Source organism: Amycolatopsis sp. NPDC004079 (assembly GCF_040610415.1).
In the GTDB taxonomy this organism is placed as follows: domain Bacteria; phylum Actinomycetota; class Actinomycetes; order Mycobacteriales; family Pseudonocardiaceae; genus Amycolatopsis; species Amycolatopsis halotolerans.
Genome location: NZ_JBEXMH010000033.1, coordinates 1 through 56,579 on the forward strand (window position 1 = coordinate 1; position 56,579 = coordinate 56,579).

52 protein-coding genes and 2 pseudogenes (1 of these 54 running past the window's edge) are annotated in these 56,579 nt (G+C 66.4%); 27 read left to right on the forward strand and 27 right to left on the reverse strand.

All coding sequences use genetic code 11. The annotated features are described in order from the left end of the window. Positions 1–395 precede the first annotated feature (395 nt). Together ABZX37_RS29080 and ABZX37_RS29085 are read left to right on the forward strand one after the other, a co-directional pair. On the forward strand, positions 396–1,361 hold the full coding sequence (locus tag ABZX37_RS29080; RefSeq protein ID WP_354744828.1) for a TerC family protein: 966 nt from the start codon (positions 396–398) through the stop codon (positions 1,359–1,361). A 38-nt stretch (positions 1,362–1,399) separates the two neighbouring features. Next, positions 1,400–3,328, forward strand: a complete 1,929-nt coding sequence (locus tag ABZX37_RS29085) for a S9 family peptidase (protein ID WP_354744830.1) — start codon at positions 1,400–1,402, stop codon at positions 3,326–3,328. Here ABZX37_RS29085 and ABZX37_RS29090 read toward each other — a convergent pair. The 3 genes from ABZX37_RS29090 to ABZX37_RS29100 all read right to left on the reverse strand — a co-directional run bounded on the left by ABZX37_RS29090 (position 3,321) and on the right by ABZX37_RS29100 (position 6,056). Continuing rightward, entirely contained in the window at positions 3,321–3,977 is a 657-nt protein-coding gene (locus ABZX37_RS29090; RefSeq protein WP_116206792.1) for an RES family NAD+ phosphorylase, read from the reverse strand. The two genes, ABZX37_RS29085 and ABZX37_RS29090, sit on opposite strands and share 8 nt — an antisense overlap. A gap of 89 nt (positions 3,978–4,066) precedes the next feature. Continuing rightward, complete coding sequence (locus ABZX37_RS29095) at positions 4,067–4,648, reverse strand: DNA-binding protein (RefSeq protein ID WP_344286479.1); 582 nt, start codon at positions 4,646–4,648, stop codon at positions 4,067–4,069. Positions 4,649–5,078: 430 nt separating this feature from the next. Beyond that, a complete protein-coding gene (locus tag ABZX37_RS29100) occupies positions 5,079–6,056 on the reverse strand; it encodes a LacI family DNA-binding transcriptional regulator (RefSeq protein ID WP_354744832.1) in 978 nt (325 codons plus the stop codon). A gap of 92 nt (positions 6,057–6,148) precedes the next feature. Between ABZX37_RS29100 and ABZX37_RS29105 the strand changes: the two genes are divergently transcribed. Then, entirely contained in the window at positions 6,149–7,627 is a 1,479-nt protein-coding gene (locus ABZX37_RS29105; RefSeq protein ID WP_354744834.1) for an FGGY-family carbohydrate kinase, read from the forward strand. A 24-nt stretch (positions 7,628–7,651) separates the two neighbouring features. On the opposite strand, the gene ABZX37_RS29110 is transcribed toward ABZX37_RS29105, so the two are convergent. Then, positions 7,652–8,392 carry a helix-turn-helix domain-containing protein gene (locus ABZX37_RS29110; RefSeq protein ID WP_354744836.1) on the reverse strand — a complete coding sequence of 247 codons (741 nt, stop codon included), beginning with the start codon at positions 8,390–8,392 and terminating at the stop codon, positions 7,652–7,654. Positions 8,393–8,431: 39 nt separating this feature from the next. Between ABZX37_RS29110 and ABZX37_RS29115 the strand changes: the two genes are divergently transcribed. The 3 genes from ABZX37_RS29115 to ABZX37_RS29125 all read left to right on the forward strand — a co-directional run bounded on the left by ABZX37_RS29115 (position 8,432) and on the right by ABZX37_RS29125 (position 10,707). Further along, the gene (locus ABZX37_RS29115) at positions 8,432–8,830 is read left to right on the forward strand and encodes an NUDIX domain-containing protein (protein ID WP_354744838.1); all 399 of its coding nucleotides are present in this window, start codon (positions 8,432–8,434) and stop codon (positions 8,828–8,830) included. A 198-nt stretch (positions 8,831–9,028) separates the two neighbouring features. Continuing rightward, positions 9,029–9,508 carry an MmpS family transport accessory protein gene (locus ABZX37_RS29120; RefSeq protein WP_354744840.1) on the forward strand — a complete coding sequence of 160 codons (480 nt, stop codon included), beginning with the start codon at positions 9,029–9,031 and terminating at the stop codon, positions 9,506–9,508. Between the two features lie 428 nt (positions 9,509–9,936). Continuing rightward, positions 9,937–10,707 (forward strand): ABC transporter permease, encoded by a 771-nt coding sequence (locus ABZX37_RS29125; RefSeq protein ID WP_354744842.1) that lies wholly within the window; start codon positions 9,937–9,939, stop codon positions 10,705–10,707. Here ABZX37_RS29125 and ABZX37_RS29130 read toward each other — a convergent pair. Continuing rightward, positions 10,683–11,369 (reverse strand): histidine phosphatase family protein, encoded by a 687-nt coding sequence (locus ABZX37_RS29130; protein ID WP_354744844.1) that lies wholly within the window; start codon positions 11,367–11,369, stop codon positions 10,683–10,685. The two genes, ABZX37_RS29125 and ABZX37_RS29130, sit on opposite strands and share 25 nt — an antisense overlap. Before the next feature lie 32 nt (positions 11,370–11,401). Next, on the reverse strand, positions 11,402–13,279 hold the full coding sequence (locus ABZX37_RS29135; RefSeq protein ID WP_354744846.1) for a Na+/H+ antiporter: 1,878 nt from the start codon (positions 13,277–13,279) through the stop codon (positions 11,402–11,404). Positions 13,280–13,339: 60 nt separating this feature from the next. Between ABZX37_RS29135 and ABZX37_RS29140 the strand changes: the two genes are divergently transcribed. Beyond that, the gene (locus ABZX37_RS29140) at positions 13,340–14,749 is read left to right on the forward strand and encodes a carboxylesterase family protein (RefSeq protein ID WP_354744848.1); all 1,410 of its coding nucleotides are present in this window, start codon (positions 13,340–13,342) and stop codon (positions 14,747–14,749) included. Between the two features lie 28 nt (positions 14,750–14,777). On the opposite strand, the gene ABZX37_RS29145 is transcribed toward ABZX37_RS29140, so the two are convergent. The 4 genes from ABZX37_RS29145 to rnhA all read right to left on the reverse strand — a co-directional run bounded on the left by ABZX37_RS29145 (position 14,778) and on the right by rnhA (position 18,910). Continuing rightward, the gene (locus ABZX37_RS29145; RefSeq protein WP_354744983.1) at positions 14,778–17,417 is read right to left on the reverse strand and encodes an exo-beta-D-glucosaminidase; all 2,640 of its coding nucleotides are present in this window, start codon (positions 17,415–17,417) and stop codon (positions 14,778–14,780) included. Between the two features lie 160 nt (positions 17,418–17,577). Beyond that, the gene (locus ABZX37_RS29150) at positions 17,578–17,952 is read right to left on the reverse strand and encodes a YchJ family protein (RefSeq protein ID WP_354744850.1); all 375 of its coding nucleotides are present in this window, start codon (positions 17,950–17,952) and stop codon (positions 17,578–17,580) included. Continuing rightward, positions 17,949–18,299 carry a DUF1801 domain-containing protein gene (locus ABZX37_RS29155; protein WP_354744851.1) on the reverse strand — a complete coding sequence of 117 codons (351 nt, stop codon included), beginning with the start codon at positions 18,297–18,299 and terminating at the stop codon, positions 17,949–17,951. The genes ABZX37_RS29150 and ABZX37_RS29155 overlap by 4 nt, the downstream gene beginning before the upstream one ends. A 131-nt stretch (positions 18,300–18,430) precedes the next feature. Further along, the gene (gene rnhA / locus ABZX37_RS29160; protein ID WP_354744853.1) at positions 18,431–18,910 is read right to left on the reverse strand and encodes a ribonuclease HI; all 480 of its coding nucleotides are present in this window, start codon (positions 18,908–18,910) and stop codon (positions 18,431–18,433) included. A gap of 91 nt (positions 18,911–19,001) precedes the next feature. On the opposite strand from rnhA, the gene ABZX37_RS29165 reads away from it, so the two are divergent. Continuing rightward, positions 19,002–19,784: a DUF1684 domain-containing protein gene (locus tag ABZX37_RS29165; RefSeq protein WP_354744855.1), complete on the forward strand. Its 783-nt coding sequence runs from the start codon at positions 19,002–19,004 to the stop codon at positions 19,782–19,784. 31 nt (positions 19,785–19,815) lie between these two features. On the opposite strand, the gene ABZX37_RS29170 is transcribed toward ABZX37_RS29165, so the two are convergent. Together ABZX37_RS29170 and ABZX37_RS29175 are read right to left on the reverse strand one after the other, a co-directional pair. After that, entirely contained in the window at positions 19,816–20,481 is a 666-nt protein-coding gene (locus tag ABZX37_RS29170; protein WP_354744857.1) for a hypothetical protein, read from the reverse strand. Positions 20,482–20,666: 185 nt separating this feature from the next. After that, complete coding sequence (locus ABZX37_RS29175) at positions 20,667–21,221, reverse strand: hypothetical protein (protein WP_354744859.1); 555 nt, start codon at positions 21,219–21,221, stop codon at positions 20,667–20,669. 189 nt (positions 21,222–21,410) lie between these two features. Between ABZX37_RS29175 and ABZX37_RS29180 the strand changes: the two genes are divergently transcribed. After that, positions 21,411–21,833 (forward strand): Dabb family protein, encoded by a 423-nt coding sequence (locus ABZX37_RS29180; protein ID WP_354744861.1) that lies wholly within the window; start codon positions 21,411–21,413, stop codon positions 21,831–21,833. Here ABZX37_RS29180 and ABZX37_RS29185 read toward each other — a convergent pair. The 5 genes and pseudogenes from ABZX37_RS29185 to ABZX37_RS29205 form a co-directional block, all read right to left on the reverse strand. Further along, positions 21,820–22,818: pseudogene (locus ABZX37_RS29185) on the reverse strand (amidohydrolase family protein). The gene ABZX37_RS29180 and the pseudogene ABZX37_RS29185 overlap by 14 nt on opposite strands. Positions 22,819–22,913: 95 nt before the next feature. Continuing rightward, a complete protein-coding gene (locus ABZX37_RS29190; RefSeq protein ID WP_354744862.1) occupies positions 22,914–23,303 on the reverse strand; it encodes a hypothetical protein in 390 nt (129 codons plus the stop codon). Then, positions 23,297–23,554 (reverse strand): hypothetical protein, encoded by a 258-nt coding sequence (locus ABZX37_RS29195; RefSeq protein WP_354744864.1) that lies wholly within the window; start codon positions 23,552–23,554, stop codon positions 23,297–23,299. Before ABZX37_RS29195 ends, ABZX37_RS29190 begins: the two co-directional genes overlap by 7 nt. A gap of 24 nt (positions 23,555–23,578) precedes the next feature. Then, entirely contained in the window at positions 23,579–24,160 is a 582-nt protein-coding gene (locus tag ABZX37_RS29200; protein ID WP_354744866.1) for a TetR/AcrR family transcriptional regulator, read from the reverse strand. Between the two features lie 594 nt (positions 24,161–24,754). Further along, positions 24,755–27,868 carry a BTAD domain-containing putative transcriptional regulator gene (locus tag ABZX37_RS29205; RefSeq protein WP_354744868.1) on the reverse strand — a complete coding sequence of 1,038 codons (3,114 nt, stop codon included), beginning with the start codon at positions 27,866–27,868 and terminating at the stop codon, positions 24,755–24,757. Between the two features lie 650 nt (positions 27,869–28,518). Between ABZX37_RS29205 and ABZX37_RS29210 the strand changes: the two genes are divergently transcribed. Beyond that, positions 28,519–30,177: a TIGR04141 family sporadically distributed protein gene (locus ABZX37_RS29210; protein WP_354744870.1), complete on the forward strand. Its 1,659-nt coding sequence runs from the start codon at positions 28,519–28,521 to the stop codon at positions 30,175–30,177. 408 nt (positions 30,178–30,585) lie between these two features. Here ABZX37_RS29210 and ABZX37_RS29215 read toward each other — a convergent pair. Continuing rightward, positions 30,586–30,777 (reverse strand): annotated as a pseudogene (locus tag ABZX37_RS29215) (MBL fold metallo-hydrolase); the annotation flags it as partial. 34 nt (positions 30,778–30,811) lie between these two features. Here ABZX37_RS29215 and ABZX37_RS29220 point away from each other — a divergent pair. The 14 genes from ABZX37_RS29220 to ABZX37_RS29285 all read left to right on the forward strand — a co-directional run bounded on the left by ABZX37_RS29220 (position 30,812) and on the right by ABZX37_RS29285 (position 42,388). Beyond that, entirely contained in the window at positions 30,812–32,290 is a 1,479-nt protein-coding gene (locus tag ABZX37_RS29220; protein ID WP_354744872.1) for a recombinase family protein, read from the forward strand. 162 nt (positions 32,291–32,452) lie between these two features. Continuing rightward, positions 32,453–33,073, forward strand: coding sequence for a hypothetical protein (locus ABZX37_RS29225; RefSeq protein WP_354744874.1), 621 nt, complete (start codon positions 32,453–32,455; stop codon positions 33,071–33,073). Between the two features lie 34 nt (positions 33,074–33,107). After that, positions 33,108–33,314: a helix-turn-helix domain-containing protein gene (locus ABZX37_RS29230; RefSeq protein WP_354744876.1), complete on the forward strand. Its 207-nt coding sequence runs from the start codon at positions 33,108–33,110 to the stop codon at positions 33,312–33,314. 187 nt (positions 33,315–33,501) lie between these two features. Continuing rightward, positions 33,502–34,953: an AAA family ATPase gene (locus ABZX37_RS29235; protein ID WP_354744877.1), complete on the forward strand. Its 1,452-nt coding sequence runs from the start codon at positions 33,502–33,504 to the stop codon at positions 34,951–34,953. 263 nt (positions 34,954–35,216) lie between these two features. Beyond that, complete coding sequence (locus tag ABZX37_RS29240) at positions 35,217–35,363, forward strand: hypothetical protein (protein WP_354744879.1); 147 nt, start codon at positions 35,217–35,219, stop codon at positions 35,361–35,363. Further along, positions 35,360–36,946 (forward strand): hypothetical protein, encoded by a 1,587-nt coding sequence (locus ABZX37_RS29245; RefSeq protein ID WP_354744881.1) that lies wholly within the window; start codon positions 35,360–35,362, stop codon positions 36,944–36,946. The genes ABZX37_RS29240 and ABZX37_RS29245 overlap by 4 nt, the downstream gene beginning before the upstream one ends. A gap of 293 nt (positions 36,947–37,239) precedes the next feature. Further along, positions 37,240–37,479 (forward strand): hypothetical protein, encoded by a 240-nt coding sequence (locus tag ABZX37_RS29250; RefSeq protein ID WP_354744883.1) that lies wholly within the window; start codon positions 37,240–37,242, stop codon positions 37,477–37,479. A gap of 5 nt (positions 37,480–37,484) precedes the next feature. Beyond that, positions 37,485–38,012 (forward strand): DUF6879 family protein, encoded by a 528-nt coding sequence (locus ABZX37_RS29255; protein ID WP_354744985.1) that lies wholly within the window; start codon positions 37,485–37,487, stop codon positions 38,010–38,012. Continuing rightward, complete coding sequence (locus ABZX37_RS29260; RefSeq protein ID WP_354744885.1) at positions 37,987–38,856, forward strand: helix-turn-helix transcriptional regulator; 870 nt, start codon at positions 37,987–37,989, stop codon at positions 38,854–38,856. The genes ABZX37_RS29255 and ABZX37_RS29260 overlap by 26 nt, the downstream gene beginning before the upstream one ends. Positions 38,857–38,971: 115 nt before the next feature. Next, positions 38,972–40,126 carry a radical SAM protein gene (locus ABZX37_RS29265; RefSeq protein WP_354744887.1) on the forward strand — a complete coding sequence of 385 codons (1,155 nt, stop codon included), beginning with the start codon at positions 38,972–38,974 and terminating at the stop codon, positions 40,124–40,126. Then, positions 40,123–40,701: an exonuclease domain-containing protein gene (locus ABZX37_RS29270; RefSeq protein ID WP_354744889.1), complete on the forward strand. Its 579-nt coding sequence runs from the start codon at positions 40,123–40,125 to the stop codon at positions 40,699–40,701. The genes ABZX37_RS29265 and ABZX37_RS29270 overlap by 4 nt, the downstream gene beginning before the upstream one ends. Further along, entirely contained in the window at positions 40,679–41,329 is a 651-nt protein-coding gene (gene tmk, locus ABZX37_RS29275; protein WP_354744891.1) for a dTMP kinase, read from the forward strand. Before ABZX37_RS29270 ends, tmk begins: the two co-directional genes overlap by 23 nt. After that, a complete protein-coding gene (locus ABZX37_RS29280) occupies positions 41,326–41,682 on the forward strand; it encodes a hypothetical protein (RefSeq protein ID WP_354744893.1) in 357 nt (118 codons plus the stop codon). Before tmk ends, ABZX37_RS29280 begins: the two co-directional genes overlap by 4 nt. Before the next feature lie 97 nt (positions 41,683–41,779). Further along, complete coding sequence (locus ABZX37_RS29285; RefSeq protein WP_354744895.1) at positions 41,780–42,388, forward strand: hypothetical protein; 609 nt, start codon at positions 41,780–41,782, stop codon at positions 42,386–42,388. A 236-nt stretch (positions 42,389–42,624) separates the two neighbouring features. Here the strand turns inward: ABZX37_RS29285 and ABZX37_RS29290 are convergent, their stop codons facing one another. The 6 genes from ABZX37_RS29290 to ABZX37_RS29315 all read right to left on the reverse strand — a co-directional run bounded on the left by ABZX37_RS29290 (position 42,625) and on the right by ABZX37_RS29315 (position 49,470). Then, positions 42,625–43,410 carry a hypothetical protein gene (locus ABZX37_RS29290; protein ID WP_354744897.1) on the reverse strand — a complete coding sequence of 262 codons (786 nt, stop codon included), beginning with the start codon at positions 43,408–43,410 and terminating at the stop codon, positions 42,625–42,627. Further along, entirely contained in the window at positions 43,403–44,272 is an 870-nt protein-coding gene (locus ABZX37_RS29295; RefSeq protein ID WP_354744899.1) for a hypothetical protein, read from the reverse strand. The genes ABZX37_RS29290 and ABZX37_RS29295 overlap by 8 nt, the downstream gene beginning before the upstream one ends. A gap of 976 nt (positions 44,273–45,248) precedes the next feature. Next, the gene (locus ABZX37_RS29300) at positions 45,249–47,273 is read right to left on the reverse strand and encodes a cell division protein FtsK (protein WP_354744901.1); all 2,025 of its coding nucleotides are present in this window, start codon (positions 47,271–47,273) and stop codon (positions 45,249–45,251) included. Continuing rightward, a complete protein-coding gene (locus ABZX37_RS29305) occupies positions 47,270–47,926 on the reverse strand; it encodes a hypothetical protein (protein WP_354744903.1) in 657 nt (218 codons plus the stop codon). Before ABZX37_RS29305 ends, ABZX37_RS29300 begins: the two co-directional genes overlap by 4 nt. Continuing rightward, a complete protein-coding gene (locus tag ABZX37_RS29310; protein WP_354744905.1) occupies positions 47,923–48,528 on the reverse strand; it encodes a helix-turn-helix domain-containing protein in 606 nt (201 codons plus the stop codon). Before ABZX37_RS29310 ends, ABZX37_RS29305 begins: the two co-directional genes overlap by 4 nt. Positions 48,529–48,792: 264 nt before the next feature. Then, on the reverse strand, positions 48,793–49,470 hold the full coding sequence (locus ABZX37_RS29315) for an MBL fold metallo-hydrolase (RefSeq protein WP_354744987.1): 678 nt from the start codon (positions 49,468–49,470) through the stop codon (positions 48,793–48,795). 78 nt (positions 49,471–49,548) lie between these two features. Between ABZX37_RS29315 and ABZX37_RS29320 the strand changes: the two genes are divergently transcribed. Next, complete coding sequence (locus ABZX37_RS29320) at positions 49,549–50,379, forward strand: YwqG family protein (protein ID WP_354744907.1); 831 nt, start codon at positions 49,549–49,551, stop codon at positions 50,377–50,379. Here the strand turns inward: ABZX37_RS29320 and ABZX37_RS29325 are convergent. Next, positions 50,363–51,079 carry an RNase H family protein gene (locus ABZX37_RS29325; protein WP_354744909.1) on the reverse strand — a complete coding sequence of 239 codons (717 nt, stop codon included), beginning with the start codon at positions 51,077–51,079 and terminating at the stop codon, positions 50,363–50,365. The two genes, ABZX37_RS29320 and ABZX37_RS29325, sit on opposite strands and share 17 nt — an antisense overlap. Before the next feature lie 340 nt (positions 51,080–51,419). On the opposite strand from ABZX37_RS29325, the gene uvrA reads away from it, so the two are divergent. After that, complete coding sequence (gene uvrA, locus ABZX37_RS29330; RefSeq protein ID WP_354744911.1) at positions 51,420–54,281, forward strand: excinuclease ABC subunit UvrA; 2,862 nt, start codon at positions 51,420–51,422, stop codon at positions 54,279–54,281. Positions 54,282–54,383: 102 nt separating this feature from the next. On the opposite strand, the gene ABZX37_RS29335 is transcribed toward uvrA, so the two are convergent. Further along, positions 54,384–55,016 (reverse strand): fibronectin type III domain-containing protein, encoded by a 633-nt coding sequence (locus tag ABZX37_RS29335; RefSeq protein ID WP_354744913.1) that lies wholly within the window; start codon positions 55,014–55,016, stop codon positions 54,384–54,386. A gap of 114 nt (positions 55,017–55,130) precedes the next feature. On the opposite strand from ABZX37_RS29335, the gene ABZX37_RS29340 reads away from it, so the two are divergent. Then, positions 55,131–55,595, forward strand: a complete 465-nt coding sequence (locus tag ABZX37_RS29340) for an SRPBCC family protein (RefSeq protein WP_354744915.1) — start codon at positions 55,131–55,133, stop codon at positions 55,593–55,595. A gap of 72 nt (positions 55,596–55,667) precedes the next feature. Here ABZX37_RS29340 and ABZX37_RS29345 read toward each other — a convergent pair whose 3' ends face one another. Further along, on the reverse strand, positions 55,668–56,579 hold the 3' portion of the coding sequence (locus ABZX37_RS29345; protein WP_354744917.1) for an MFS transporter. The gene runs 528 nt beyond the window's last position; only the last 912 of its 1,440 coding nucleotides appear in the window; its start codon lies off the right edge, out of view; the stop codon is at positions 55,668–55,670.

A 56,579-nucleotide genomic window follows, 5' to 3' on the forward strand; every position in this document is an offset into this window, starting at 1 on the left:
GGCGAGCGGCGGGAGGGGCCTTCGGCCTGTCCCGCCGCTCGCCCCAAAACGCCGGCGCGATCCCGCGGTGGTGGTTCTGGAAGGGGGTAAGGGGCGCGGTGGTGGTTCCGGAAGGGGCGTGGGGGCCTCGTGGATTCGGAGAGTCGCTGGGGGGTGACCGGAGTGGTGAAGAAGACACGGCTGGTTCGGTGATGTGGGCAACCTCGGCTGGCGTTTGCGGGCTGTAACCGGCAGACTGAACGCGCTGTGAGGGGAGTATTCCTTCGCGGCGGTGTCGTCAGCACGGTGACCCGGGCGAGTCATTCGCCGAGGTCCCCGGCACCGTCGGCCGGTTTCGTACCGGCGGGAGAGACCTCCGGTTAGTTGCTGCTGCGCACTATCCGGAGGTTTCTGAGATGACTGTCCCCCTGTGGCTGTGGTTCGCGACAGTCGGCGGGCTGCTCGCGCTGATCGCGATCGACCTGGTGATCGTCGACCACAAGCCGCACGCGGTGACCACCGGCGAGGCCGCCCGCTGGGTGATTTTCTACATCGGCTGCGCCGTTCTGTTCGGCGCGGGCGTCTGGTACTTCGCCGGGCACGACCCCGGGGTCCAGTTCTTCACCGGGTACATCACCGAGTACTCGCTGAGCGTGGACAACCTCTTCATTTTCATGATCATCATGACCTCGTTCAAGGTGCCCGCGATCCACCAGCACCGCGTGCTGCTCGTCGGCATCCTGCTCGCGCTGGGCATGCGGAGCGTGTTCATCGCGGTCGGCGCGGCGCTCATCAACCAGTTCGTCTGGGTGTTCTTCGTCTTCGGCGCGGTGCTCGTGTGGACCGCGATCAGCATGCTGCGCGGCAACGGCGACGAGGAGGAGTACCAGGAGAACGCGCTCACCCGCTGGGTGCGCAAGCTGTTCCCGGTCACCGACGACTACCACGGCCACAAGTACCTGGTGAAGGAAGGCGGCAAGCGGAAGATCACCCCGATGCTGCTGGTGATCATCGCGATCGGCTCGGCCGACCTGCTGTTCGCGGTGGACTCCATCCCGGCGATCTTCGGCATCACCCAGGAGGCGTTCCTCGTCTTCACCGCCAACGCGTTCGCGCTGATGGGCCTGCGGCAGCTGTACTTCCTGCTCGGCGGCCTGGTCACGAAGCTCGTGTACCTCAGCTACGGCCTCGCGGTGATCCTCGCCTTCATCGGCGCGAAGCTGGTGGTGCACGCCCTGCACGAGTACCACCTCGCGCCGGACTGGCTCGACATCAGCAACTGGATGTCCCTCGGCGTCATCGTCGTGGTCCTCACCGTCACCACGGTGCTGAGCCTGGCGAAGGCCAAGCGCGACGAACGGCGGGCGGTAGAGGCGAAATAGGTCGTTCGCCTTGCTAAGGATCGGGTACGGTCGTCGGCATGCGTCCTGCCGACATCGAAGTCCTCGCCGTCCCCGGCCGTCCCGCGCTGCGCGGTGACCTCCTGCTCGCCGCGGTGAGCAGTCCCGACCTGGAAGCCGACCAGTACCGCAGCGCGATCCGGCGGATCTCGCTGTCCGGCGGCGAAACCCCGTGGACGCACGGTCCTCGCGACTCCGCTCCGGCGATTTCGCCGGACGGACGCTGGGTCGCGTTCCTGCGCGCCGGCGACGGCAAGGGTGCCGAGGGCAGCCCGCAGGTGCACGTGATGCCCGTCGACGGCGGCGAAGCGCGGAAGCTGACGTCGCTGCACCTCGGCGCGGACGCTCCGGTGTGGGCTCCGGATTCGCGCTGGCTCGCGTTCACCGCGCGGGAAGCCGAGCCGGGCCGCTACGGCACCGAGGACGCCGACGAGCGCACGCCGGAACCTGCCGCCGAGGCGCCGCGGCTCATCACCCGGCTCGACTATCGCCTCGACAACATCGGCTTCCTGCGCGACCGGCCGAGGCGGCTGTACGTCCTCGACACGTTCGAGGAGGGCGAGCCGGAAGCGGTGACGCCGCGCGATTACAGCGTCAGCCAGCCGGTCTGGACGCCGGACGGCGAGCGTGTCGTCGTGATCGTGCCGCACGATTTCGACCGGATTGAAACGCGCGAGCACGACCTCGTCGCGTTCCCGGTCGACGGCGGCGAACCCGAGGTGCTCGCGGCCTGCGCCGGGTACGCCGATCAGCCGGTGTACGCGGCGGACGGCACGCTCTACTTCTTCGGCACGTCCCATGAGGACGGTGTCGTCGTCGCCTCCAACACCGGTTTGTACTCGGTCGTGCCGGATGGGAAACCGCGGCGGCTGACCGAGGTGGAGACCGTGGACATCGAGACCGGTTCCGGTCCGGCGGTTCCGCTCGGCGACGAGGTGCTGGTCGCCGTCCGCAATCGCGGTGCGGTGGAACTGCGTGCGATCGCGACGGACGCCGACGGCGCGAAGCTCGAGGACCTGCGCGTGCTGCACGCCGGGCATTCGGCGGTCCGCGGATTCGCGGTGGACGGCGAAACTGTCGTCGCGGTTGTCGCCAGCCTGGACACCGCGGGCGAGCTGGCGGTGCTGGGCCCGAACGATCCGCGGGTGCTCACTGACTACTCGAAGCCGTTGCGGGACAAGGGGCTTTGCGAGGTCGTGGAACTGGAAACGACCGCGCCGGACGGCTACCCGGTGCACGGCTGGCTCGTCCTTCCGGAGGGCGAGGGGCCGCACCCGGTGGTGCGCGTGGTGCACGGCGGACCGTTCGCCCCGCAGGAATGGACGGTGTTCGACGAGGCGCAGGTGTACGCGTCAGCCGGGTTCGCGGTCGTGCTCGGCAACCCGCGCGGATCGGCCGGATACGGGCAGTCGCACGGTACTTCGGTGGTGCACAACATGGGCACCGTCGACGTCGACGACGTGCTCGCGCTGCTCGACAAGGCGCTGGAACGGCCGGACCTCGACGCGTCGCGGACCGGGATCATGGGCGGTTCCTACGGCGGGTTCATGACGAGCTGGGTCGCCGCGAAGCACCCGGACCGGTTCCGCGCGGCGTGGAGCGAGCGCGCGGTGAACGCGTGGGATTCCTTCGCGGGCAGCTCGGACATCGGCTACTACTTCACCGAGGGCTACGTCGGCGCGGACCCGGAGGAACAGCGCCGCCGCAGCCCGCTCAGCTACGCCGCCGACATCCGGATCCCGTTCGCCGTCGTGCATTCCGAGCAGGATTGGCGTTGTCCGTTGGAGCAGGCGCAGCGGCAGTTCGTGGCGCTGCGCCAGGCCGGCGTCGAGACGGAGTTCCTGCTGTTCCCCGGCGAGGGGCACGAGCTGACGCGCTCGGGCAAGCCGCGGCACCGGGTGCAGCGGTTCGAGGCGGTGCTGGCCTGGTGGGCCCGGCACCTCAGCTGAGCAGCGTGTAGTTCAGCTCCTCGCACACCCGCCCGAGCGGCACGTCGAGCCCCGGATGGTCCAGCGGAAGCAGGACGTCCGGGGCGATCGGCAGCGCCGCGCCCGCGGGCGGGTCCCACAGGCACACCGAGGGCTTGCCCGCGTCCATCGACGAGCGGTACCAGAGCCCGTCGAGGTCCGGCATCGCGCCGCGGATCGCGCGCGCCCACGCCTGGGTGATCTTCTTCGGGCCGCTGGAGATCTCCTGCGATGCGCCGACCCGGGTCGGCCACAGGCCGGTGAGGTCGAGCAGCCGCAGCACGCGCGTCGGGCGCACCACGACCAGCCGGGGGCCGCGCGTCGTGCGGTCCACCGTCGAGGTCGTCTGGAACACCTCGGCGACGCTCGTGCGCACGGTCAGGCCGAAGTACAGCACGCCGTTGCCCGGGTCGGTGACCGGACGGCCGCCGCGGCCGGGCGGCTGCTGGTCGAACCGGCCGTGCGGGAGCGGGCCGGTGTAGCGGAAGGTGTTCCACTGCTGCGGGTGATTGCCGTGCGCGGTGAAGATGCGGACCAGCCGGGTCTCGGGCTGCACCGAAACCACGTCGTGGCTGCGGTCCAGCCCCTTGACCAGAGCCGACCGCGCCGGAGGCGAGGGGAGCCGGGCCATGCGGGGGAGGTTGTCCGTCCTGTGTCGGGGCAGGGGGCGGGCCGGCGCACGGAGGGCGGATCGGTGCGCGGGCGGAGGGGGTCAGCGGGTCAGAACGGCGAGCCGAGCGTGGCGACGAGCCGGGCCACTTGCTCGGGGTCGCCGCCGGCGAGCAGCCACTGCCGCGGCGTCGCGGGCCGGTCGCTGATCACCAGGTCGGCCTGCGGGGTGTTCATGAACGCGGCGACGACCAGCGCGGGCTGGTCCTCGGGAACGGCGCGCAGCACGGTTTCGAGGCCGGGCAACACGCCCGCGCCGTTGAACTGCCAGGCGGGCAGCCGCCATCCCTGGTCCTTCCAGCCGGTGAGCCTGCCTTCCTTGAGGCGGTGCCGGATCCGGCTGTCGTCGACGTTCAGCATCTCGGCGGCCTGGCCGACCGAAAGCGCGGAATCGGCGAGCACGGCGTGCGCGGCGACGGTGCGCGCGCGGAAGTCCGGCTCGCCCTCGTCCCGCGGGCTCAGGTCGAGGCCGGCGTCGGTGAGCGCGGCCTGCTGGTCGGGCGAGAAATAGTGCGAGGGGTCGGGATTGGGCGGCGACAGCCTGCGGGCCGCGTCCTCCACGAGCGTGAGGAACTCGTTCGCGTCGGCCTTGAGGCCGGCTCTGGCGAGAACGTTCTCCAGCGCTATCGACATACGCTCAGCCTAGCGCGTGTGTGCGGGTTCGTGCGGTTTCCGACCTTTTTGTGGGTGAATTCACCAAAGATCGCCACGCATCGCACAGAAGTAAACACGATGCGTAGGCGATGTCGGGACAGTCTGCCCCGCACCGGGTGGCTTGTCCAGGCTTTCGAGTGCTTGACACTCCTGGACCGCGGATTTACGTTGCGAACGAGTAATCGGTTTCCCGCCCTCGGGTGCGGCCCGTGCTCCGCCGTCCGCGGCGGAAGCTGGGGGGACAGGGGGTGGGGCGTGCCTGGCGGCTCGGCGGATCTCCGCCGGGCCGCCAGGCACGTCGTTTCCCCCGGATTCCGTTTCTCGCGCTGGCCTGCGCGCCGGATTTCGCCGCGCGCCAGGGCATGTTCCGACGGCTCTTCTCGTGCCGCCGGTTCCCCGGTACGGCCGGTCAGCGGTGGGAGCTTTGCCGGTCGATCAGCTGCGCGTCCAGGGTGGTGGTGACCGGCTCGCGGGTGCTGTCGGCGATGCGGGCCAGCAGCAGTTGCGCGGCGACCCGGCCGATCTCGTACGCCGGTTGCGCCACGACCGTCAGCGGCGGGTCGATCAGCGTGGTCCACGGGGCGTCGTCGAACGAGACGATGCCGATGTCCCGCCCGGCCCGCAGGCTCCGCTCCGCGAGCGCCTCCAGGACCCCGATCGCCATCGTGCTGTTGGCGACCAGCAGCGCGTCCGGCGGCGTCGGCTGGTCCAGCAGATCCCCGGCGGCGCGGCGGGCGCCTTCCGCGCGGTATTCGGCGCGGCGGTAGACCGCGTTCTCCTCGCCGACCGCGTCGAAGTAGCCGGCCAGCCGGTCGTCGGCGGTGCGCACGCCCGAGGGGCCGGTCAGGCACGCCACCTGCCGGTAGCCGTTCGCGACGAGGTGCCTGGTCGCCTGCCGCGCGGCGCGGCGGGTGTCGACGAGCACCTGGTCGCCGTCAGTGCCCGGCAGCGGCCGGTCGACCGCGACCACCGGGGTGCCGAGCCGGCGCAGGCGCGTGACGTTCGTGGTCGGGCCGGTCGGGGAGAGCAGCACGCCCGCGACGCGTTCCTGCAGCGCGACGTCGAGGTACCGGCGTTCCTTGTCCTCGTTCTCGTCGGAATTGCAGAGCACCACCGAATACCCGGACACCTGCGCGAGATCCTCGACGCCGCGCGCGATCGAGGTGAAGAACGGGTTCTCGACGTCGGAGATGATCAGCGCGAGCACCGCGGTTTCCTGGCGGCGCAGATTTCTCGCCAGTCCGTTCGGGTGATAGCCGAGTTCCTCGGCGGCCTCGAGCACCCGGGCGGCCAGCTCCGGGTCCACTGTGGACTTGCCGTTCAGGGTCCGCGACACCGTGGCGGTCGAGACGCCTGCCCTGGCGGCGACGTCGCTGATCGTGGCCACCGCGCCTCCTCGTCCTGGCTTTCTTGACACCCCGGTGAGCGCAGAATACCTTGCCGGTAATCGTTTACCGTCCGCTTGCCGGGGGTGCTGTGATGCGACCGGGCCCGTTGCTCGGCATCGACATCGGCACGTCCAGTTCGAAAGGCGTCCTCGTGGGTGCGGACGGCACTGTACTGGCGCGCGCCGGCCGCCCGCACAGCACCTCCCGCCCGCGGCCCGGCTGGTTCGAGCACGACGCCGAAACGGTGTGGTGGGCGGGGTTCGCCGAGCTGGTCCGCGAATTGCTGGCCGGCGGCCAGAAACCGGCCGGGCTCGCGGTGAGCGGCATCGGCCCGGTGCTGCTGCCCGCGGACGACGGCGGCCGCCCGCTGCGCCCGGCGATTCTCTACGGAGTCGACACGCGGGCCGGCGCCGAAATCGCCGAGCTGACCGCCGAACTCGGCGAAGAGTCCATTGTGGAACGCTGCGGCAGCGCGCTGTCGAGCCAGGCGGTCGGCCCGAAGTGGCGGTGGCTGTACCGGAACGAGCCGGACGTCGCCGCGCGGGCCCGCCAGTTCCTGATGGCGAGCTCGTACCTCGTGCGGCGGCTGACCGGCGAATACGTGCTCGACCACCATTCGGCCAGCCAGTGCGATCCGATGTACGACCTGCGCGCGGGCGGCTGGGCGGAGGACTGGGCCGCGCTCGTCGCGCCCGGGATCGAACTGCCGCGGCTGGCCTGGCCGACCGAGGTCGTCGGCACGGTCACCGCTCAGGCCGCCGCCGAGACCGGATTGCCGGCCGGAATGCCGGTCACCTGCGGCACGATCGACGCGTGGGCCGAAGCGACCAGCGCGGGCGTGCGCGACCCCGGCGACACGATGGTCATGTACGGCACCACGATGTTTCTTGTCCAGGCTGTCGCCGAGGCTCGGCCGGTCTCCGGATTGTGGGCGACGCGCGGGGTTGTGCCGGGCAGCTACTCGCTGGCCGCGGGAATGGCGACGTCCGGCGCGATCACCGACTGGCTGCGGGAACTCTTCGACGGCGATTTCGCCGAACTGGTCGCTTCGGCCGGTCGCGTCCCGGCCGGAAGCCGCGGGCTGGTGATGCTGCCGTACTTCGCGGGCGAGCGGACTCCGGTGCCGGATCCGTTGGCGCGCGGGGTGATCGCCGGGCTGACCACCTCGCACGGCCGGGCCGAGCTGTACCGCGCGGCTTTGGAGGGGACGGCTTACGGGGTGCGGCACAACCTCTCCGCGATGGGCTCGCCCGCGCGCCGGTTGGTGGCGGTCGGCGGCGGCACGCAGGGGCGCGTGTGGACGGGGATCGTGAGCGACGTGACCCGGACGCCGCAGCATCTTCCGACGGAAACTGTCGGGGCGTGTTTCGGGGACGCGTATCTGGCGGCGGTGGCGGTCGGGTTGGAGCCGGATATCGACGCGTGGAACCCAGTCGCCGAGGTGCTCCGGCCGGATCCGGAGCGGGCGGATCGGTACGACGAGTTTTACGCGCATTATCGGGCGTTGTATCCGGCGACGGTGGAGACCGCGCATTTCCTTGCGCGGCAACAGGATTTGGCGGCGGAGTGACCCTCGTGAGTGGTTGTGCCGGTTCTAACCGGGATTAACCTTCACGAGGGGGAAGTAGGCGCTCGGGGTGAGGCCGGTGAGCGTCCGGCATTCGCGGGTGAGGTGCGGCTGGTCGGCGTAGCCCGCGGCGACGGCCAGGTCGGCGAGGGTCGTCGTGGCGGGGGCCAGTGCGATGGCGCGTTGGAGGCGGAGGACGCGGCGGTAGGTGGCTGGGCCGTAGCCGACTGCGAGGGTGAACAGCCGACGCGCCTGCCGCTCGCTCCGGCCTGCTCCCGCTGGCGGCCCTGCGGATCGCGATGTCCGTTCGCCTCGGCCCGGAATCTCGGCGTCCCGGGCAGCCTCGGCGGTGAGTCGCGCCAGCATCCGCTCCACCACCGGGTCCGCCGCGGCTGCCTGCTCGGTTGCGACGTCGGCCATCGCGTCGGCGAGATCGCGGCCGCTGAGGATCTCGTCGGCGAGGGTCGCGCCGCGGTGGTTCCACAGGTCCGTCAGGGAGATCCGGCTGTCGCGCAGCTCGTCCGCGCCGACGCCGAGCATCGCCGCCGCCGCGCCCGGCTGGAAGCGCAGGCCTCGCAACCGGGTGCCGGGCGGGAACACCGACGTCCACGCCGCCGTGTCCGGCCCCGCGACGAACACCTCGCCGTGGCCCGCGACGAGGTCTACGCAGCCGTCGGGAACGATCCGCTTCGGACCGGGCTCGACCGACTCCCAGCGGCACCGCACGAGGCGGCGCAGCGGTTCCGGCGGCGGGCTTTCGCGATACACCCCACGATCATGCCTCGCGGGTACGACAGAATGCGTTCCATGACCCCGATCGACGCCCTGGCCTGGGTCCACGTGAAGGACCGGCGGCTGCTGTCCGTCCGCACCAGCGGCAAGCAAAAGTTCTATCTCCCCGGCGGCAAGCGCGAACCCGGCGAGGGCGACGTCGAGGGCCTGTGCCGGGAGATCCGCGAGGAACTGGGCGTCGCGCTCGACCCGCTCAGCTTCCGGTTCTTCGCGCTGCTCGACGAGCAGGCCGACGGATTCGCCGACGGCCGCCGCGTCCGGATGACCTGCTACACCGCCGACCACACCGGCGAACCGGAGCCGTCGGCGGAGATCGCCGAAGCCGCGTGGCTGCGCGCCGGGGACGCCGCCGCCTGCCCGCCCGCCGGACAGCGCGTGCTGCGGATGCTGTCCGAGGCCGGACTGGTCGACTGATCACCCTGGGTCAAACAGGGGGTGCGCGAGCGTTATCGGCATCGTGCGTGGTGACCGTACTCGTGAGCGAACCCCAGCTACCCCCATCAGGGTGAAAAGAAGCCAATTTTCTCGGGTTGGCTAACGCCGTGTAACGGTCTGGCGAAGAACCAGACGTCGCACTCGCGGGAAGTGCGCTCGAGAAGAGAAGACCTCTCCATGGGTGTTCCTGGCGCGACCCGGCCCACGGCGGCCCGGGGGGAATCGGGCAGGCTGCGGCCGCTCGGGAGCGTGGTGGTCGTGGTCGGCGTCATCGCCGTCGCGGTCACTGTCGCGTGGTACGTCATGCCGAAAGCGACCCCGGGCCGGCCCGCCCCGGCCGCGTCGGTGCCGTCGGTGACGGTCGAACCGGCGGTCGTGAGCGAGGTGACCCGCACGGTCGTCTACGAGCTGACCGGCGGGGACGTCGCGCGCAACCTGACCTACGTCGCGACCGGCGGCGACCTCGAACAACAGGCCGAGGTGCACCTGCCCTGGTCGGTGACGGTGGAGCGGAAGGCTCCCGCCGCGCAGCCGGTGTTCAGCAGCCTGGTCGCGCAGAGCGCGGGGGCTTTGTTGTGCCGGATCCGGGTCGACGGGCACGTGGTGGCCGAGAAATCGGTGGCGGGGGAAGGCCGGCAGCTCAGCTGCAGCGCCTGATCCAGTCGGTCCGAAGCTCCCCGGTGCCGCGCCCCAATGCCGCATTGGGTGCGCTGAGCGCAACGAATGTGGCATTGGGTGCATCTGACGCACCCAATGCGGCATTGGGGTTTTCTCAGCAGTGCAGTGTGCGGCGGGTTCGTTCCCGCGGTGCTGGCCAGGGGCTGTGGTGCACCGCCTGGCTAGACGGGTTACGTGGCGCTGTTCCTGCCAAAGGTCCGTGAGGGGAACCCTCACGGAATCTGATTCCCTCAGGGTTCCCCTCACGGACCTTTGGCATCGCGCGCCGGGCCTGGGCGAGGGGGCGCGGGTGGCAAGGGGGAGAGAAGCTCCGCGCGCTGGAGCGAAAGCTCAGTGAAGTAGCGCTGGGCAGAGAGAAGCGGCCCGGTGCACCGCGCCGTACCGCCGCCTGCGGCAGGATCACCACCGTGAACGGTGCGATCGGGTTCGGGCCCGCGTTGATCGCCGTGCTCGTCGTGCTCACGCTCGCGGGTGCGGCCGTCGTCCGGTTCGGGCAGCTGGGGCAGGGGCGGGCGGTGCTGGTCGCGGCCGTCCGGGCGGTCGCGCAGCTCGCGCTCGTTTCGCTGGTCATCACCTTCATCCTGCGTTCGGACTGGCTGACCGGCCTGTTCGTCCTCGCGATGTTCTCCATTGCCGCCGCGACGTCCGCCAGCCGGATCGGGGTGCCGCGGCGGATCGGGTGGGTCGCGTTGTCGCTGGCGTCCGGGGTCGTCCCGGTGCTAGGGCTGGTGCTGGGTTCCGGGGTCGTCCCGGCGAAGCCGATTTCGGTGGTGCCGATCGCGGGGATCGTGATCGGCGGTTCGATGACCGCGACCTCGCAGGCGGCCCGGCGCGCGCTCGACGAGCTCAAGCAACGCCGCGGCGAGTACGAAGCCGCGCTCGCGCTGGGGTTTCTGCCTCGGCACGCCGCATTGGAGATCTGCCGTCCGTCGGCGGGGCACGCGTTGATCCCGGCGCTCGACCAGACCCGGACGGTCGGCCTGGTGACGTTGCCGGGCGCGTACGTCGGCGTTCTGCTGGGCGGGGCGAGTCCGTTGCAGGCCGGTACCACGCAGGTGCTGGTGCTGATCGGGCTGCTGGCCGCGGAGGCGATCGCGGTGCTGGTGACGGTGCAGCTCGTCGCGGCGGGGTTCATCCGCCGCGACGAGTCGGTTCAGCCGAGCGGGGCGGCCAGGTGAGAGCGGTCGTTGAAGCCGCGGATCAGCCAGTTCTCGCCGTGCACCACGAGGTGCGAGATCGATCCGTTGTCCGCGCCCAGGAACGCGAACCGCTCCAGCGAACGGCTCGCCTGCGCGAACACCTCGCCGATGACGCCGCCGTGGGTGAACACCGCGACTCGCTGATCCGGGTGCGCCGCGGCGATGCGCGTGAGCGCGGCCCGGATCCGCAGGCCGAACGCCTCGTCGGATTCCGCGCCCGGCAGGACGTCCCAGCGCTGCTCTTCCCACAGCTTCCGCGCCAGCGGATGCCCCTCGGCGGTGTGCTTGCGGAAGAGCCCGTTTTCCCATTCGCCCAGGTGGATCTCGCGCAGATCCGGCTCGACGGACGGGGTGAGGCCGAGCTTTTCCGCCAGCGGCGCCGCGGTCTGCGCGGTGCGGCGCAACGTGGTGACGTACACCGCGTCGATGCGTTCGGACACCAGCCGTTCGCCGACGCGCGCGGCGTGGTCGCGGCCCTCCGGCGCGAGGTCCGGGTCGGCCTGGCCGTCGACGAGGTCGAACGGCTCGCTGAGCCGTTGCGGCATCGATTCCCCGTGGCGCACCAGGAAGATCTCGGTGGCGCCCGAGGGCGGGCTGAAGCGGTGCTGGCGGTACTCGACTTCCTGTTCGGGCGTGGTCATGCCCCGACCCTAACCGGCCCTGACCGGTGGGTTCAGCCGAGTTGTTTGTCCACGAAGCACCATCGCCACGTCTCGCCCGGCTCGAAGCTGCGCATCACCGGGTGCCGGGTTTCGTGGAAGTGCTGCGAGGCGTGCTTGCCCGGCGAGGAGTCGCAGCAGGCGACGTGCCCGCATTTGAGGCACATCCGCAGGTGCACCCACGTCATCCCGGCCTCGATGCATTCGGCGCAGGAGTCCGGGGAGCTGGGCTCTTTGTCCTGCCACTCGTGGCTGAGGTGCTTGCACGACCCGGCCGTGGCGGCGGGGGTGCTGAGTTCGCGTTCGGCCACCGGGGGTTCCTCCTCGTCGCGGTCGAGCATGGATTCTTCGATGTCGAGGCGGGCCAGCACGCGGCGCAGCACTGCGTCGTCGGCGGTGCCGCGGTCGCGCGCCTTCAGGAACTGTTCGCGTTCGGCTTCGAGCAGCTGGACACGAAGCCGACGGTAGGCGTCGCTCGGGGTTTCGGCGAGCGCACTTTGCCGGCCGAGCTGTTCCCACGCGGCGTCAGACCGGCCCTGCAACCGGTCGCGCAGCCGCTCGATCACCTCGGGCGGATCTTGCGGACGCCGCAGTTCTTCCAGTTTCGCGAGCGCGACGCGGGTCATGTCGTGCAGCACGGCGGCCTCCTGCAACGCGTCCTCCGCCGGGTCCGGACGAGGCAGCCGCAGGCGCCGGATCAGCGGCGGCAGCGTCATGCCCTGCACCAGGAGCGTCCCGGCCACCACGACGACCGCGGCCAGCACGAGCACCGCGCGCTGCGGGGTGTCCGCGGGCAGCACGAACGCCGCGGCGAGCGTGACCACGCCGCGCATCCCGGCCCACGAGATCACCGCCGAATAGCGCCACGGCCACACCTTGCCGCGTTCCAGGCCCAAGGTGTTCAGGAGGCGTTTCACCACGCCGATGCCGACCATCCACAGCATCCGGGTGAGGATCGTCGCGGCGAGGACCGCGGCGCAGATCCCGACGAGCTGCCACAGCGACAGCCCGCTCTTGCCGACCTCGTGCAGGATTCCCCGCACCTGCAGGCCGATCAGCAGGAAGACCATGTTCTCCAGCAGGAACTGGACGGTCTCCCAGTTCAGCCGGCTCGCCAGCCGCGACGGGCCGGACTGGATCCGCGGCGTCTGGTGTCCCTGGATGAGCCCGGTGACGACGACTGCCAGCACGCCGGATCCGTGCACCGCTTCAGCCAGCAGGTAGGCCGCGAAGGGCACCGCGAACGACAACGCGGTGTCCGTGAGCGTGTCCTCCAGTTTCGCGCGCACGTACGTCACGATCAGCCCGACCAGGAAGCCCACGACGATCCCGCCGACGGCCGCGAGCAGGAAGTCGAGACCGACCTGCCAGAGGCTGACCGCGCCGGCGATCGCCGCGATCGCAGTCCGCAATGCGACGAGCGCGGCGGCGTCGTTGAAGAGGCTTTCGCCCTCCAGCAGCCGGACGAGCTTGCGCGGCATCCCGACGCGCCGCGCGACCACGCTCGCCGCCACCGCGTCCGGCGGTGCGACGACCGCACCCAGCGCGATCCCGGCGGCCAGCGGCAATCCCGGCACGACCAGCCAGGCGACCAGCCCGACGCCGAACGCGGTGAACACCACCAGCCCGACCGACAGCAGCGCGATCGGCCCGCGCAGCTTGCGGAACGCGACCAGCGACGTCTGCAGCGACGCCGAGTACAGCAGCGGCGGCAGCAGTCCGATGAGGACGATCTCCGGGTCCAGCTCGTACTGCGGCACCCCGGGGATGAACGAAACCCCGACGCCGACCGCGACCAGGCACAGCGGCGCCGACCAGTCCATCCGGCGCGCGACGACGGTCACCAGGAGGACTGTCAGGACCAGCGCCACCAATTCCGCTGCGATTTCCACCGCGTAATCATCGCCTGCGGCCCCGGAGCGTGCGAGGGGGCCGGGGCTAGGCTGCCGATCGTGACGACGGTGGAGACGCGGGCCGGTGCCGTCCGCGGCGAGGTGCGGGACGGAGTCGGGCGTTTCCTGGGGGTGCCGTTCGCGCAGCCGCCGGTGGGGGAGCTGCGGTTCCGGCCACCAGTGCCGGTGGCGGCCTGGACCGGGGTGCGCGACGCGACGGAGTTCGCCGCCAAAGCTCCGCAGCCCGACGTGAGCGGGAAACGCTTCATCGGCGACGAGGACTGTCTGTACGTCAATGTCTACGCGCCCGAAGCGCCCGGTTCGTATCCGGTGCTGATGTGGATCCACGGGGGCGGCGGGGTGATGGGTGCGCCGCATCAGTTCGACGCGTCCGCGTACGCGCGCCGCGGCGTGGTCGTGGTGACCGTCGCGTACCGGCTCGGGGTGCTCGGCATGCTCCGCCTGCCCGGGGTTTCCGACGGGAATCTGTCGCTGCACGACCAGGTTCTGGCGCTGGAATGGGTCCGCGACAACGTGGCCGCGTTCGGCGGCGACCCGCGACGCGTGACACTCGCCGGGCAGTCCAACGGCGGCCGCACCGTCGGGACGCTGCTGGCGGTTCCGGCGGCGCGCGGGCTGTTCAGCCAAGCGATCGTGCAGAGCGGCACTGGCGTCGGCTCCGTCGTGCACACTCCGGCCGAGGCCGAAGCGGTCGGCGAGGCGGTGCTGGCCAAGTTAGGAAGCGCAGACCTGTCGACGCTGCCGGTCACGGAGATTTTGACTGCGCAGCAACGGGTCACGGCTCAGCTCGGCACGCTCGTGACGTACCGCGTGGTCGTCGATGGGGATCTCCTGCCGCGACGGCCGGACGAAGCGGTCGCGGACGGCGCGGCGCGAGAAGTCCGGATTCTCACCGGAACCACTGCCGACGAGCAGGACCTGTTCTCCTGGCTGCAAACCGGCGGCGCGAAGCTGCTCGGCACCGGTTCGACGATGCTCGAACCGGACGACATCGCGCGGATGACCGAGGCGTACCGGGAGCTGCTGCCGGACTGGCCCGAAGACCAGCTGGTGAACCGCGTCCGCACGGCGGGGGACTGGTGGCTGCCGGCGATCCGGCTCGCGGAAACCCAGCACGCGGCGGGCGGCACGGCGTGGATGTACCGGCTGGACTGGCGGATCGCGCCGCGCGGGAAGGGCCTCGGCGCGGCGCACGGGGTGGACCTGCCGTTCGTGTTCGACGACGTCCGCAACCCCAACTGGCGCTTCCTGTTCGCCATCGCCCGCCCCGATCCGGAGCGGCTGCGGGCGATGGCGGAGGAGATGTTCGGAACGTGGGTCCGGTTCGTGGCGACCGGCGATCCGGGCTGGGCGGCTTACACGCCGGAGGACCGGGTTACGCAGTTGTTCGACGACATCAGCACGACCGTGTCCGATCCGGATTCCGGACAGCGGCGGCTGTGGGACTAGCGGACCAGGCCCGCTAGTCCCACAGCGCTTAGCCGCGTACGGTCTGCGTGCCGGTGTTCCAGCCCGCGACCCGCACCGAAGGCGCGGAGCCGTGCAGATCGGCCGTGCGGTAGGTGGCGGTGAGCGTCACCGATTCGCCCGGCCACAGGCTGACCTGGTTGTCCGACCAGCTGACCGGAAGCACCGGAGTGCCCGCGCTGTCCACCAGGTGCGTGTCCACCATGAACGCCGGGGTCTTGCCCGACGAGGTGTTGGTGAGCTTCACCGTGGTGACAGTGGTGCCGTCCGGACCCGGCGCCGAGGTCGCCGCGGTGGCCACCTTCGCCGCGCCCAGCTTCGACAGCCCGGACAGGTCGGCGTACGACGAGGTCGGCGTGTAGTACCAGTCCGACTTGCTCCAGTTGAGCTTGTCGTCCTTGGTGGACAGCCAGTAAACGTTCCGGCTGACCTCCTTGCCCGCCGAATCGGTGAGCACCAGCTTCGCCAGGTAAGTGGACGAAAGCCCGCTGACCGAACCGATGTCGAGCGCCTTCGCGTGCGCGCCGCCGCCGTTGACCGAGAAGTCCTTCTTGGTCTTCGAGAACTTCTTCGTGCCGTCGGTGTTGAAGAGTTCGACGGTGGCGGTCAGGCCGGACGCCTTCTTCGTGGTGGAGTTGACCACCTCAGCCGAGCGGGTGTCGTACGAGTACTGGATGTGCAGCGGCTCGTTCGCCTTCTTGGCGCCGAAGTAGGAGCCGTTCTGGTCGAGGTAGGCGTCGAACAGCTGCCAGTGCAGCGACGTCCAGCCGCTGTTGAGCATCCAGTAGATGAGCCCGGTCGACGGGTCCTTCGAATCGGTGAAGTTGCGGGAGTGCGATTCGAACTCCGCGCGGACGTTCTCGTACTGCGCCAGCTGCGCCTTGCGGACGAAGTCGTCCAGGCCCGTCGGCTTGCCGTAGCGGCCGGCCAGCGCGTCGCCGAAGATCTTCAGGTTGGCGAAGGTCTCCGACTCGGAGCGGTGGTACTGCGGCGCGGCCGGGTTCTTCCAGAGCGTTTCCAGCTCGGCGGGCGTCATCATCCGCTTGAGCGTGTCCATCGTCGGGATGTCCGGCCCGGCGCTGGTCTCGGAGTTGAAGTTCCACGCGCCGCCCGCGTCCTTGTGCGCCTTGTCGTACCAGTAGTTCGGCGGGACGTAGTCGTACGGGCCGTTCATCTTCATCCCGGACGGGCCGAGCTTCGGCGACGCCTTGGCCGAGGCCGCGGAGATCACCGCCGCGGGCCAGTCCGCCGCGGACAGCGCGTCGAGGTAGCCCTTTTCGATCCGCGCGTCGGGCGCGAAGTCGCTGCCGATGTGGAAGGACAGCACGCTCGGGTGGTCGCGCAGCCGCTCGGCTTCGGCGGTCATGGACGCCTTGGCGATCGGGTAGTCCGCTTCAGTCCACGGCTCGCCCTTCTCGTCGCCGTTGACCTGGCCTTCCCACTTGTCGCAGCATTCCCAGCCGGGCATGGTCAGCACGCCCATCCGGTCCGCGAGGTCGAAGAACGCGTCGGGTTCGATGTGGCCCTCGAGCCGCACCGTGTTGAGGCCGAGGTTCTTGACGTAGGCGAGCTTGTCCGCCGCCCGGCCCGCGTCCCAGCGCAGCAGCAGGTCGGGGGACCAGCCGCCGCCCTTGATCATCAGCGACTTGCCGTTGACGACGTACTGCCGCCCGCCGCTGGAGTTCAGCGGGGCCTTGACGTCGCGGATGCCGAAGCTGGAGTGGCTCGCGTCGGACGTGGTCCCGCCGACGGTCGCGGTCAGGTCGAGCTGCTGCATCGGCTGCCCGCCCATTCCGGCGGGCCACCACACCTGCGGTTTGTCGACGCCGACCACCGGGAACGAGACCGTCTTCTTCTCGTGCGCGGCAAGGGAAACGTCCTGGCTCACCGGTTTGCCCGCGACGGTGCCGGACACCGTGGCGCGGACCGCGGAGTCGGAGTCGTTGCGGACGTCGGCCTTCGCCGTGAGGTCGGCGTGGTCGAGCGCGGGCACGTTCAGCTTCGTGACCACGTGCGCGCCGCGCAGCGCGACCGGGCCGCTGTGCCGGACGACGATCTCGCGGGCGAGACCCATGTTCTGGTCCGGCGGGGTCTGCGCCCAGTCGATCCAGCCCATCGACAGGTCGTTGTTCGGGTCGTTGGGGTAGACCTTGAACGCGACGCTGTTGACGCCCTCGTGGACCTGCTTGGTCACGTCGAGGTCGTGCCGGGTGTAGGGGCCGTTGACGTCGTCCTTGGTCGCGACGCGGGTGCCGTTGACCCAGATGTCGGCCTTGGACAGCACGCCGCTGATGTCGAGGTAGGTGCGCTGCGAGGGGTCGGCGACCTTGATGTCGGCGCGGTACCACCACGGCACCTTGAAGTCCGCGGCCGGCACGTTCTTCATGTTCGTGGAGTAGAACGGGTCGGAGTAGCGGCCGTTGGCGAGCAGTCCCGCGTAGACCGTCGACTGCGAGCCGACCGGGTACCAGCCCTTCGCGTCGAAGCCCGGCTTCGACACCGAGGCGTCGTCGGACACCTTGGCCGAGGACTGGATGAGATAACCGGGAATCGCGGCCTGGCCGGGCTCCGGTCCGGCCGAAGCGGCCCCGGCGACGCCGGGGATCAACGCGGCGGTCAGAGCGGCGACTGCTAACAGCCGTCCGGGCATTCTTGGCCGGCGTGGGGTCACGAGCGGTCCTCCTCGGGCTCCTGGCGGCGGCGATTGTTAGTAAAGTTCCTTAACGATTGCCGGTGATGGTAGCCGCCCGGAGCGTCCGGGAACAGACCTCGACGGGGTCTTTTCGCCCGATTTTCGCCTGCGGTTCCGCTTAGCGCGCGTCGACGTAGTACCAGCGCCCGCCCTCGCGGACGAACCGGCTGTTCTCGTGCTGCGAGTCGTCGCGCCCCTGGTGGCGGTAGTGCGCGCGGAACTCGACGGTGCCCTCGTTCTGCAGCAGCGAGCCGCCGGTCTGGCCGAGGATCTCCAGCCGGGTCCACTCCTGCGCGGGATCGAGCCGCAGCCGCTTCGGGCGAGTGGTGGGATGCCAGGTGTCGAGGAGGTAGCCGGGCTCCCCGACGGCGAACGCGCAGTACCGCGACCGCATCAGCCGCTCGGCGGTCGGGGCGTGCTGGTCGCCGCGGTGGAACCGGCCGCAGCAGTCGGCGTAGGGCTCGGGCAGCCCGCAGGGGCAGGGGTTGGTCACGCCGCTGATTCTGTCTCCAGCGCGAGAGCCTGCCGCACCCAGGCGGCGATCTGCTTGGCGTTGACGTCTTCGGCGCTGCGCAGCTTCACGTGCGCCATCTCGCGGGCGCTCGGTTCGAGGCCGCCGTCGATCAGCTGGCCGCGCCAGAAAGCGAGCGTCACGTACGAGCTGTACGCCTTCGCGAGGCAGACCGGGTTTTTGCCCGCTTTCCAGGTGGGAGCGCCGTGGTAGAGCTCGGCCGGGTCGGGCATCGCGTCGTCGAGCACGGGCAGGAGGGCGGTGTAGATGTCGCGGAGCGCCTCGGGCTGCGCGGCGACGTACTCGGCGACGGTCGTGAACTTCGGCATGGCTTGTCCTCTCGGCGTTGGGTACTGCCGAGCTTGCCAACCGATGATTCGAGTTGTCAAGAATAATTTTCTTGTCGGTGATGCCAAGTGCGCCGCCCAGATCGTGACAGGGCGCGATCCGGTCCGCGGGCTCAGCCGCGAGCCCGGCGCACCCCGGACGCGGCGGCTTCCTGCGATCCCTTGACCGCGAGCTTGTCCGCGCGTTCGTTCTCCGGAAGCCCGGCGTGCCCCTTGACCCACAGCCATTCGACCTCGTGCTGCTGGCAGGCGGCGTCGAGGCGCTGCCAGAGGTCGGCGTTCTTGACCGGCTGCTTCGCCTGCGTCTGCCAGCCGTTCTTCTTCCAGCGCGGCATCCACTGGAGGATGCCGTTGCGGACGTACGTGCTGTCGGTATAGATCCGCACCACGGCCGCGCGCGTGAGGCTCTCCAGCGCACGGATCGGAGCCATCAGCTCCATGCGGTTGTTGGTGGTGACGGTGTCCTCGGCTCCGTACAGCTCGCGCTCGTGCTTGCCGTACCGCAGGAGCGCGCCCCAGCCGCCCGGTCCGGGATTGCCGCTGCACGCGCCGTCGGTGTAGATCTCCACGGTTTGTTCCGTCTGCTCCGCCACCCGGCGACCCTACCGTTCTCACGTGCTGGGAGCCGGAATGCCATGCCGGGGCCGGTGTTGTGCCGGGGACACTCTCTGAAGGGATCCGGACATGGCGGTGGAGTTCGCGCAGGCGTGGCAGGACTGGAAAGCGGAGCGGGAAAAGACTCTGGCCGATCCGTACGGCTGGCTGGCGCTGGTGTCGCTCGACTGGCTCGAGAACGCACCCCGGACGTACCCCGGCCTGCCCGGCCGATGGTGGCAGGACGACGAAGCTGCCTACGTCGACCCGGACGGCGGGGAGTTGCGGCATGAAGGCACTTTGCTGACTGATGTCCACCGTTTCGAGCTGGTGAACAGCGGTGCGGGCACCCGTGTGACGGCAGGCTCGGTAGAGATCGAAGTCGCGCGCCGGTCGGGCTACTTGATCCGCGTGCACGACCCGAAAGCCCCTGTGCTGCAGGACTTCCACGGCGTACCCGCGTACGAACCGGATCCCTCGTGGGTCCTGACTGGCCGCTTCGAGGCCTTCGACGAACCACGCCCGACGACTGTTGGCGCGGTCGTGGAAGGACTGTCGCATGTCTACACCGCGCCTGGCCGGGTTGTCTTCGAGCGCGACGGTGTCGAGCACGTTTTGACGGCGTTCAACGGCAAGACCGGCGGGTACAGCATTCTTTTCACCGACTCGACGAGCGGCGTGACTACGTATGCCGCGAACCGTTCCCTGCCGGTCGCCTCGTCCGAGGACGGAACGGTGACGCTGGACTTCAACCGGGCGGTGAACCTGCCTTGCGCGTTCACGGACTTCGCCACCTGCCCGTTGCCGCCGGAGGGGAATCACCTGCCGTTCGCGGTGGAAGCGGGGGAGAAGCTGCCTTTCGAGCGGCAGTGAGGTTCGGCTGATCGGGTCTGTGCGTGCGGCCTTACTTGATCGGCTCGGCGCTGTCCCCGGCCAGGAGCAGCTGCGGCACTTGCGTGAGTGTCCAGCCAGACCCGGCCGGGGTCAGCACCCAGACGACGTCGAACCGGTCGTCCGGCCACTTCTGCGGCGCGGTGGCCCCGAACGCGGCCGCGAGCGCCGGAATTTCCTCGTGCTGCCAGCTGATCAAGGTCGGCTCCGTCCGCCGGGCGACCTCCGCCGCGAGCGCGCTCTCGCTGCCCTTGGCGTAGGTGGTGAGGACGGTTTTGCCCAGCCGCTCCGCCACCGGCCCGGCTGTTTCCCGCGGCCGGGTGCCCTCGCCGCCGTTGCCGCCGGCCGCGTAGACAGCGGTCGGCTTGGCGAGTCCCTCCCTCAGCGTCCCGGTCGCTGGTGCGAACAATTCGACAAGCGCGCCGGCCCGAGTCCAACCGCGGACGGTCAGCGAGTGGGAATCGGCATTGCCGTTCACGTCGATCCCTTGCGGCCCAGTCGAACCGGACGGCTTCTCGGCGTGCCGGATGATCATCACGCGCGCCCCGCCAGGCTGAGCAGGCGGCAGAGCGGCGGCGGTCGCCTTGGCCTGCTTCGACGCGCAACTGGTGATGAGCAGTGCCGCACTGCCTGCCGCGCCGCCTAGCAACGTCCGTCGTGACCACAGCTGCGCTGTCATGCCGCTCCCCGAATCCGATGCCGCGAAAGTTGACCTTCGCCTGAGTACTCGCCGGAGCCTGGTAGGGCAACACGCCGCGCACGGTTCAAGCCGATCTTCCTTGGCGGGCTTGGGATCTTTCGCATCTTCCCGGCCGACACGGGACAAAACGATGGGAGAGCCGGAGCGGGTGCCAGCCAAGCACGTCATCCGCGGAGGTCCCGGTCCGCGGGTGGCAGCCAGTCGCGATCGGGCAGGGGGAGGCGACCGCTGCGCACGTCCAGATCGGCGCGGGCGTGCGCGTAGAACTCGTCCCGTTTGGTGCCGATGACGTGGTAAAGGCCGATGAAGTCATCGTGGTTCGTCGCTTTTCCGCGGGCGACCCAGCTGAGCTTCCAAACGGTCTCGTGCCAGCGGCGTCCGGCGTCGACTGCCGCCGGCGAGCCGAGGAGCAGCACGGTTTCCCATTTGATCGCGCGTTCGTTCTCGGCGTCGGCGAGCGCGGCTAGGCCCTCGTCGAGGTCGATCGGCAGGGCGCCCGCCGGATAGCCGCGGGTGGCAGCGATGCGGTAGGACAACTGCGCACATGACTTCAGCGCGGTTGCGTACTCGGCGTATGCGCTGAGCCGGTTGTCGTCCCACCGCGTCGAGTACTGGCGTCGCCATTTGCTGCGTTCGACCAGAGTCGTCGCGGTGAACGAGGCCGCAGCGCCCAAGAGCACGGCGGTCAGCGTGAGCAACTGCTGGACAAAAGGGCTCATCAGCGTGCAACCGCCCCTGTCTTCCTGCCGCAGCCGGGAAAGCAGCTTATCGCGCCAGCCCCGGCGAGCCGCTCAGGGTAGGTGACTTTCACCGACGCGAACAGCGAGGTCTCGCTGGCAGCCTCGACACGGTCAACGAGCGGAAGAACGCTCCGGCCGGCTGAACATTCGCCCGGAAAGGGAACACCGATGATCTACCACGGCAACCGTTTCACCATCAAACCCGGCGCTGACCCGAAACTGGTCGAGACAGCCCTGGAAAGCCTGCACAACCAGGGGCGGGCCATCCCGTCGGTGAGGTCGTTCGTCGTCGGCCGCGACTACGGCGGCGAGTACGAATGGGGTGCCACCTTCGTGATCGACGATCTCGACGGCTACTGGGAGTACCTGGTCCACCCCGCCCACCTCGCTACCGACAGGATCGGGTTGCCGCTGGTGGAGAAGTTCATGTCGTTCGACATCACCGACGACCCGGACCCGGAAACCGGCGCGAAGATCGCCGAACTGCACCAGCGCCGGTTCGACAGCATGGCCGACATCGCCGAACTGGTCTCGGATATCGGCGAGTACCTCGGCAGCGCCGCGCCCGGCACCGCGATCACCGAAGGGTGAAGACGCGCTCCGCGTTGAGGTGGCTGACCTTGGCTCGCTGCGCGTCGGACAGCGGCGCGGACCGGAGGAAGGCCATGGCGTCGGCGGTGTCCTCGTAAGGGGCGTCGACGGCGAACAGGATGTTGTCCTCGCCGACCGCGTCCAGCGCGAGCGCGAGGACGGCCGGATCGTCGATGCCGCTGGTGGTGATGACGAAGTTGCGGCGAAAATATTCGCTCGGCGTGAGCCGGAGCTTCGGCATCTGCCCCGCCGCTCCCGGTATGCGAGCGGCGAAGGCGTGGCGGTTGTCGATGCGTTTGAGCCAGTACGGGATGCCTTCGCCGAGATGTCCGAGCACGATCGTGAGGCCCGGGTGCCGGTCGAACACGTCGCTCAGAATGAGCCGCATGGCGTGCAGACCGGCCTCGGCTTGGTAGCCTCAGACCGCGGCCTGCATTCCGTACGCGTTGTAGGGAGCCAGCATGCTCGGGAACCGCGGGTGCAAGTAGATCGGCGCCTTCGCCGCTTCGGCCGCTTCGAGCAGCGGTGCGAATCGCGGCTCGTCGAGGTACTGGCCTTCGGTGTGGGAGTTGATCATGATTCCGTGCAGCCCGAGCGGTCCCCTGATCCACTCGATCTCGTCCGCGGCGGCGGCCGGGTCCTGCGGCACCACTGTGCCGAGGGCTTCGAATCGGCCGGGGCGCTGGCGTACCAGGCCAGCGAGTGAGTCGTTCACCGCGCGGGCGAGCGGGACCGCGGCGGCCGAGGGATAGGGCTGGACACCAGGCGGATTGATGCTCAGCACCGCCATCGCTTGTCCCACGGCGTCCATGGCGGCGATTCGCGCGTCCAGATCGGTGAGCGCTGACCGCAGCGGTTCTTGAGCTTCGACGTCGCGCATGAGCCCGATTTCGGTCTGGTCGTCTTCGAAGACGTCGAGACTGTGTGCGGTGGCGAGGAACTGTTCGGTGGCGACATGTTCCTCGACCGCGATGATCCGGTTCATCGGCACGCTGCTTCCGCTGGGGCGAGCGTCGGGGGACCTATTGCACGGCTGGATGCCCCGTCTCAACGCCGTGCTGCCGAGCAACGCGGGCCGTCTCAAACGCGAGGGCGCGCGAGGTGCTCCCGGGCCAGCCGCCAGGTTCGTTCCTGATCGAACGACGGCGTCAACCAGCCGTGGCTGCTCAAGGTGCCCTCGTCGCGGAACCGCTTGACCACCTCGACGTGCGGCGGCCAGCGAACGAAACCGTGCAGCGCTTCCTCGTCGCGCCAGACCGAGACCGAGCCGGTCCGTCCGAGGGTCGGCTGGCACCACAGCCACATGCCGACGGCTCCGGGAAGTTCCGGCCAGCCGCGCCTGAGCCGGATCCCGGCCCGGGCGACCGCGAGCATGTCGCGTCGCCGGCGCGGCCGGAATTCGGTGAAGGCGACGAACACCGGCTCGCCGCCGTCGCCCGCCGGGCCTGCTCGCCAGCCGGTCCTCAGCATGCGACGGCTCCTTCGCACGTGGCGGCGAAGCCGGATTCATTCTGGCGACCCTGGCTTTCGGGGGTCGGTTTCAACTCAGAGGAGTGGTCGGCGAGGGGAGTTCCGTTGGCGCGCCTTGATCTTTGCTCTCGGCTGCGGCGTGGAGTCAGTCCGCCGAATCCGGGTGCCGCGGTGAGGCCGATCAACTCATCCAGCGTCGGAAGATGGATAAAAAGAACGATCGTGCTTTTCTTGCGGCAGAGTACGTCCATGCCTTGTCCTTTGTCCGATACGGGTTACTTCGCGGCGGCGAGCAGGTTTTCGAAGGCGCGCCGGGTCCTGGCCTCCGCGACGGATTCGGCCAGCAGTCGGTGCGCGTGGAAGAAGCCGAGCATGACGCCGTGCAGGTCGTGGGCGAACTGGTCCGGGTCGGCGTCCGGGCGGAACTGGCCCTCGCTGATCCCGGTGCGGAACATCTGCGCGACCGAGTCGGCGAAGTCGAGATGGTCGCGCACCAGTTGGTCCCGGATTGGGCCGGGCTGGTCGTCGTATTCGGCGGAAGCGGACACGAAAAGGCAGCCGGCGCCGCCTTCCTTGCCTGTCGCGACCCAGTGCTCGAACAGTGCGCGCACCCTGGCCTTGCCTCGTGGAGCGGCCAGTGCCGGACGCACGACCTGATCGCTGAACAGCTCTCTCGCGTAGGCGAGGACTTGCGTCTGGAGGGATTCCTTGGACTGGAAGTGCGCGAACAGTCCGCTCTTGGACATCCCCGTGTCTGCGGCCAGCGACCCGATGGTCAGCCCGGCGAGACCGATCCTGCTGGCGGTCGCTGCGGCTCGGTCCAGCACGGCCTGCCGGGTTGCCTCGCCCTTGCTCATGACACCTTTCTAGCACGATCGTTCGTTTTTGGTAGGAGTCTTAGCTGTCTCTTTTGCTGCGTCGACAGTGAACGGAGTCGCCCGACGGGCGGGCAGTCCCTCTTCGGGAGTGCCGAATCATCAGCCGTGTTCGCGCCACTCCGTCAGATGCGCACACTGCTGGCCCAATGTCGAGTCGTCCCTGTGTCCCGGGCACAACCATGTGTCGTCCGATGGTTCGTCGAAGATGAGCGCCGAGACGTCGCCCGGGAGCATCTTGAAGCCCTCTGCGACGAGGTTCGCCCACGCCGCCCGAGAACGGCGAATCATGTGGTGAGCAACCGGACGCGTACTGCTACCAGCGGTGAGGAGTTCCGTCGTTCGTTGGAGTCAGGGGTGTTCGACGCCGAGAGCGTCGCCAGCCTGCGGTCGAGGCGGACCTGTGTTGTCGGGCAGTTCGTCCGAGTGCGGAGATCTATTCAATCGGGCCAGCGTCTCGCTGAGCTGTAAGGCATCCTCAGAGTCGCTGGGGCAGAAGTGTTCCTGCGTCAGATTAATCTCGCCGCGATTGAAACAAGGGCGGCGATACTTTTCCTGTGTGGACTCGTATGCGCATCAGGAGATATCACTCTTGGTGATCTCCAGTGACATGCGGATAATGTGCGCGCGACCGAGGATTTCTTCGGCTTCCTTGCGTTTTCCTTGTGCAATGAGAAATTTGCTGATTCCCTGGAGTGCGCGGGCTTCTTCGGCTCTTAGTCCGCAACGTTGCGCCAAATGCAAAGCTTCACGGTGATAGTCGATCGACTTATGGACAGTTTTCTCGCTGAATAATATTTCCCTCAGTTCGTTGCTGGCTTCAGTGATTCCGACGTTGTTTCCCAATTGTGAGTAGAACGCGTGAGATTGGTTGAGATTTGCGCGCGCAGTTGTTAACTTACCTAGCTGGTGCTGAATTTTTCCGATGTGGTAGAGGCTATGCGCGTGCCCCAGCCTGTTGTTGAGTTCTATGAATATCTTTCTGGCGGCGTTGAGCGTTGCGAGCGCCTCGTCAAACTTTCCCTCGCTGTAGTGGATCTGCCCGATATCTACCAGTATTTGCGCTTGTCCGATTAGGTCTCCCAGGTTGAGTGAGATAGCGTATGCTTGCGCCAGTTGCTCGGCTGCGAGGGTTCGTTGGCCGATGAGATAATTGACTTGACCGAGATTGTTGAGGGCTGCCGATTGGCAACCGCGATCGCGTAATCTGACGGACATCTCGTAAGCTGATTCAAGGGTCTTCAAAGCAGCCTCGTACGCGCCGGTCAGGTATTGGACCTGGCCGAGGTCTACCAGGGTCTGGGTCATGCCGCGAAGGTCGCTGATCTGTGAATATAACCTGTGTGCTTGATTCAAAATCTCAGCCGAGCCCTGCACGTCATCGGTGAGATAGCGCATACTTCCCAGATGATGCAAGGCCACGGCCTGACCAGTGAGATCCTCGATGCGAACGAAGATCTCGTGCGCTTGCAGAAAACTTTGCGTTGCGCTGGGGTAGTCGTCGGTGAGGACCTGGCTATGCCCTAAGCGACTCAGCACTAGCGCTTCGCCGTGTCGATCCTGGGCGGCGCGCGCAGCAGCGAGGGCTGACTGGTTCACAGTGAGTGCGAGATGCCAGAAGCCGCGAAGTCGAAGGTAGGGAAACACCGCGCCTGACAATGCGATCGTGTCACGGACGTTGTTCCGGACCGACGTATGAGTGACGCATGCTGCAGCGTTGGGGAAGTCGGCTTCCAGCCAACGGTAGGCGTCAGGAGCGTCGGTGAAGGTCCGAGTTGCCAGATTGGCCGGATTTACGGGGACTGGCAGTGGTGTCAGCGATTGGGGCAAGTGCAAGTTCGCGGCAACGCAAGTATGCAGGTAGTAGGCGGTTAGCCGGGCGAGGGAGCGGTCTCGATCTTCGGTCGTGTCGTCGCTGATCGCTCGTGCGCGGGCGTAGCTGCGGACGAGGTCGTGGCATCGGTATCTGCCTGGAGTCGGTTCTTCGATCAGGTGATGCGTGTAGAGGGCGTCGAGTTGCTCGGTTATGGTCGCGACCTTGCAACCGCTGAGCGCCGAGGCCGCATGGACATCGAGGTCGGGCCCCGGGTGGTTTCCGAGCAGGCGGAACAGGCGCTGGAGGTCGGCGGACAGGTTCTGATAGGACAGGTCGAAGGCGGTTGCCACGCTTAGGTTCTCTGCTCGCAGTTCAGTGAGTCGGTCTCGAGTGTTGGTAACCTTGTCGACGAGATATTGCAACGTCCATGACTGGTGGTGTCGCAGTCGGCCTGCCAGCAGGGTGATGGCCAGCGGGAGGCGTCCGCAGAGTTCTGTCAGCACTTCGATCAGTTCGGGTCGTTGCTCGCCAGTTCTGGAGACACGAACGAATAGTTCTTGGGCCTCGGTGGGCGACAGTACGGATAAAGACAGTGACTCAGTGTCCTGGATCGCTTCGAGGCGACGGCGACTTGTGATGAGGATCAACGACTGCGAAGAGTCCGGAAGAAAGGGGCGAACGTGGTCGTGATCGACTGCGTTGTCCAAGATGATCAGCACGGCTTTTTTGGCCGTGATGTTTCGCCAAAGCGCGAAACGTGCGGCGAGGTCGACCGGGATTGTGCTCGGATTGACCCCTGCGGCGGTCAGCAGGAGAGACAGAGCATCCTCATGATCGAGTGGAAGTTGACCGGGAGTGTGGGCCTGGAGGTCGAGAAAGAACTGGCCGTCGGGAAATTGATGGGCTACGCGATGGGCTACGTGTAAAGCGAGCGCAGTCTTGCCTATTCCGGCCATTCCATCGATAGCACAGATCCCTGACGGGGAAACGTCGTCGGTTCCGTGATGATCGGGCGTCACGTCGCGCAGCAATTGACGGACCTGGTCTTCTCGGCCGGTGAATGACCGCGGCGGGGCCGGAAGCATCCGCGCGGTGACGGCCGTCGGGACTGCTGCAGTCGAGATTGGCCGAGTGACCGAGTGTTCGACTTCGCGGGTCAAGATCGTCTGATGGATTGCTTGGAGGGCAGGACTTGGATCCACTCCGAGTTCGTCGGCAAGACGGCCACGGATCTGTACGTAATGCTGAAGTGCGTGGCCTCGGTTTCCGCTTTGGTCGAGGGCGACCATGAACTGCCCGGCGAGGCGTTCGTCCATTGGATGCTTCTGGACCTGCATGGTGAGTTCTGGAAGCGAGACAGCCTGGCCATGACCGCGCAGGGCCAGGTCAGTGCGGTCCAACGTTGCTGTCCAGCGCTGACGGTGCGCATGTTCGCGGAGTTCGACGAACCACGTCGTGTCCGGATCATCCGGCATCGGCCCCCGCCAGAGCGCTAGCGCCTGGTCGAGCAACGCGAATCTGCTGACCTCGTCGCTGACAGCGGCCTTGGCTACGAGGCTTTGAAAGACATGCAGGTCCACGCACATCGGATCGACTCGAAGTACGTACCCGCCGCCTTGTTTCGCGATTGCTATCTCGTCAACGCCTGCCAACGTCCGCCGTAGACGAGAGACGTAGGTGTAGAGGGTGCTGACAGACCGGTGGGGAGCACCTTCGCCCCACACTCGTTCAACCATTTGTTCGACAGTGACTGCGTGGTTCGCCTCGGCGAGTAGCGCGATCAGGACGTTGCGCTGGCGAGAGTGGCCGATGTCCTTCTGCTCGCCGTCGATGAGCATCTCAGCTTCGCCGAGAATGCGGAACGCCACCGGCATGTCTGTGTGGTCCTCCTTCGTCTTGGGCCGCTTGTCGAGCTCTGACCAGGGCATTCCAGGTTTTTGACAGCTTTGTTCCCGCCTAGTCGCACATTGTTGTCCGTGGCGGCCCGTTGTAGGAGACGGGCCGCTGCCCTACATCATCGCGGAAGGACGGTCCAAGCCGTGTCGGAATCCTCGAGCCTGTTAAGCGCGGTCCTCTACTCGGCCTGCTTCGCGGAGGGCCACCCATCATGTCGGTGAGCGTTGGATCGACGAGTTGACCCAACTTCTTGGAAAGTCCACTACTTCCAGTGAGGTTTGGAGGTCGCGCGTGACGTGCGGTGACAGGCTTCCGGTGATATGCCACTGACTGGTTGAACCGAAGTTAGCAACCGCTCGTCGTTAGGGTGGTGCCGCTCACCTTCCGAGAACTCGCTGCCCGGCGGTAGCGGTTGTGGCGGGCTCATCCTGGTGAGGCACCGCGCGTCATGGGCGGGGTACACGGCCCCTTGCGCCAACAAGGAGCCGCGTGACATCCCAACTGAATAGCTGAACCACACCAAGTTGCTCAAGCTAGGGATCGCCGTGAGCTTAGGACTGATGCGCGTGATGCGCCAGTATTGATTCACACGATGATGCCCGAGCCCTGTTGTTTCGGGAAGAAGATCATGCCGCTGCGCACCACTTGCCGTCAGACGACGGTCTATCGTCTTGAAGGCGGCCGAGAACTGGCCGAATGCCTTCTGTCGTCCACCGAGGGCGTCGAGTACGACGCTCCGATAGAAGTCGGAGATATCATCGGGCACTTGATCGTCGGCACCCGACTATCAGAGCGACCAACCTGGTCCGTCCACGTCGAATCTCTCACTGGCTATCGGATCGACATGCCCGGTAGTCAGCCGTATGCGGTACTTCTCTTGCCCGTAGGAGACTGGACTTACGCGCTGACGTGGGGATCTGGGTACCAACTGATCGAAGACGAACTGATCGATCAGGCTTTCGGTTTGCTGTTCGGGATCCGGAGGCTCAACGCCGAGCGGATCGGTTCCGTCTTCAGCGCGGCGCTTGACGCTTCGGCGCGGTCTACTTTGACGTCGCTCCCCGGCGGCAGTGATCTCGGTGGCTTCGGTATTGAGCCCTACGGTGAGGTCGTGACCCGAGTGTCAGGACCGGCCGCTCTCGACGGCCTCACCTACGAGGCGGAAACTCATCGTTTCCACCAGATCAGGGCCGGGAATTCACTGTCAGTGCCGTTGCCGAACTCCCCGGGGTCCTTGCTCAGGGATTTGAACGCGCTGACAACGATCGTCGACGAGCCAGACGAGCACTCAGCATTGCGTGTGCTTGCACAGGTACGGCGGGTGGACAAGAGCAACCGCCCCCTTATCGAGCAGCTCGAAGGAGCGCTGGCCAGGGCTCTGGGAGGTGACCAAGTCGCCGGTCCTTTCGGCTTGGCGTGGCCGTCTGTCGTCACTCGTGACGTTGAAGCGGCCGGTTCGTTCAGGATTGAGCAGTTCGGGCGTGGTGGACCGGTGGTGTTCACTCCTGACGACGACTTGACCGTACTGACAAATCGTTTCGCCAGTATCGATCAGGCACGTCGAGTAAAAGTACTGCGCAACGGACGCGTATTCGTCTGCGCGGACGACGAAGGTGTCGAGGAAACCGGGCTGGTGACGCCTCTTCGGAAGTGGTTCGCGTTCGAAACCTCCATCGACGGTGCGAAGTACTGCTACCACCAAGGTGATTGGTACCGCATCGGTGACGGATACCTCGAACAGATTCGATCGCAGGTCGCTGAACTGCTCACTCGCCGTGCAGATCTCACGTTCCCGCTGTGGGTCCCTACGGGCAAGCGGGATGATGAGCACCGCTACTGCGAACTGGTCGCGAAGCAGCCCGGTTACGTGTGCCTCGACAGGAATCTGGCGAGGACTCCGTTCCACCCGCGGTTTGAGTTGTGCGATGTCGTCGGGCCGAGCGACGAACTTGTGCACATTAAGTGGCTAGGGCGCTCGACGGCGGCTAGCCACCTCTATACACAGGCGAGTACGGCTGCTTGGTCGCTGAGGGAAGAGCCGGAGGCCCTGCAGCAGCTGAATGCCAAGGTGTCTGAAATCGATAGTGAGCGCCTCCGAACCGAGCCGTCGGGCATTGTGCTGGCGATTGCCGGCCGCACGTGGGACGTGGACCAGCTCTTCACGATGTCGCAGATCGGGCTCCTTCGTCTTGAGCGCGAGAGCCGCCATCTGCGAACCAAGCTCACCTTCGCCGAGATCCCATTCATGACCAAGTCCGAAGCAAAGCGCACGCGTACTGCCGCGTAATCGCAGATGTCGAGGGCTGATGGCCTTGAACGGTGGCTTTGGGCACCCTGTGGTTTGCGACTGTCGACGTTACATCTTTGGGACGTAGGTAGGGCACTCGCCGTTCACGCGCAGCGGCGTGCATAGTTCACCGCCGCGACGTTCGGTCGCCTCGAGTTCTGATGACTTGCGCCAAGACATGGACGAGTCAGCGCTGGTGGCATAAAGGCGTGGTGGCAGGAGCTTCTTGACGCCGGACGAGTTGAACCTCCACGGTTGCCAGGTGCAGCGCGCGGTTGCGGACGTTCACAAGACGGTCGAGGATGTCCGGCGGTCGCCGCCAGGCATCCTCGACCATCGGTGTCGACTTTGACTGAGCCGCAGCATGGGGGAGTCTCTCAGCGCAGGTCAGAACGAGCCCAACTCAGGTCACCAGCCGCGTTCGCGCCACTCGGCCAAGTGCGGACGCTGCTCACCCAGCGTCGAATCATCCCCGTGCCCCGGGTAAAACCACGTCTCATCCGGCAGCTCGCCGAAGATCCGCGCCGACACATCATCCAGCAGGGATGCGAAATCCTCCGGCGACCCCGTCTTCCCGACCCCGCCAGGGAATAGTGTATCGCACTAGCGGTGAACATGTCGTAGCTTGTAAGGCATGGGGGAACGAGTAGCGATCTACGCACGGATTTCGGAGGACACGCTCGGCCTGGAACAGGGCGTCGAGCGGCAGCTGCGTGACGCTCGTGAGCTGGTGGAGAAGCGCGGATGGTCGGTCGCGGAGGAGTTCGCCGACAACGACATCTCGGCACTGCACGGTGCGTACCGGCCGAAGTACGAAGCCCTGCTGGAGGCAGCCGAGAAGGGCTCGGTCGAACGCATTGTCGCCTACCAGCTCTCGCGCCTGTGGCGGAACCGCCGCGAACGCGCCGAGGCCATCGAGCTGCTGTCGAAGAGGCGCGTGTCGATCACGCTGATTCGAGGGAACGACATCGACTTGACTACGCCCATGGGCAGATCGTTCGCCGCACAACTCGGCGAGGCCGACACGCTGGAGTCCGAACTTAAGAGCGAGCGCGTGGCCTCGGCCGCCTTGGAACGGGCGCAGGCCGGCCAGACGTCAGGGCACGTGCTCTACGGCTGGAAGCGGATCAACGAGTACGGCCGCAGCGGCAGGCGGCTCAGCTTCCACGACGAACTACACCCCGAGCATGCACCGATCGTTCGCGAGATCGTCGAGCGTGTGCTCGCGAAAGAGAGCTTGTGCAAGATCGGCGCGGATCTGGACGCACGAGGGATCCAGCCGCCGCGGGTGGCCGCCGGACGTGACGTGGCGCCGGGTCGACCAGATACCTGGAGCACTTCGTCGGTCAGGTCGGTCGCGATGAGGTGGGCGAACTGCGGCAAACGCGTGCACCACCGCGGGCGTGAGGACGAGCAGATCCTCCCCGCCGCGTGGCCGCCGATCGTGACCGACGCTCAGCAGACCGAACTTCGGATGCTGCTGAGCGACCCGTCTCGGGCTACCAGCAGGACGGGTGCCCGCCAGCACTACCTGACGTTCGCTCCTGAGATCGCGCGATGCGGTAAGTGCAAAGGCAAGCTCCGCGTCGTCAACAAGCGCGGCCATCAGACCTACGTCTGCCAGGACCGGGGCTGCACTGGCCGGCGCAAGATCTGGGTTGATGACCTGGTCGAACGAGTTGTGGTCAAGCGGCTGGCCGAGCCGGACGCACGCGACTTGTTCCGCCGCGACGACTCGGAAGCCTGGCAGGCGCGGGAAGAGATGCGCGTGATCGACGCAAAACTTCTGGAGCTCACCGACGACTACGAGTCAGACTTGATCATCCGAGAGCAGTTTCACCGGCTCACGGCGCGTCATCGTGCTCGTCTGGTCGAGCTTGAGAAGAAGGCCGCGAAGGTCGTCGTTGGCCTGCCTGCGGATTTGATCGCCGAGATGGTCGGGCCGCATGCTCAGGAGCGTTGGCAGACTCTCGAACCGGGGCAACGACTTGCTCTGCTGGCCACCATGGGTTTCGACCTGGAGCTGGTCCATGGCGCACGTGGTGGGCCGGGGTTCAAGCCGGAATCCGTCAAGATTTTCTTCCGAAGCGACAGCGAACCAGTCGATAACTGAGGGTAGTCAGACGGTTGTTGTTCGCGTCTCGACGTGTGATCAAAGATGGTCTAACGTGGTCTTATGCGCACTCGGGGGAGCCGCGGCAATGTTACGCAAAGTGATTTGATCGTTCCGGCTGCTCGTGGTGACTGCTACTCAGCCCTCGAAATCCGTCGATCGATGCGCGCGGTCCAGATGGCTCGCGAGCAAGTGCCGGCCGACGAACAGCGCGCGCTTGAGGACGAACTGCCGCCCGGTCTGCTCGGCGGGCTCGAGGCGTTCGTCAGGCGTGAGTCGGCCGCTGTTGGCTCCTTGACGGCCAACCACCCGAAACGGCGCAGGATGCTAGCGGTCGCGGAGACCCTGCCGTACACGCTCTACGAGGATCTGCTTGGGCAGCCGCCAAAGGGTGTGCTCGCTGCTCGATGGCAGGACTTCATGGGCGGGCAATGGCTCTGGGGCGGACCTGCTGATCAGCAGGCCATCGCGGACGACGCTAAAGACGTTCTCCAGGTCATGCGGTTCCTCGCCATGCTGTTGCTTGCGGCGCAGTTGAAGCGCCCAGCCGTGTCGTTGTTGGTGCTGTTCAGGCTCCTTAGTCTGGAAGCCGTCAACCAGGCCCGTGCAGTCGAGCGGGTCCGCATCGTTCACCTGACACGAGCAACGAGACCGCCAGGCCGTCTGGTGCTGGCGGCACCACACGTGGCCCGTGCACCGGGGCGCGGCGTGTCCCTCGTCGCTAATCGCAGCGAGGGTCACGTCGGGCTTGGCGCGCCGTGGGGGAGCGTCTTACTCACCTAGCCCGCCGCGACCTTCCTGTACGGAAGGCCACACCGTGGCAGACAAGAACCAACCACCTGCTTATGTTCCGATCTCGGAAGCGGCTGCGCGTCTGTCCGTTTCCGAGGTGACGATTCGTCGAGTCATCAAGTCGGGGCAGCTCCCGCACGTCCGATTTGGACGTGTGGTCAGAGTGTCCATAGCCGACCTCGACGAGTTCGCCGCGGCCCATCGCACCTGCGGCGACGGACGCGTGCGATGAGCCGCAAGACACCGCGCCCGACTCGATCAAGAGGCGCTGAGCTTGCTCGCCGGTTGGACAAGTACGCAGACGAGATCGTGCGCAACGCGCCGCCGTTCAGCGAACGGCAGAGGACTCGTATAGCCGAGATTCTCTGTGGCGAAGATGTCCGGCCTTCAAACCGTCGCGCATCGAAGAGCGAGGCGGCATGACCGGCAAGTTGCCAAGCAAGGGCAGCGTCGACGACAACGCCGCTGTGGGCCGCCGCGCGCGTATCACCTGGGCGTCGGAGATCGAACCTGTGCCAGTCGTTTGGGCATGGGAGCTGGACGGATTCGGGCGTGTTCCAGCTGGATCGTTGTCCATCGCGGCGGGCAGGGAAGGCACCGGGAAGTCATCGTTCGGTTTGTGGGTCGCAGCCAAGATCACACATGGCGAGTTGCCCGGCAGCTACCACGGGCACAGTCGGACGGTGCTGTATGTGGCAGTCGAGGACTCATGGAAACACGCGATTGTGCCGCGGCTGATCGCGGTCGGCGCGGACCTGGCCAAGGTTGCAAGGTTCGACGTTGTTACCGGTTTGGACACGGAAGCCACACTGTCTCTCCCTGTCGACAACGACATCCTGGAGCAGACGATCGTCAGCCACGACGTTGCCCTGGTGGTGATCGATCCTCTGATGTCCGTGATCGCTGAGCGGATCGACACCCATCGCGAACGTGAGGTACGACGAGCGCTAGATCCGCTCGCCCAGCTCGCGGATCGGACTGGCGCGGTCATTCTCGGCATCGCTCACTTCGGCAAGGGACGCATCGGCGACGCGGCTTCACTGATCACCGGCTCAGGCGCGTTCAAGAACGTGCCGCGCTCGATCTTCGGCTTCGCTCGTGATGAGGCCGCTGTGCCAGGTGTCCGAGTCATGACTCAGGTGAAGAACAGCCTCGGTCGTGACGATCTGCCGTCGTTGTCTTATGGGATTGAGGAAGTCGAGATTCAGGCTGACGCGGGTCTGCTTCGCACTACCAGGCTCGTGTTCAACGGCGAGTCGGAACGGTCAATCCACGACATCTTGCGTGACTCGCGAGCCGGTGACACCGCATCCCCGAGCAGGCGGGATGACGCCGCTGATTGGCTTGTGGCCCGTCTGACCGAACTGGGTGGATCGGCTCCCGCGTCGGAGATATACGACCTCGCCGACGTCGATGGCATCTCGAAAGCGACGCTCAAGCGCGCTCGATCACAAGCCAACGTGACCGCCAAACGCGGCGGTGGCAAGGGCGGCAGCTCAGAGTGGAGCCTTGCCCCGTCGGCAGCTCATTCAGCTCATTCGGGTCAAGGCAGGACACTTGAGCTGAATGAGCCAAATGCTGATCAGGACGATGGAGATACTGTCCTTACAGAGGCGTCGGCTGGCGCTGAACCGTGCTCGAAGTGCGGTCATTCGGTCGAGCGGTGGGTGCTTGAGGGGCGCGGCGACCTCTGCATTCTGCGCAACCAAGACAGCCGGACCGCGAGCGAACAGCCATCGCCGGAGCCGGGCAGCAAGTTAGAGAACAGGGCACCTGATCTGTGCCCCACCCGCCGCGCAGCCTTCGGCCGCCCGGCGGGTGGACCGCCTCCCCAAGCGGCCACCGACGCGTCCGAAGGGAATGCGTCATGACCGAACAGCAGGGGAGACGACGTCGGCAGCGGCGGGTGGAAGGCGGTTCACCTTGTCGTATCAACATCAGGACCACCCCAGAGACGTACACACGCTTGGTCGTCGGTGCAGCGACCGCCGGACTGTCCATACCGCGGTACCTGATCGAGTCGACGCTCCGTGGCGCTAGTGACGGATGGAGCCTTCGTGAGCAACGTTGGTGGGTCGAGCGCTTCGACGTTGTGGAGACGAGGCTCATTCGGGTCGGCACCAGCCTGAACCAGATGGCCGCGACAGCCAACGCCGAGGGACACCTGCCTGCTGCACTCGACGGCGCGTTGGCGTACTTGACGTCGACGCTGGAACAGCATCGGGAAGTTCTCAGCCGCATTGACCCGGCGGACCGCTCGCGCCGTCCGCCGGACCAGTGATCGCCAAAGCCCCGCAGGGAGGCAAGCGAGGAGCGGACACAGGTGGGCTCCTTCGCTACCTCTTCGGGCCGGGCAAGGCCAACGAACACACCAATCCGCACTTGATCGCCGCGTGGGATCCGGAGTGGTTGGCGGGCGGAGCGTTCGCCGAGCAGATCGGGGAACGCGGCTGGATGGCGACGCTGGCTCGCGATATCGATGCCGCGATGACCGGCCACGACGTCCAGCTGGAGACAGGGCACGTCTATCACGTCGCGCTCTCGTTGCCAGCTGCCGACGGGGCGCTCGACGACATCACGTGGAAGACGCTGGTTGACGACGCTGTCGAGCAGATGGGATTCGGGCCGAAGCCAGACGGGGCTGGCGGTTGTCGATGGGTCGCTGTTCACCACGGCAAGTCGGCAGACGGCAACGACCACGTGCACTTGCTCGTCAACCTGGTCCGCGGCGACGGCACGGTCGCCGGAACCTACCGAGACTGGCCGCGATGGCGGGAATGGTGCCGGGCGGTCGAGGAGCGGCTCGACCTGACTCGCACAGCTCCCGCCGGCGCCGGTCGTAAGGGGACGTCTCGCGCCGAGCTTGAACGTGCCAAGACCGCAGGTACGACAACTGAGCGAGAACAGCTGACCGAAATCGTGGCTGACACTGCCATCGCTGCTTTGAACGAGATGGACTTTCTTGCCCGGTTGCGCCTCCGCGATGTTCAGGTCAAGCCGCATGTCTCCGGTGGCAAGGTGGTCGGTTACGCCGTCGCCTTGTCGCCCGCCGCGGCGGGCGACAAGCCACGGTGGTTTGCCGGGTCCACGTTGCGCCGAGATCTGAGCTTGCCGCGGCTGAGATCCAGGTGGGAGGACCTGGGAGAGAGGTGGGACGTTTACGCGATCGAGTGGTGGAGCGACAACAGGCGTGCCGACGCCGTCGAGCAGCATCGATCAGGGCTCGCGTGGAAGTCGGTGACCAGGCACCTCCAGCAGGCCGAGGCTGTTCTCCAGAACGAACCAGCTGGAGACCCCGCTCATTGGCATCAAACCGTGGGGGAGCTGGCGGACTTGATCGTCGTGCTCGCTCGCTTCGACTCTGCGGATGGAAATCTGCGAGAAGTTGGCGACCAGCTGACACGCGCAGCTCAGCTGGAGCGCGGGCAGAGCCATCCTGGGCCACGACTGCGGAATGTTGCGGTTCCGCTTTTGGTTGCCGCCACACGGGCGGCCATCGCTTGCAAAGACCCAGCTCCGTTGGTGCTCGCCGGGGTGCTCTTGCTTGTGCTGGGAATCGTTCGAATCTTGCAAGCCGTCGCTGAGCAACACGGGCAACGGCTCCGCTCCGCTGCTCGCCAGCAGATCAATGTGGCAGCCAAAAACCTTGGTCGCCACCCGTCGTTGGCCGCAAGGATCGTCGGATCCGAGGACTGCGCCACTTCGCAACGTCAGGAGCTAACCGACCGCCCTGCTACTGCGGTCCAGGTCGGCGATCTCCACATGAGCGGGCCTGCTGGTGACCAAGGGACGTCGGCTGCGCAACGGCCAGGAATGCGCAGGCAGGTTGTGCCGCCTCTCCGCAAGTACGGGCGAGCGCGATGAACGGTCGAAGGAAAGCTGGCTGCCACCTTGATCAGGTGGCCGCACACGCCCCGAAAACACACGATCTCTGTCCGCGACCTCTGCTAAGTCGATGTCGCGGCTGACCAGTCGAGATCGTGGGAATCGCAAGCGGAATGGCGCCGGTCGTTCTGCTGGTCGGCGGTAAGTGCGGGGCCGTTGGTGTCACCCTGGGTTACGGATGCCAGCGGAGTGTCATCCGGAGGGTTGACGTCTGCGCGCACGCCCCTGAGGATGGAGAAGAATTTTTCTCGAACTTCGAGCAAAGGAACCTTATGCACGCCGAGTTTCTTGGCAAAGATCCAGAGTCCACCGAAGGTGCGTCACCTACCCTGTTCGCCACTGACCGCGCAGACCGGGTGACCTACGTTGCCCAAGGGTGGAAGGTGACCGATCCGCAGGTGCTCGCCGACGTCGGCCCCGTGCCGGATCATGAGACCCTGATTGAGATTCCCGAGGAAGTACTGAAGTTCTACGCGCGCCGCTACCAGCAGGAGAACGGAGCAGGCAACTGACCTTCATCGAGCCAGGTCCGGAGTTCGGCAACCTCTTCCGAACCTTCGAGCACACGGCCTACCGGCTAGAACTCCGCGATCAGTACAACATCCCTCGCGAGGAAGAACCGCTCGCTAAGTTCCTGGCCGGCGAGCCGGACGCCTCGTACCACGAAGGATGGCTGGACATGATCCGCGAGGCGACGGCGGAAGGACGGCGCTTCTCTCGGGTCCGGGTGGTCAGCTTCCCTCTTACCGACTACACGCGCTTCGCCATGTGGGTTGCGGACTACACCCGTGAAGCAGGCGATGACATCCGCTACATCACCCGCGAACAGGCCGTAGGGCTGCCGGACTATGACTACTGGTTGTTCGACTCCAACCGCCTGTACAAGATGCACTTTGACGACGAAGATCACTTCCTCGGCGCAGAAGCTGTAGAAGATCCTGCGGTCGTCCTCCAGCACAACTACTGGCGGGATGCGGCTCAGCATCACGCCACCACACGAGAAGAGTTTGTCGCCAAGCATGAACAACGGGACGACAGGCGTTGATGAGGCGCGTAACGCGCTAGGCAAACGACTCCGCGAGCTGCGGGTAGCTGCCAAGCTATCCGGTAAAGGGCTCGCGGAGTCTTTGTCATGGCCAGGTTCTAAAGTCTCCAAGATTGAGACCGGTAAACAGACGCCGACCGATGACGATATTAGAGACTGGGCACGGGCAACTAGCGCAGAAGACCAGGCCGCCAGTCTTCTTGCCGCACTGCATAACCTTGAGCTCCAACATGCCGAGTGGCAACGGGTGCTCAAGGCGGGCATGAAGTCCCACCAGATCAGCCTGTCTCAGTTGGACGAGCGGACCAAGCTCTACCGCGGATTCGAGAACACGGTAGTTCACGGGCTCATGCAGACGCCCGAATACGCCCGCGCTCGCTTCGCGCAGGTTGTCATGGTGCACAAGGTTCCCAACGACATCAACGAGGCTGTGAAGGCTCGGATGCAGCGTCAGGAGATGCTTTACCGGCCAGACCGGCGCTTCCACTTCGTCATCACCGAAGCAGCACTCCGCTACCGCCTGGTTGACCGTGACATCATGCTTGGTCAACTCGACCGCCTGATGGCTCTTACCTCGATGCGTAACATCCGGCTCGGCATTATCGACTTCAAGACCAAGTACGTGACCGATCCCCGGCATGGCTTCTGGATCTACGACGATCAGCTTGTGCAGTTTGAGTCGTACTCAGCAGAGATCAATCTGCGTCAGCCAAGCGAGATCGAGTTCTACGCCACCATCTTTGATCACCTAGCGGCTGTGGCCAAGTACGGTCCCGACGCCCGCGCGGTCCTGACTCGCGTCATACAGCAGCTGGCGGCCGAGGACGACGATCTTGGCTCCTGATTTCTCGGTTCGATAGCGGTCAAAGTTTTTCGAGCAAAACCGAGCAAATTTCTGGCCATCGCGTAATGGCGCGCTTACTCTCCTGGCACACCCCCACTGACCAGGGAGAATCGCCGTGCTGACACCCGTGCCGTTGCTGGATGCTGCCCAGATTGCTCGCCTGCCTGAGCGTGCTCGTGAGGTAGTGGAGTACCGCAAAAGCGGCTTGAGCCTGAACCACATCCAGGGCTGTTCGCTGGGCTGCGCCTACTGCATCCGGCACACCTACGGCTTGTGGGACGAGAACCAACCAGTGGCGCTCATGTCCGACGTCGAGGCGGTTGAGGTGCTGGTGAATCACCGCTACTTCCAGCCGCACGTCACGCCGATCCAGGTGTTCAACCGGGCAACCGAGCCGTTCCTTCCGAAGGTCCGGCCGCACACCTTCGCGGTGCTGGAAGAACTGGACGAGCGAGAACTCACTAACCAGGTGCTGGTCATCACGCGGCACCAGCTCAAGCCGTACGACATTGACCGGCTGAACCAGTTGCGCCACCTCAAGGTGACGTTGCTCTTTACGTACTCGGGTATCGACAACCAGGACATCGAGCCCTACCCGTCTCAGGTCGCCGCGGATTCCTTGAAGCTCATGAGCGCGCCGCCGTATCGGAAGTACCGCACCATCCTCTACTGGCGGCCGCTCGTTCCCGGCCTGAACGACACCGACCAGCACCTCGCCGCGGCGTACGAGTTGAGCACGCACGCAGACGCCACGGTGTTCACCGGTTTGTTCTACCGCGACCAGATTGCCGACTACTACAAGGCAAACGGCATTCCCGAGCCGTACGAGGGCACCGCCCGCCGGAAGATCGTTCCGGAGACGTTGGAACAGCGAGTTCTCGATACCTTCTCGAACTCGTCGGCCTTGTTCCGCAAGACCTCCTGTGCCGTGTCGTACGCGCATGGCCTGCCGGACTACAACGGCCACTACGGCATTCGAGAGCTGTGCGACATCTGCCCGCTCTCACAGCTGGAGCTGTGCGCAGGCGCTCACCGCATCCCAACAGGTGAGGACATACACCAAGTGGCCCGCGTGTTGCCCGAGGCGGACGCGCTTCAGGTCGTAGACATCAGCGAACGGGCGGCCGTCGTGTCCGGCCTGGCGGTCGAGCAACCGCGGTACTTCCTTCAGCATGCGCTCGGCTTCCAGGTTCACGACGTCAGTCACCCGCACCACGCCAACCGGCATGGTCGCGCGGACATCGGATGGAAGGAAGCAGCTACCAAATGACTGAGTGGAAAAGCCTTAAGTATGTCGTCGTAGACCTTGAGGGCAACGGGCACCAGCCACCCGACGTGGTGGAGCTGGCCGCGGTGCCGATCGTGGACGGCGTTATCGGGGAGCCGGACGAGTGGCTGGTTCGGCCCGACCAGCCGATCACCCCGTTTGCTCACCGGATTCACGGCATCAGCAACCACGACGTCGAGCACAATGACACCTTCGCTGACGTCAAGGCACACGTCCTCCGCGCGCTGGAAGCCGACGTCCTCATCGCGCACAACGCTCACGTTGATGTTGGCGTGCTTGAGCGCAAGCTGGACGACTGGGAGTGCCCCGAGGTGTTCGACACGCTCAAGCTGGCGCGTCGTCTCCTGCCCGGGCTGCCGACGTACAAGCTCAGCTCGCTGGTCAAGGAGTTCGAGCTTGGCAACAGCCTTGGTCACCTCGACCAACCGCACCGAGCCGCCTACGACGCCATCGTGACAGCAAGGCTGTTCGTTCATATCGCAGGCCGGCGGACGCTCGAAGAACTGCGGAACCAGCCATCAGGAGGTGGCAGTGATGACGAGCCACCTCTCTTCTAGCCGCGAACGCGGCTTGTTCGTCAGCGTCGACGGGCCGGGCGGTGCCGGGAAGACCACGATCGTCCGGCACCTCGCCCAGATGCTCCTTGCCGAAGGACGCCAAGTGCACGTGACGGCCGAGCCGTCGACTGGTCCCATCGGCAAGCTTGCCGTCGACTTGACGTCAACCGTTACTGGTCATGCGCTCGCCTGCTTGTACACCGCTGACAGGTACCACCACGTCGAGACGGAGGTGAAGCCCCTTCTGAAGAACGGTCACCTCGTAATCTCTGACCGATACGTCGCCTCGGGGCTCGTCGTCCAACGCTTCGACGGCGTCGACCCGGTGTTCTTGTGGCAGCTCAACGAGGAAGTTGAGCGTCCCGACCTCGCTGTGATCCTTGAAGCCGACCCCACCGTGATTGCTGAACGGCTTCAAGCACGTGGACCACACAACCGCTTCCAGCACACGCCAGGCAGCAGTCACGCGGAGTTCGAGTACTACCAGCACGCGACAGAGGTTCTGGAAGAAACAGGCTTCAACGTGCTCACTGTGGACTGTTCCAGTCGGCCACCCGAGAAGTCCGCCGCGATCATCGCTGACGAGCTGACGCCACTGCTTGCGCCGAGTGAGGTGGTGACCCCATGAGCGAGTCGATCAGCGACGAAGAAGCGGTCCGCCGATACCCGGAGCTTCAGTCACTCGTCACGGCAAGGGAAGCCGGTTGGGTATTCCGCGTGATGGTGGAAGGCGACGAACCTGTTGGCATTGCGGGAAGTTACAGCCGCGAGCAGTACACAGACGCGCTCTTTATCTTCGACCGCACCAACGTAACCGCTGTGCGGGTTCTGGATGATTCCTACGGTGGCGGGTGCGTGTGGACGAAGGAAGGGGCCGACCTGCAAGAAGTCGTGTACGAGCTGCTGAGTCTGCCGGAACCAGGCATGGCCGGCGCTCCGCACTTGGTCAAGCGCTCTAGCCTCCTCTGGACTCCACGGTGAGCCCGGCATGGCAAGTCATCGCGTTCCTGATCGCTCCGATGGTGCTGGTTTACGTGGCTCTCGTGGTGTGGAGCTGCAACCGGGATAGGTGGCGACGATGACCGCGCTCGCCCACGAGCAAGACGCACCCGCTAAAGCCGAGGTGCCCCGGATGCGTGAGCAACCTCGGTTCACAGCCGCGATCGATCTGGTAGCGCTCCCTACCGCGGTCTCCGTGGCGCGCATGTTCGTCTCCGGGACGTTGCGCCGTTGGAACGCGATGTTCATTGAGCCGGACATGGAAGACGTCGCCGCGGAACTGGTGAAGCTCTCCGTTCAAGCGACCGGGCCGCGTGAAGAAACCAGCTGGCAGAACATCGAAGAGGTCGCCGCGATCAAGGTGTGCCTCGTCGGCTGGCGGCGACACATCGTTCTTGAGGTCACCGACCAGCGTCGAGAAGAGCTGGTGCTTCCCGACGGCTCATCACGGCCTTCGACCAGCGGCCTTGGGCTCGTCGACGCCCGCGCTGGCCGCTGGGGTTCATGCCGGACACCGTGGGGTCGGGTGAACTGGGCCGAACTCGCTGTGCACAAGCGCACGAAGGCAGAGCTGCCTAAGCACGACGTGAAGCCGTCGCCTTATCCGCGCGATTCACACGCCTCGCCAGCATCGGGCGAATACCCCGTACTTCTCCAACGAGTCGTAGACGGCTTGGAAAAGTTGTAAGTCTCCCCGCTTCTGAGCGTGGCTCTTCGTTGGACTGCGGCCCCTCCCTGCCCGGGCGTGGAGGTTGGGAGGGGCACTCATACTTCCGGCGATCCGCCGGAGGAACAAGGAAGCTCCACCTGCTGCACCACGCATGCTCCTCGGTTAACAGTGATCTCTTTAGCCTGCTGTCGCTGTAACTAACTGAAGAGTAAATCGGCGTCAGATATCCAACTTGATCGGCGTAGTATATAGAATCACGTTTTGTTGTGGTTCTTGTTTTCCAGAACTAGTCGGGCTTCAATTCGGGTGATTCCAAGGTCGGTTATCTGCAATTTTTCCCCTGTTGAGACAATCTGACGTTTCTTCGCGGAGGATAAATTCTTGATCGAGCGGCGAACGCCAGATGCATCCTTGGGGATTATGTCGACTAGTCTTTGCTGTGTTAGACCCTCGCGGTTGTGTAGTAGGTGTGCGAGTATCTCCTCTTCGGTTGTGAGTGAAACCGACTGTACGAGTGGTTGGCCGCCGTAAGCTCGAATGAGTGGCTGCGGGAACCGGGACAGTTCCTCGATGGCTTCGACAAGGGTGGATATGTGGGTTGTCACGAATACTCTGAGAATCTCGGCTAGGATCCATCGCACTCCTTCGACGACAAAGCGAGAGTCTATCTCGTTGGCGGTATAAGTAGGCGAGACATGCACCGCGCCCCTCTGGCTTCGAAGTTTATATATTGCGCGCGCAATATGCGCGATCTGATTTGCACTCTTGATGTCTGGGAATAAATGTCGAACATTGCTGTTGTCTAGGTATTTGAGACATTCATCTACGCCTTTTGAGAGGTTGAACTTTCCGGAGTCGACGCCGTATATAATGCGAGCCGCAACCTCGGCAAAGCGTCCTCCGTCGAGCTCTGTATGTTGCCATTTTCGTAGGGCAAAAGCTTCTTCCAGCTTGACGGCTTCCTCGAATAGTTGGGATGCCAGAGTTTCGTCAGTGGCACTGCCCAGTAGGTTAATTAGGTCTGGACTGCTATTACTCATTGGTCATCAAGCTCTTCAGGTATTCTTCGCCTGAGTCCGTTATCCGGATCGCGTGGTGGATCGTCGACCGATTCACGTAACCTAACTTTTGAAGTCCGCGAAAGTGGCCATTAATGTCATTGCTTGCGATTCCGTCGCCAAGCTTATCTGTTAGCCAAACTATCTCCTTGTTCGCGAGCCCTTCCATATTCAGTTCTTTCGCAAGCCGTGCAGTCCAGAGGAGCTTGTCGCGCTTCAGTTTTAATGTGCCATAGGGCGGAGCGTCTAGAATCGGGTGCGCAAATATGTCAATTTCCTTGAAAGCATCGGGAGTTGTTTGCTTGCGCGTCTTCTTGACCCCACTGCTGCGCGTCTTCCCTGAAGGTGTGGACCGCTTGCTTCGAATCTGCGCAAAACCTTCACTTAGGATGTTCGCTACCTTGGCTGTGAGGTAGAGGTCGCCTTTAGTTCCAGACTCTGCTATCCAGCCAGATGAGATTGCGCTATCCAGGTCGCGATTCAGTCTGGCTGGAATGGTCTCGCGAGCACTTTGGAAAAGTGGGCGAATAAGGTCAATTGTGAAGGTCTCGGAGCCGCTGTCTTGAATGAGATATGCGGCTAGTGCAACTATTTTTTCTGGGTTTGTTCTCGCTTCGGAAATAGTTAGCGCCTCACGTGGGCTTGTCGCAGTGCGGTGGCCTTCTGGACTTTTCGCTGTGATTGGCGGCGTCTGCGGCTTTGGGGTGTGAATTGAGGCATTGGGATCGTTTCCCGAATGCAAGGCATCGATAAAGGCGACAATCTGAGTTGCTTCTCCGACACTGATGTCGTCCTCGTAGGAAAGTCGACCAGTGAGCGTCAAATGCACAGGGTTTTCCGTCATGTACTAGCTCCAACTTCAGTTCAATGAACTCTCGCTTTTAAGTCCCGTAAGGTTGCCGAACTTGGCTCTATGGGATCAAGGGCGCGCTGCCGCTGGGTGGCGCGCCTGGCGCGTAGGTAGTCACTCGCCTGGGCGGCCGCGCCGGTTCCCGACGCGGCGGGCTGCCGCTCCGCTCCGCCCGCCGACTGGGCGACGCGGCCGCCAGTGGGTCGCCTTGCGCGGCGCCACCCCGCGGCAGCGCATATGTCCCCATAGCCAACGCAGCCCTCCTCAACGAGCGTCGTGACATATCGGTCGTCGGTGTATCGCCACCTGTTACGCGCTGTCGTCGATCTCCTCCGCCCCGACGCCTGATCGTGACAACGGCCGGTAACACCGGGCCAAGGCTGGAAAGCGTGCTTTGATCCGATGCCACCGGCCGCGTGCTGGCTTCGCATCGAGATGAAGAGCAGGTGCGAGCAGGGTTTCGCCAGGCCGTCTACAGGCCGTCAGACGTCGGGTAGAGCCAAGATCCACCGACAACTGTCGAGAGATGTTTCAGCAGCTCGGAGGTCGTTTTCAGGCAGTATCGCCAGCGCAGCCGCAACCGGCCGAGAGATCACCGCCATCTCTGCGCGGATGATTGTCTTGATAGCGCCTGTCACGATCGGTGCGTATCTAGGCAAAGCCTTGCCGGGATGGTGTGCTCCGATCTACGCGATGGTCGTGATGTGGTTGGTTCTTGCTTTTTTGGGCAGCAAGAGGGCACGCTCACCGAGGTGGCTGACGGGCTTTTGGAGCCGCCACATCCGGAGGAATCGGGAGCGCCCATGTTGGTTCGAGGGCTCGCGCCGAGCGGTTTGTGGGTGTCGCGAGCTAGCGGCCGTAACCGCTAGCGCTAGCGGGTTGTGCTAGCAGGTCTCGTCGCGCTGACCTGCGGGTTAGTGGTCTAGCAGGTGTTCGTGCCCAGCCCACAGGGCTGGGCACGAACACCCGATCAACGATTGAGCCTGGCCGCTAGCGCTTCGAATACTGCAGTTCGAAGGTACCCGCGCTTGTTCGCGCTCTTGCCGCCCTCGCTGGTCGCCCAGACCTGCGAGGGCGTCACGCCGTATGACTTCAGAGCTACCGCGAGCTGAGTAGGAGACCAGCCGTCGTATGCGCTTGGGTTGCGCTCTGCGAGCCTGGTCAACAGCGTGTCTGACCATGCCTTGTCCTCGCCGGGACCGAAGACCGAGGCCAGGTCATCGAGCACGCGAACCGGCGCGTTGGTAACAGGCACCTCTCCGGAAGCCATACCGGTCAAGGTCTTCTCGGCTTCGCGAAGTGCCCTGCCTCGGGCGCAAATCGCGTCGAGCGCTTCGCCGCCGAGCAGGTGGGTTCGGACGGTTTGGCCTCCGCGCTCAGCCAGATCGCCGTCGTCCGCACCCAGCAGGATGCCGACGCCCTTGTGCCGTGAGAGGAACTTCGAGGCGTCCATGCCCGCTGCGTACGTGCCCGCACCCAAGATCGTCTCGGATGCCTGCCAAGTCATCACCCGCATGGCGAAGCGAGTGCCGAGCTGGCCGCGGAGCGAGTCCGGGATGACCTTGCTGTCTGGCTTCTGGGTGGCGAGCACGAGCATGATTCCGGCGGCCGGGCCCACTTTCGCCAGGTCGGTCAACAGCGCCAGGATCTCGTCGCCATGCTCCGGGTGTTCGAGGTACCGCTGGACTTCGTCCATCGCCAGCATGGTCAAGGGCATGTTCAGCCGTCGATTGCGCGCCAGCGCCGGCGTCAGCTTCGCGTCCGGGCAGACGTCGGTCGGCAAAGTCGCCATCCGCTCGAACCGAGCGTTCATATCGGCCACCAACTCGCGCAGGCTGGAGACCAAGAGCCCGACCACTTCGTCTCGGACTCCGGATCCGTAGACGTGCGCGAGCCGCTCGAACGGCCGCCATGCGGCATCTCCCTTGCCGTTGAAGATGTACAGCCGGACGTGTGGGTCCAGCGCGGCCGCCGCTGCGGGGATCCGTGCCGAGAACGTCTTGCCCATCCGTGGAATCGCGCCGACGAGCAAAGACGACCAGATCAGAGGCAAGGTCACCAGCCTGTCGCGTGCATCCACTCCGAACGGGACGGGCTGCCAGAAGTCGAATCGCTCGGCCTTCTCCAACGGCGAGACGACTGGCTTCTGGGCGAAGACATCGATGTCGGACACCCACAGCCGTACCCGGCGTGCGCTCACGACATCCGGGTCCAGGAAGACCGTCACGGCGTTGACGTTCAAGCCCGACGCCAGCGCTTCCCGTTTGCTGGCTGCCTGGATGAACGTCTTGCCGAACGGCAGATCGACGATCGCCAGCCACCCGCGGCCGTCCCGTTGAATCGGCTGCGCGAAGCTGATCTGGTTCGTCTCCTTCGCCAGCCCGGCGGCAGCGAAGGCGCGCATCACCACATCTGGCGTCAGCCTGGTGGTTTCCTGGCTGAGGACGGCTGCCGTGGCGATTGGTTTGTCCGCCCGGCGGCCGAGGAGCCCGAGCCCGAGGACGGCGGTTGGTGCGATCAGAAGCCAGCCTGTCCGCCACAGCGTGTCCATGACCGCCAGACTGCCGCCACCCGCCACCGCACCGACAGCGGACAGCACGAGCCGGAGGCGCACTCGCTCATGTCGTTGGCCGCACAAGCGCAGGTATGTGTCGGCGTCGAACGCCTGCAAACTCGCGGTGCGCAGTGGCCGGCTTTCCGCATCGAATGCCCACCGGCCCCAGTTCGTCAGCGCCCGAACGGCTCCACGCGGTGAAGCCGTTGCGAGGCGCAGAACGTAAACCGGTGCTCGGAGTGAGTGGAAACGGATCCGGTGCCAGGCGAACTGGACCGCCCAGGTCGCCGCGTTGACGCGCTGTTCTCGGTTCGACAGCCAGGCCGGGACGATGGGGCGAGCCTCTGTCAACCGCTGCCGCTTGGCCGCCAGGTATTCGTCATCCGTCAGCAGTTCGGCGTCCACGACCGGTCCGGTGCCCTGAACCAACTCGCTGGTCATCGGCGATCACCAGCGCTCGCGTCTCGTTTCACCAGCGTCGCCAGGCCTGTCGCCAGCCCGATCACGAGGAGCGGCACGCAGGCCACGATCGTGGTCACCGGCCACGGCGCGCTGACGACCTTGGCCGCCACCATGATGTGGCTGGCGATCTGAGCACCACCACCCACCGCCAGGCTGGCGATGAACGACCGCCGTGCGAAGTGCCGAGTGTGCTCGGTCAGCCTGTCCGATGCGAGAAGAACCCGGAGCGCGTACGCCGAGTAGAACTCGACTGACAGGGGGAGGACCAAGGCGGTGTTGAAGGTGAAGCCGCTGCCAAGGCCGGGCAAGAGGTTGATCGGCCCGAAGCCGGTTAGTTCGCCGAGCCGCACCCAGCCTCCCCAGATCGCGACGGCCGCGGCCAGGCCGATGAACGCCAAAGGCCACGGCCTTGGCAGACGGCCAGGCTCTGGTGAAGCGTCTGGCACTTCGGCGTTCTCGCTCGGCTCATCAGGCGTCGATTCGGCCTGAGCCAGCGCTGCCAGAGCTTTCCGGACTTGGTAGTCGGTCGCGCCAGTCAGCTTGACCAAGGTCGGGCGGCCGGGTGCGGGTCTCCCGGCGAGCTGGGCATCGGTGACGGATTGGCGGACCTTGTCGAGAACTTCGGTGTTCATCGGCGACCACCTGCCGGATGACAGCGGGGGCACGGAGTGGACTGCGTGCGGTCTGCGTCGAGCCAGATGACGCGAGCCGAGACCGGATCGGCCGGGCGGCCGTCGCACTGACCGCAAACAGGCGAAGCGCCGGAACGGTTCTCTGGACGGTTAAGGGAAGGTTCGGGTGCAAGCTCTGCACCCCGTCGGGACGCTGTTTGCACCCCGTTGCGTCGAGTCTGCACCCCGTGGGCCTGAACGGGGCGCACTGTCTGCACCTCGTTCGGGATAGCGAGATCCCAGCCCTTCGGCCGTCGATCGGCTCGTTTGACGTACGCCGCGACGATGTCGGGATCGGACGGCCGGATGAGTTCCAGCTCTTCAAGCGAGCGCAGCGCGTACTGCACCGAGCGCTCGGACAGCCGGGTGTAGCGGCTCAAGGTGCTGACCGACGGGAACGCGTTGCATCCGTCCGGTCCGGCGTGGTTGGCCAGCCCGACCAGGACGATCGCCAGAGACGAGGCGTCTCGGCGGTCGCTGGGAATAGGTGCCGTGTTCAACGCCCAGGCGATGGCTTCGATGCTCAGAGCGCACCGCCACAGGTGCACGGGGTGACGTTCCACGTCCGCCGCTGAGCCGCGCTCTGCCCGGAGAGGGAGTTGGTCGCGTCGCGGAGTCTTTCGGCTGCCTCACGGGATTCCACGCACTGCGGCGGGGACGTCCAACCGTGTGGCTCCGAATAGGTGAGGTGCACTGCCGAGAAGTCGTTGGTGCTGCGAGGATCTGGTGCCATGGCGGATCTCCGGTCCGTCAAGGCCCCGGATCGCTGCCGCTAACAGCGATCGGGGCCGCCTGATAAGCCACAGGCAGCCCCGATCGGGTGAAACTCACCAGCCGCGCTCGCGCCACTCTCCGAGCTTCGGACGCTCGTCGCCAAGTGTGGTGTCGTCCCCGTGACCGGGGTAGATCCACGTGTCATCCGGCAACGCACCGAATACCCTTGACTCCAGGTCGTCCATCAGGCTGCTGAAGTCCTCGGGATTTGTTGTCCGCCCAGGACCGCCTGGGAACAGCGAATCCCCGGTGAACAAGTGCGGATGGCCGGACGGGTCCCGGTACAGCAGCGCGATCGACCCCGGCGTGTGGCCGCGCAGGTGGATCACCTCCAGCGTCACCTCGCCGACCTTCAGGGTGTCGCCGTGTTCGACCAGGAAGTCCGGGGGGACCGGCAGCGGTTCCGCGTCCAGGGGGTGCGCGGCGGTGTTCGCGCCGTTCGCTCCGGCTACCGCGCCCAGTGCCTGCCAGTGGTCGGCGTGCTGGTGGGTCGTCACGACGGTGCGCAGCGCGGGCCGGTCGGGGCCGTGGCCGATCAGGTCTGAGATGCGCTCCGGGTCGTTGGCCGCGTCGATCAGCAGCGCTTCGTTTTCCGCGCGGCACACGAGCAGGTACGCATTGTTGTCCATCGGGCCAACGGAGAGCTTGGTGATGGTCAGCCCGTCCAGCGTCCGGCGCGCGGCGTCGCCGCCCGGTTCGACGTGTCCGGTGTAAGTGTCGGCGATGTTCACGAGTCCCCACGGTAGCCGGATCACCCGCGCGGCGGCCACGTGGCCGTTTTTGTCGGTGCCTGCTGTCAAGATCGTCCCATGACCTCTTGGATCGACCCGCTCGCCAAGCTGGCGCGCGAGAACCTGCCGCCGGACGTGGCCGAGGCGTGGGAGACGGTCTTCCGGCCCGCGGCGCGGCTGAACACCGCCGGGAGCGGCGTCCGCGTCGGCTGTCTCGGCGGCAATCCCGTGCTGCCCGCGGACGTGGAGTGGCCGGTCTGGCGCGGCGAGTTGCCGATGAATTTCGTCGTCTCCGTGGACTGCGCGGCGCTGCCCAGGGTGCCCGGCGGGATCGAGCTGCCCGCGTCGGGTTCGTTGCTGTTCTTCTACTGCGACGACTGGTTCCAGGCCGAGGCCCCGGTCGATCTGACCGCACTCGGCGCGGTCGTGGTCGTTCCGGCCGACGTCGAGGCCGCCGAACGGGCCGCGCCGGAGGGCGTCGACGTTTATCCGCGGCTGGAGGTGTCTGCGGAAATCACGGGTACTTTCCCGAACTCAGAGCAGGAGGTGCTGCGCCGCACACTCGCTCGCGACGGGCTGCCGCTTTCCGATCCGGGCAACTGGTCCGAGGAGTTCTTCGACCGCCTTCGGGAGTCGACTGCCGCGCCGTACCACCAGATCGGCGGCTGCTCGTGGCCGATCCAGGGGCCGCCGGAGGACGAGGTCGCGGCGGCGGTGCTGCCGGACGACGCGGCGGAGGCGGACCTCGCCGACGAAGCGCTGCGCTGGGCTTTGCTCGCCCAGATCGACAGCGACGGCGACGCGGGCTTGACCTGGGGCGACGTGGGCGTGCTGTACTGGCTGATCCGCGAGGACGACCTCGCCGCGGGCCGGTTCGACCGGGTCCGGTGTGTCATGCAGAGCGGCTGAACCCTCCGCCGCGCCGATGCCGCTGCAGCCACTCCGGTGTGCAGCAGTGCTCGCACGGTGCGAGCTCGCCCGGGATCACCGAAGCCCAGGCGATCCGGACGATCTCGTGAGTGTCGCGGCCCATCCGCTCCTGCCGCTGCTGGCCCCTGCGCAGCCAATAGCAGTCGGCGTCGTTGTGGTAGGCGCTGCCGCCCGCGGTGCGGTATCCGGTCGGCAGGACTCCTGCGTCGAGCTGGCGGCAGTCGGCGCAGTAGGCCTTGGTCATCCCGTGCCGGCACTCGTCGTCTTCCGGGGGAGCAATCGGCCGTCCGGCGGGGCGCGCTTCCGTCGCGCGGTCGGCCAGTTCGGCGAGGAGGGCGCGGGCGTCCGGATCTTCCGCCGTGCGCCAGGTGATCTCGTGGCGGGCGGCACAGGTGCGGAGCCGGGAGAGGAGATCGTCGGACACCTGGTCGTCCAGCGCGGTGCGCAGATACTCGCTGTCGCTGTAGAGGTGCACGCGGACCGGCCGTTTCAAGCTTTCGAGTGCTTCCAGCGCCGCCGTCACCGCCATGCGGCCGGCGGTCGTGTCCGCCGTCCCGCCCGTGAGGGATTTCTGATGCTCGCCGTACTTCAGCAGCGCGGACCAGCCGCCCGGTCCCGGGCTGTCGCTGCCTTTCCCCGCCGCGTAGATCCGCACTGCCCCGGCTTCGTCGCTTGCCACGCCCGGAACCTAGCGGCCGGGTCCGACAACTTCCGGAAAACCCGCCGGAACGCCCTGCCCCCGGCCGGTCCGGGAGGGCCGTGCACCGGGGCCGGGCAGCCTCCGCCGACCTGTATCGTGGAACCGGGCCAGCCCGCGCATCCGCTCTGCCGCGCGGGGCCTCCGACAGCGTCCGGCGACCCCGCCGCGGGCCGCTTCGCCCGGCCCCCGGAGAGCGGAAAAGCCCAGGCAGAACACGTGCGGTCCGGTTTTTGTCGGTGGTCGTCCCTACCCTGGGCACGTCCGTCGGCACCGGATCTCCCGGCGGGCCACCGAGCAGAACGATGGAAGGGACGAAGGCGTGGCTGATCGCCTCGTTGTTCGCGGAGCGCGCGAGCACAACCTCCGCGGCGTGGATCTCGATCTGCCCCGCGACAGCATGATCGTGTTCACCGGCCTGTCCGGGTCGGGCAAGTCGAGTCTTGCCTTCGACACGATCTTCGCCGAGGGGCAGCGGCGGTACGTGGAGTCGCTGTCGGCGTATGCCCGGCAGTTCCTCGGGCAGATGGACAAGCCGGACGTCGACTTCATCGAGGGCCTCTCGCCCGCGGTGTCGATCGACCAGAAGTCGACCTCGCGCAACCCGCGGTCGACCGTCGGCACCATCACCGAGGTCTACGACTACCTGCGGCTGCTCTACGCCCGCGCCGGCAAGGCGCACTGCCCGAAGTGCGGCGAGGCGATCAGCAAGCAGACGCCGCAGCAGATCGTCGACCAGGTGCTGGAGATGCCCGAGGGCACCAAGTTCCAGGTGCTCGCGCCGGTCGTGCGCGGGCGCAAGGGCGAGTACCTCGACCTGTTCCAGAACCTGCAGCAGCAGGGCTACGCGCGCGTGGTCGTCGACGGCACGGTGCACCCGCTCACCGACCCGCCGAAGCTGAAGAAGCAGGAAAAGCACCAGATCGGCGTGGTGATCGACCGGCTCGCGGTCAAGACGAGCGCCCGGCAGCGGCTCACCGACTCGGTGGAAACGGCGCTGCGGCTCGCCGACGGCCTGATCGAACTCGACTTCGTCGACCTGGACGAGAACGACCCGCACCGCGTGCGCGGCTTCTCCGAGAACCTGGCCTGCCCCAACGGCCACCCGCTGGCGATCGAGGACCTCGAACCCCGGTCGTTCTCGTTCAACTCGCCCTACGGCGCGTGCCCCGAGTGCACCGGCATCGGCATCCGCAAGGAGGTCGACCCGGAACTGGTGGTGCCTGACGACGAGCTGTCGCTCGCCGAGGGGGCCATCGCGCCGTGGGCCGGCGGGCAGAGCGCCGACTACTTCCTGCGGCTGCTGGAATCGCTGTCGGAGGCGGTCGGGTTCCGCATGGACACGCCGTGGCGGCGGCTGCCCGCCCGCGTGCAGAAGGCGGTGCTGCACGGCGTCGACGAGCAGGTGCACGTCCGCTACCGCAACCGGTACGGCAGGCAGCGCTCGTACTACGCGGCCTTCGAGGGCGTCATCCCGTTCCTGGAGCGCCGCCTCGAGCAGACCGACTCGGAGTACATGCGCGAGCGGTACGAGGGCTACATGCGCGAGGTGCCGTGCCCGGCCTGTCAGGGCACCCGGCTCAAGCCGGAGATCCTCGCGGTCACGCTGGAGCACGCGACGCAGGGCGACCGGTCGATCGCCGAGGTCTGCGCGCTGTCCATCGCGGAGGCGTCGGAGTTCCTCGACCACCTGGTGCTCGGCAAGCGCGAGACGATGATCGCGGGCGCGGTGCTGAAGGAGATCCAGGCGCGGCTGCGCTTCCTGCTCGACGTCGGGCTCACCTACCTGTCGCTCGACCGCGCGTCCGGCACGCTGTCCGGCGGCGAGGCGCAGCGCATCCGGCTGGCGACGCAGATCGGCTCCGGACTGGTGGGCGTGCTGTACGTGCTGGACGAGCCGTCGATCGGCCTGCACCAGCGCGACAACCACCGGCTGATCGAGACGCTCACGCGGCTGCGCAACCTCGGCAACACGCTGATCGTGGTCGAGCACGACGAGGACACCATCCGGGCCAGCGACTGGGTGGTCGACATCGGCCCCGGCGCGGGCGAGCACGGCGGGCACATCGTGCACAGCGGCCCCTACAAGAAGATCCTGAAGAACAAGGAGTCGATCACCGGCGCGTACCTGTCCGGGCGGCGCCAGATCGAGATCCCGGCGATCCGGCGGCCGGTCGACAAGAAGCGGCAGCTCACCGTGGTGGGCGCGCGCGAGCACAACCTGCGCGGCATCGACGTGTCGTTCCCGCTCGGCTGCCTCGTGTCGATCACCGGCGTGTCCGGGTCGGGCAAGTCGACGCTGGTCAACGACATCCTCGCGCAGGTGCTGGCGAACAAGCTCAACGGCGCGCGCCAGGTCCCGGGCCGCCACACCCGGGTCAACGGCCTCGCGAACGTCGACAAGCTGGTGCGCGTCGACCAGTCGCCGATCGGCCGCACGCCGCGCTCCAACGCGGCCACCTACACCGGCGTGTGGGACCACGTGCGCAAGCTGTTCGCCGCGACCACCGAGGCGAAGGTCCGCGGGTACCAGCAGGGCCGGTTCTCGTTCAACGTCAAGGGCGGGCGCTGCGAGGCGTGCGCGGGCGACGGCACGATCAAGATCGAGATGAACTTCCTGCCGGACGTCTACGTCCCGTGCGAGGTGTGCAAGGGCGCCCGGTACAACCGGGAAACGCTCGAGGTGCACTACAAGGGCAAGACGGTGTCCGACGTGCTGGACATGCCGATCGAGGAGGCGGCCGAGTTCTTCGAGCCGATCAAGGCGATCCACCGGCACCTGCAGACCCTCGTGGACGTCGGCCTCGGCTACGTCCGGCTCGGCCAGCCCGCCCCGACCCTGTCCGGCGGCGAGGCCCAGCGCGTGAAGCTGGCGAGCGAACTGCAGAAGCGCTCCACCGGCAAGACGGTCTACATCCTCGACGAGCCGACCACCGGCCTGCACTTCGAGGACATCAGCAAGCTGATCGGCGTGATCAACGGCCTGGTGGACAAGGGCAACACGGTGATCGTGATCGAGCACAACCTCGACGTGATCAAGACGTCCGACTGGATCGTGGACATGGGCCCGGAAGGCGGCTCCGGCGGCGGCACGGTGATCGCCGAGGGCACGCCCGAGCAGGTCGCGGCCACCGAGGGGAGCTACACCGGCGAGTTCCTCGCGGAGGTGCTGAACCCGGCCTGACGCGCGGCTTGCCCGCACTCAGCCGCGTTCAACCCGCGATGCTTCGAGCCAAGAGCCGCCCGGTCCTCCTACCGGGCGGCTCTTTGGTGCGCGGGGCAGGGGTCAGTCCTTTCCGGTCGTGCGCTCGACGACGGGGGAGAGCGGGCCGTAGGACAGGGCGCGGATGCGGAACGCCGAGCCTTGTTCGCCGGGCAGGAGCGACAGCGCGCATTGAGTCGTGTTCGGATCGGTCACCTCGACCGGGGCGAAATCCGGCGTGCCTGGGCGGCGGATCTCCAGCAGGAAACCGGCTTCGTCGCTCGAGCGGTCGGTCCAGGCGAAGTGCAGGCTCTGGTCCGGCGCGGGGGTCGCGGTGAGGTTGGCCGGGGCGGACTGCGAGCCAGGGGTCGCGGTACCGGGCGCTGGAGCGCCGCCCGCCGAAACGGTCGCCGATACCGGACCGGCGAAAGAACGGACTCGGTAGTAGAACGGCGTTTCCGGGATCAGGTTCGGGTGGGTGTAAGAAGTCTGGCCGGGCGGGAGGTACTGCAGCGCGGTCCACGGGCCGTCGGCGGCGTTGGCGTACTCGAGGAGGTAGCCCGCCGCGGCCGGGTCGTGCGGCCAGTGCAGGACGACGTTCGTCGGCGAGGCGAGGGTCGCGGTGAAAGCGGGCGCGGCTGGAGGCGCGGGGGAGCCGCAGCCGACTAGCGTGGCGGTCAGCAGCGCGGCCAGGGCGGTTCGGGCGGCTGATGGCACGGCAGGCCTCCTCGATGGTTCAGGCGGCGGCGTACCCAAGGGATGGCCAGCCTAGGAAACGGTGGTCAAGATCGACAAGCACGCGTTCCGCTGACCGGGAGAGAGGGGCGGACTGTGGTCCTCGAGAAGAAGAGAGACGCCGAGTATTCGTTCCGGAGCGACTGGTGGCTGCCGACTCTCCCGGGACGGGTGTTCGACGCGATCGTCGACCTCGAGTCCTATCCGCAGTGGTGGCCGGACGTCCGATCAGTGCGCCAGATCGACGACGACACCGCCCGGATCGTCTGCCGGTCGAGGTTGCCGTACCGGATTGTGGTCACCATGCACCGGGAGCAGCAGGACGCGGCGGGGCTGCGGGTGCGCGTCCGGCTGAGCGGCGACCTCGACGGGGTGCTCGCCGGGGCGATCCACGCCGAGGGCGAGGGCTCCCGGCTGGAGATCACGCAGCACGTTCAGGTGCGGAAACCGTTGCTGAGCAGGCTGGACGTCGTCGCCCGGCCGTTCTTTCGCGCCAATCACGCGTGGATGATGCGGCGGGGTCACCATGGGCTGGCCAGCTACCTCGCGGCGACGGGGTGAGCGGCTTAGTGCCGCGGTCTCGTGAGCGGCGATCCCGGTGAGAACCGGCATCGCCGCTCACGGCGCACCAGGTCAGGATGCGACCGGTTCGACGGCGGTGTCTGCGGGAGCCGCGGCGGCCCGACGGCCGAGGATCACCGCGGCGAGGATCGCGGCGAGAGCGGTCAATCCGGCGCTGAAGCCGTACGCCACCCGGAATCCCGATGCCAGCGCCTCCTTCTCCGAAGCACCCCCGCTCAGCATCTCGGCCGTCCGGGTCGCGGCGGCGGTGGCCAGCACGGCCGTCCCCACGGCGCCGCCGACCTGCTGGGTCGTGGTGATCAGGCCGGACGTCACGCCGGAGTCCTCCGGCGTCGCGGCGGACATCGCCAACCCCATCAGCGCCGGGATCGCCATTCCGGCCCCGGCTCCCATCAGGACCAGCGACGGCAGCACGTGCAACGCGTAGCCGCCAGAAGTCTGGACTTGGGTCAGGTACAGGAAGGCGACCGACGTCGTCAGCAGACCGGCGACCAGGACCGCGCGCGGGGAGAAGCGGGTGTTCAGCCAGTCGGCGAGACCGAGCGAGAAAGCGGCGATCACGACCGGCGTCGGGACGAAGGCGAAACCGGTGGCGAGGGCGTCGAAACCGAGGACCTGCTGCAGGTACAGCGCGGTGACGAACTGGAATCCGAGGAATCCGGCGACCATCACGACCATGGTCAGGTTGGCGCCGCTGATCGCGCGCACCCGGAGCAATCGCAGTGGCAGCAACGGAGTTCGCGTCCTGGCCTGGCGCAGGAGGAACAGCAGGAGCAGGACGACGGCGGAAACAAGCGTCGCGATCGTCAGGAACGTCCAACCGGCGTCGCCGGCTTGCACGATGCCTAGCACCAACAGCATCACGCCAGCAGTGACCAGAAGTGCGCCCAGAACGTCGATGCCGGTGCGCAGGCCGAGGCCGCGGTCAGACGCGACGACCAACGGAGTCAGGACGAGCGCCGC

Bases quoted from the DNA above. Each gene is read 5' to 3' on its own strand.
- ABZX37_RS29285 (WP_354744895.1), top strand. From the start codon at position 41,780: ATGACCGCGCTCGCCCACGAGCAAGACGCACCCGCTAAAGCCGAGGTG.
- ABZX37_RS29200 (WP_354744866.1), bottom strand. From the start codon at position 24,160: ATGAGCAAGGGCGAGGCAACCCGGCAGGCCGTGCTGGACCGAGCCGCA.
- ABZX37_RS29130 (WP_354744844.1), bottom strand. From the start codon at position 11,369: ATGACCACGCCCGAACAGGAAGTCGAGTACCGCCAGCACCGCTTCAGC.
- ABZX37_RS29210 (WP_354744870.1), top strand. From the start codon at position 28,519: ATGCCGCTGCGCACCACTTGCCGTCAGACGACGGTCTATCGTCTTGAA.
- ABZX37_RS29290 (WP_354744897.1), bottom strand. From the start codon at position 43,410: ATGAGTAATAGCAGTCCAGACCTAATTAACCTACTGGGCAGTGCCACT.
- ABZX37_RS29120 (WP_354744840.1), top strand. From the start codon at position 9,029: ATGGGTGTTCCTGGCGCGACCCGGCCCACGGCGGCCCGGGGGGAATCG.
- ABZX37_RS29250 (WP_354744883.1), top strand. From the start codon at position 37,240: ATGCACGCCGAGTTTCTTGGCAAAGATCCAGAGTCCACCGAAGGTGCG.
- ABZX37_RS29240 (WP_354744879.1), top strand. From the start codon at position 35,217: ATGGCCGCGACAGCCAACGCCGAGGGACACCTGCCTGCTGCACTCGAC.
- ABZX37_RS29305 (WP_354744903.1), bottom strand. From the start codon at position 47,926: ATGAACACCGAAGTTCTCGACAAGGTCCGCCAATCCGTCACCGATGCC.
- ABZX37_RS29320 (WP_354744907.1), top strand. From the start codon at position 49,549: ATGACCTCTTGGATCGACCCGCTCGCCAAGCTGGCGCGCGAGAACCTG.
- ABZX37_RS29080 (WP_354744828.1), top strand. From the start codon at position 396: ATGACTGTCCCCCTGTGGCTGTGGTTCGCGACAGTCGGCGGGCTGCTC.
- ABZX37_RS29295 (WP_354744899.1), bottom strand. From the start codon at position 44,272: ATGACGGAAAACCCTGTGCATTTGACGCTCACTGGTCGACTTTCCTAC.
- ABZX37_RS29205 (WP_354744868.1), bottom strand. From the start codon at position 27,868: ATGCCGGTGGCGTTCCGCATTCTCGGCGAAGCTGAGATGCTCATCGAC.
- ABZX37_RS29145 (WP_354744983.1), bottom strand. From the start codon at position 17,417: ATGCCCGGACGGCTGTTAGCAGTCGCCGCTCTGACCGCCGCGTTGATC.
- ABZX37_RS29300 (WP_354744901.1), bottom strand. From the start codon at position 47,273: ATGACCAGCGAGTTGGTTCAGGGCACCGGACCGGTCGTGGACGCCGAA.
- ABZX37_RS29175 (WP_354744859.1), bottom strand. From the start codon at position 21,221: ATGAGCCCTTTTGTCCAGCAGTTGCTCACGCTGACCGCCGTGCTCTTG.
- ABZX37_RS29235 (WP_354744877.1), top strand. From the start codon at position 33,502: ATGACCGGCAAGTTGCCAAGCAAGGGCAGCGTCGACGACAACGCCGCT.
- ABZX37_RS29260 (WP_354744885.1), top strand. From the start codon at position 37,987: ATGAACAACGGGACGACAGGCGTTGATGAGGCGCGTAACGCGCTAGGC.
- ABZX37_RS29115 (WP_354744838.1), top strand. From the start codon at position 8,432: ATGACCCCGATCGACGCCCTGGCCTGGGTCCACGTGAAGGACCGGCGG.
- ABZX37_RS29280 (WP_354744893.1), top strand. From the start codon at position 41,326: ATGAGCGAGTCGATCAGCGACGAAGAAGCGGTCCGCCGATACCCGGAG.
- ABZX37_RS29190 (WP_354744862.1), bottom strand. From the start codon at position 23,303: ATGCTGAGGACCGGCTGGCGAGCAGGCCCGGCGGGCGACGGCGGCGAG.
- ABZX37_RS29220 (WP_354744872.1), top strand. From the start codon at position 30,812: ATGGGGGAACGAGTAGCGATCTACGCACGGATTTCGGAGGACACGCTC.
- tmk (WP_354744891.1), top strand. From the start codon at position 40,679: ATGACGAGCCACCTCTCTTCTAGCCGCGAACGCGGCTTGTTCGTCAGC.
- ABZX37_RS29170 (WP_354744857.1), bottom strand. From the start codon at position 20,481: ATGACAGCGCAGCTGTGGTCACGACGGACGTTGCTAGGCGGCGCGGCA.
- ABZX37_RS29095 (WP_344286479.1), bottom strand. From the start codon at position 4,648: ATGTCGATAGCGCTGGAGAACGTTCTCGCCAGAGCCGGCCTCAAGGCC.
- ABZX37_RS29270 (WP_354744889.1), top strand. From the start codon at position 40,123: ATGACTGAGTGGAAAAGCCTTAAGTATGTCGTCGTAGACCTTGAGGGC.
- ABZX37_RS29165 (WP_354744855.1), top strand. From the start codon at position 19,002: ATGGCGGTGGAGTTCGCGCAGGCGTGGCAGGACTGGAAAGCGGAGCGG.
- ABZX37_RS29180 (WP_354744861.1), top strand. From the start codon at position 21,411: ATGATCTACCACGGCAACCGTTTCACCATCAAACCCGGCGCTGACCCG.
- ABZX37_RS29155 (WP_354744851.1), bottom strand. From the start codon at position 18,299: ATGCCGAAGTTCACGACCGTCGCCGAGTACGTCGCCGCGCAGCCCGAG.
- ABZX37_RS29105 (WP_354744834.1), top strand. From the start codon at position 6,149: ATGCGACCGGGCCCGTTGCTCGGCATCGACATCGGCACGTCCAGTTCG.
- ABZX37_RS29225 (WP_354744874.1), top strand. From the start codon at position 32,453: ATGCGCGCGGTCCAGATGGCTCGCGAGCAAGTGCCGGCCGACGAACAG.
- ABZX37_RS29085 (WP_354744830.1), top strand. From the start codon at position 1,400: ATGCGTCCTGCCGACATCGAAGTCCTCGCCGTCCCCGGCCGTCCCGCG.
- ABZX37_RS29195 (WP_354744864.1), bottom strand. From the start codon at position 23,554: ATGGACGTACTCTGCCGCAAGAAAAGCACGATCGTTCTTTTTATCCAT.
- ABZX37_RS29090 (WP_116206792.1), bottom strand. From the start codon at position 3,977: ATGGCCCGGCTCCCCTCGCCTCCGGCGCGGTCGGCTCTGGTCAAGGGG.